The sequence below is a fragment of the Winogradskya consettensis genome (genome assembly GCF_018332715.1).
Lineage (GTDB): Bacteria > Actinomycetota > Actinomycetes > Mycobacteriales > Micromonosporaceae > Actinoplanes > Actinoplanes consettensis.
On sequence record NZ_BOQP01000052.1, the window covers coordinates 225,957 to 283,627 of the forward strand.

The 57,671-nt window shown below is 68.6% G+C and carries 48 protein-coding genes (2 of these 48 cut by a window edge); 26 read left to right on the plus strand and 22 right to left on the minus strand.

What is annotated here, in order from left to right:
- Nucleotides 1-1,412, plus strand: partial view of a S9 family peptidase gene (locus tag Aco04nite_RS42120; protein ID WP_213002766.1) — the 3' portion only. The gene continues 676 nt to the left of window position 1, outside the view; only the last 1,412 of its 2,088 coding nucleotides appear in the window; its start codon lies beyond the left edge, outside the window; its stop codon occupies nt 1,410-1,412.
- Nucleotides 1,413-1,447: 35 nt separating this feature from the next.
- Here Aco04nite_RS42120 and Aco04nite_RS42125 read toward each other — a convergent pair whose 3' ends face one another.
- The 3 genes from Aco04nite_RS42125 to Aco04nite_RS42135 are packed head-to-tail and all read right to left on the minus strand — an operon-like array spanning nt 1,448 to nt 4,085.
- Nucleotides 1,448-2,866 carry an FtsX-like permease family protein gene (locus tag Aco04nite_RS42125; RefSeq protein ID WP_213002767.1) on the minus strand — a complete coding sequence of 473 codons (1,419 nt, stop codon included), beginning with the start codon at nt 2,864-2,866 and terminating at the stop codon, nt 1,448-1,450.
- On the minus strand, nt 2,863-3,552 hold the full coding sequence (locus Aco04nite_RS42130; RefSeq protein ID WP_213002768.1) for an ABC transporter ATP-binding protein: 690 nt from the start codon (nt 3,550-3,552) through the stop codon (nt 2,863-2,865). Before Aco04nite_RS42130 ends, Aco04nite_RS42125 begins: the two co-directional genes overlap by 4 nt.
- Complete coding sequence (locus Aco04nite_RS42135) at nt 3,549-4,085, minus strand: PadR family transcriptional regulator (protein WP_213002769.1); 537 nt, start codon at nt 4,083-4,085, stop codon at nt 3,549-3,551. The genes Aco04nite_RS42130 and Aco04nite_RS42135 overlap by 4 nt, the downstream gene beginning before the upstream one ends.
- Before the next feature lie 55 nt (nt 4,086-4,140).
- Here Aco04nite_RS42135 and Aco04nite_RS42140 point away from each other — a divergent pair, with 55 nt between their 5' ends.
- Entirely contained in the window at nt 4,141-4,806 is a 666-nt protein-coding gene (locus Aco04nite_RS42140; RefSeq protein WP_213002770.1) for a hypothetical protein, read from the plus strand.
- Here the strand turns inward: Aco04nite_RS42140 and Aco04nite_RS42145 are convergent.
- Both Aco04nite_RS42145 and Aco04nite_RS42150 read right to left on the minus strand, forming a co-directional pair.
- Nucleotides 4,803-5,342 carry a TIGR03086 family metal-binding protein gene (locus tag Aco04nite_RS42145; protein WP_213002771.1) on the minus strand — a complete coding sequence of 180 codons (540 nt, stop codon included), beginning with the start codon at nt 5,340-5,342 and terminating at the stop codon, nt 4,803-4,805. The genes Aco04nite_RS42140 and Aco04nite_RS42145 overlap by 4 nt on opposite strands.
- A 34-nt stretch (nt 5,343-5,376) precedes the next feature.
- Nucleotides 5,377-6,168 carry a L,D-transpeptidase family protein gene (locus Aco04nite_RS42150; RefSeq protein WP_244876690.1) on the minus strand — a complete coding sequence of 264 codons (792 nt, stop codon included), beginning with the start codon at nt 6,166-6,168 and terminating at the stop codon, nt 5,377-5,379.
- A gap of 122 nt (nt 6,169-6,290) precedes the next feature.
- Here Aco04nite_RS42150 and Aco04nite_RS42155 point away from each other — a divergent pair, with 122 nt between their 5' ends.
- Entirely contained in the window at nt 6,291-6,920 is a 630-nt protein-coding gene (locus Aco04nite_RS42155) for a CGNR zinc finger domain-containing protein (protein ID WP_213002772.1), read from the plus strand.
- A 41-nt stretch (nt 6,921-6,961) separates the two neighbouring features.
- Nucleotides 6,962-7,801, plus strand: a complete 840-nt coding sequence (locus Aco04nite_RS42160) for a zf-HC2 domain-containing protein (protein WP_213002773.1) — start codon at nt 6,962-6,964, stop codon at nt 7,799-7,801.
- On the opposite strand, the gene Aco04nite_RS42165 is transcribed toward Aco04nite_RS42160, so the two are convergent.
- From Aco04nite_RS42165 to Aco04nite_RS42175, 3 genes are all read right to left on the minus strand, one after another.
- The gene (locus tag Aco04nite_RS42165; protein WP_213002774.1) at nt 7,798-8,028 is read right to left on the minus strand and encodes a hypothetical protein; all 231 of its coding nucleotides are present in this window, start codon (nt 8,026-8,028) and stop codon (nt 7,798-7,800) included. The two genes, Aco04nite_RS42160 and Aco04nite_RS42165, sit on opposite strands and share 4 nt — an antisense overlap.
- A gap of 79 nt (nt 8,029-8,107) precedes the next feature.
- The gene (gene mscL, locus Aco04nite_RS42170; RefSeq protein WP_213002855.1) at nt 8,108-8,548 is read right to left on the minus strand and encodes a large conductance mechanosensitive channel protein MscL; all 441 of its coding nucleotides are present in this window, start codon (nt 8,546-8,548) and stop codon (nt 8,108-8,110) included.
- A gap of 133 nt (nt 8,549-8,681) precedes the next feature.
- Entirely contained in the window at nt 8,682-9,035 is a 354-nt protein-coding gene (locus tag Aco04nite_RS42175; protein ID WP_015618359.1) for an STAS domain-containing protein, read from the minus strand.
- 187 nt (nt 9,036-9,222) lie between these two features.
- On the opposite strand from Aco04nite_RS42175, the gene Aco04nite_RS42180 reads away from it, so the two are divergent.
- From Aco04nite_RS42180 to Aco04nite_RS42210, 7 genes are read left to right on the plus strand one after another with little or no spacing between them, the layout of a single operon-like run.
- Nucleotides 9,223-10,071, plus strand: a complete 849-nt coding sequence (locus Aco04nite_RS42180) for an STAS domain-containing protein (RefSeq protein ID WP_213002775.1) — start codon at nt 9,223-9,225, stop codon at nt 10,069-10,071.
- The gene (locus Aco04nite_RS42185; RefSeq protein ID WP_213002776.1) at nt 10,071-10,481 is read left to right on the plus strand and encodes an STAS domain-containing protein; all 411 of its coding nucleotides are present in this window, start codon (nt 10,071-10,073) and stop codon (nt 10,479-10,481) included. The genes Aco04nite_RS42180 and Aco04nite_RS42185 overlap by 1 nt, the downstream gene beginning before the upstream one ends.
- A complete protein-coding gene (locus Aco04nite_RS42190; protein WP_213002777.1) occupies nt 10,478-10,897 on the plus strand; it encodes an ATP-binding protein in 420 nt (139 codons plus the stop codon). The genes Aco04nite_RS42185 and Aco04nite_RS42190 overlap by 4 nt, the downstream gene beginning before the upstream one ends.
- A complete protein-coding gene (locus Aco04nite_RS42195) occupies nt 10,894-11,928 on the plus strand; it encodes a SpoIIE family protein phosphatase (RefSeq protein ID WP_213002778.1) in 1,035 nt (344 codons plus the stop codon). Before Aco04nite_RS42190 ends, Aco04nite_RS42195 begins: the two co-directional genes overlap by 4 nt.
- Nucleotides 11,925-13,331, plus strand: coding sequence for a sensor histidine kinase (locus tag Aco04nite_RS42200; RefSeq protein WP_213002779.1), 1,407 nt, complete (start codon nt 11,925-11,927; stop codon nt 13,329-13,331). Before Aco04nite_RS42195 ends, Aco04nite_RS42200 begins: the two co-directional genes overlap by 4 nt.
- Nucleotides 13,328-14,872: a fused response regulator/phosphatase gene (locus Aco04nite_RS42205; protein WP_213002780.1), complete on the plus strand. Its 1,545-nt coding sequence runs from the start codon at nt 13,328-13,330 to the stop codon at nt 14,870-14,872. Before Aco04nite_RS42200 ends, Aco04nite_RS42205 begins: the two co-directional genes overlap by 4 nt.
- A gap of 47 nt (nt 14,873-14,919) precedes the next feature.
- Nucleotides 14,920-15,246, plus strand: coding sequence for a hypothetical protein (locus Aco04nite_RS42210; protein WP_213002781.1), 327 nt, complete (start codon nt 14,920-14,922; stop codon nt 15,244-15,246).
- Here the strand turns inward: Aco04nite_RS42210 and Aco04nite_RS42215 are convergent.
- From Aco04nite_RS42215 to rho, 4 genes are all read right to left on the minus strand, one after another.
- Nucleotides 15,243-16,436, minus strand: coding sequence for a PLP-dependent aminotransferase family protein (locus Aco04nite_RS42215; protein WP_213002782.1), 1,194 nt, complete (start codon nt 16,434-16,436; stop codon nt 15,243-15,245). The genes Aco04nite_RS42210 and Aco04nite_RS42215 overlap by 4 nt on opposite strands.
- Nucleotides 16,433-17,215 (minus strand): hypothetical protein, encoded by a 783-nt coding sequence (locus Aco04nite_RS42220; RefSeq protein ID WP_213002783.1) that lies wholly within the window; start codon nt 17,213-17,215, stop codon nt 16,433-16,435. The genes Aco04nite_RS42215 and Aco04nite_RS42220 overlap by 4 nt, the downstream gene beginning before the upstream one ends.
- A gap of 10 nt (nt 17,216-17,225) precedes the next feature.
- Nucleotides 17,226-18,674: an APC family permease gene (locus Aco04nite_RS42225; RefSeq protein WP_213002784.1), complete on the minus strand. Its 1,449-nt coding sequence runs from the start codon at nt 18,672-18,674 to the stop codon at nt 17,226-17,228.
- 258 nt (nt 18,675-18,932) lie between these two features.
- Nucleotides 18,933-20,030 carry a transcription termination factor Rho gene (gene rho / locus Aco04nite_RS42230; protein ID WP_213002785.1) on the minus strand — a complete coding sequence of 366 codons (1,098 nt, stop codon included), beginning with the start codon at nt 20,028-20,030 and terminating at the stop codon, nt 18,933-18,935.
- Between the two features lie 202 nt (nt 20,031-20,232).
- On the opposite strand from rho, the gene Aco04nite_RS42235 reads away from it, so the two are divergent.
- The 9 genes from Aco04nite_RS42235 (at nt 20,233) to Aco04nite_RS42275 (ending at nt 31,224) form a co-directional block, all read left to right on the plus strand.
- Nucleotides 20,233-22,293 (plus strand): phosphocholine-specific phospholipase C, encoded by a 2,061-nt coding sequence (locus Aco04nite_RS42235; protein ID WP_213002786.1) that lies wholly within the window; start codon nt 20,233-20,235, stop codon nt 22,291-22,293.
- A gap of 55 nt (nt 22,294-22,348) precedes the next feature.
- Complete coding sequence (locus tag Aco04nite_RS42240; RefSeq protein WP_244876691.1) at nt 22,349-24,946, plus strand: ATP-binding protein; 2,598 nt, start codon at nt 22,349-22,351, stop codon at nt 24,944-24,946.
- 66 nt (nt 24,947-25,012) lie between these two features.
- On the plus strand, nt 25,013-25,411 hold the full coding sequence (locus tag Aco04nite_RS42245) for a VOC family protein (protein ID WP_213002787.1): 399 nt from the start codon (nt 25,013-25,015) through the stop codon (nt 25,409-25,411).
- A gap of 58 nt (nt 25,412-25,469) precedes the next feature.
- Nucleotides 25,470-26,345: a S1C family serine protease gene (locus Aco04nite_RS42250; RefSeq protein ID WP_213002788.1), complete on the plus strand. Its 876-nt coding sequence runs from the start codon at nt 25,470-25,472 to the stop codon at nt 26,343-26,345.
- A gap of 22 nt (nt 26,346-26,367) precedes the next feature.
- Nucleotides 26,368-27,366 carry an AAA family ATPase gene (locus Aco04nite_RS42255; protein ID WP_213002789.1) on the plus strand — a complete coding sequence of 333 codons (999 nt, stop codon included), beginning with the start codon at nt 26,368-26,370 and terminating at the stop codon, nt 27,364-27,366.
- Between the two features lie 3 nt (nt 27,367-27,369).
- The gene (locus Aco04nite_RS42260) at nt 27,370-28,257 is read left to right on the plus strand and encodes a DUF58 domain-containing protein (protein ID WP_203836756.1); all 888 of its coding nucleotides are present in this window, start codon (nt 27,370-27,372) and stop codon (nt 28,255-28,257) included.
- A complete protein-coding gene (locus Aco04nite_RS42265; RefSeq protein ID WP_213002790.1) occupies nt 28,254-29,222 on the plus strand; it encodes a VWA domain-containing protein in 969 nt (322 codons plus the stop codon). Before Aco04nite_RS42260 ends, Aco04nite_RS42265 begins: the two co-directional genes overlap by 4 nt.
- Complete coding sequence (locus tag Aco04nite_RS42270) at nt 29,222-30,280, plus strand: VWA domain-containing protein (protein WP_213002791.1); 1,059 nt, start codon at nt 29,222-29,224, stop codon at nt 30,278-30,280. Before Aco04nite_RS42265 ends, Aco04nite_RS42270 begins: the two co-directional genes overlap by 1 nt.
- A 110-nt stretch (nt 30,281-30,390) precedes the next feature.
- The gene (locus Aco04nite_RS42275) at nt 30,391-31,224 is read left to right on the plus strand and encodes a hypothetical protein (protein WP_213002792.1); all 834 of its coding nucleotides are present in this window, start codon (nt 30,391-30,393) and stop codon (nt 31,222-31,224) included.
- Nucleotides 31,225-31,477: 253 nt separating this feature from the next.
- Here Aco04nite_RS42275 and Aco04nite_RS42280 read toward each other — a convergent pair whose 3' ends face one another.
- The gene (locus Aco04nite_RS42280; RefSeq protein WP_213002793.1) at nt 31,478-32,527 is read right to left on the minus strand and encodes a PDDEXK family nuclease; all 1,050 of its coding nucleotides are present in this window, start codon (nt 32,525-32,527) and stop codon (nt 31,478-31,480) included.
- 105 nt (nt 32,528-32,632) lie between these two features.
- On the opposite strand from Aco04nite_RS42280, the gene Aco04nite_RS42285 reads away from it, so the two are divergent.
- Nucleotides 32,633-39,553: a type I polyketide synthase gene (locus tag Aco04nite_RS42285; protein ID WP_244876700.1), complete on the plus strand. Its 6,921-nt coding sequence runs from the start codon at nt 32,633-32,635 to the stop codon at nt 39,551-39,553.
- Here Aco04nite_RS42285 and Aco04nite_RS42290 read toward each other — a convergent pair.
- Nucleotides 39,482-40,132 (minus strand): type 1 periplasmic-binding domain-containing protein, encoded by a 651-nt coding sequence (locus Aco04nite_RS42290; RefSeq protein WP_244876692.1) that lies wholly within the window; start codon nt 40,130-40,132, stop codon nt 39,482-39,484. The two genes, Aco04nite_RS42285 and Aco04nite_RS42290, sit on opposite strands and share 72 nt — an antisense overlap.
- A gap of 152 nt (nt 40,133-40,284) precedes the next feature.
- Between Aco04nite_RS42290 and Aco04nite_RS42295 the strand changes: the two genes are divergently transcribed.
- The 3 genes from Aco04nite_RS42295 (at nt 40,285) to Aco04nite_RS42305 (ending at nt 44,657) form a co-directional block, all read left to right on the plus strand.
- A complete protein-coding gene (locus Aco04nite_RS42295) occupies nt 40,285-41,466 on the plus strand; it encodes a HupE/UreJ family protein (RefSeq protein ID WP_213002796.1) in 1,182 nt (393 codons plus the stop codon).
- Between the two features lie 116 nt (nt 41,467-41,582).
- Complete coding sequence (locus Aco04nite_RS42300) at nt 41,583-43,553, plus strand: fibronectin type III domain-containing protein (protein ID WP_244876693.1); 1,971 nt, start codon at nt 41,583-41,585, stop codon at nt 43,551-43,553.
- Between the two features lie 63 nt (nt 43,554-43,616).
- Nucleotides 43,617-44,657, plus strand: a complete 1,041-nt coding sequence (locus Aco04nite_RS42305) for a WxL protein peptidoglycan domain-containing protein (protein ID WP_213002797.1) — start codon at nt 43,617-43,619, stop codon at nt 44,655-44,657.
- Here the strand turns inward: Aco04nite_RS42305 and Aco04nite_RS42310 are convergent.
- From Aco04nite_RS42310 to Aco04nite_RS42335, 6 genes are all read right to left on the minus strand, one after another.
- The gene (locus Aco04nite_RS42310) at nt 44,637-45,329 is read right to left on the minus strand and encodes a WXG100 family type VII secretion target (protein ID WP_213002798.1); all 693 of its coding nucleotides are present in this window, start codon (nt 45,327-45,329) and stop codon (nt 44,637-44,639) included. The two genes, Aco04nite_RS42305 and Aco04nite_RS42310, sit on opposite strands and share 21 nt — an antisense overlap.
- Nucleotides 45,329-45,640 carry a type VII secretion target gene (locus tag Aco04nite_RS42315; RefSeq protein ID WP_213002799.1) on the minus strand — a complete coding sequence of 104 codons (312 nt, stop codon included), beginning with the start codon at nt 45,638-45,640 and terminating at the stop codon, nt 45,329-45,331. Before Aco04nite_RS42315 ends, Aco04nite_RS42310 begins: the two co-directional genes overlap by 1 nt.
- The gene (locus tag Aco04nite_RS42320; protein ID WP_213002800.1) at nt 45,633-46,028 is read right to left on the minus strand and encodes a YbaB/EbfC family nucleoid-associated protein; all 396 of its coding nucleotides are present in this window, start codon (nt 46,026-46,028) and stop codon (nt 45,633-45,635) included. Before Aco04nite_RS42320 ends, Aco04nite_RS42315 begins: the two co-directional genes overlap by 8 nt.
- Nucleotides 46,029-46,068: 40 nt before the next feature.
- Nucleotides 46,069-46,428 (minus strand): hypothetical protein, encoded by a 360-nt coding sequence (locus tag Aco04nite_RS42325; protein WP_244876694.1) that lies wholly within the window; start codon nt 46,426-46,428, stop codon nt 46,069-46,071.
- Nucleotides 46,429-46,430: 2 nt separating this feature from the next.
- The gene (locus Aco04nite_RS42330; RefSeq protein ID WP_213002801.1) at nt 46,431-46,940 is read right to left on the minus strand and encodes a hypothetical protein; all 510 of its coding nucleotides are present in this window, start codon (nt 46,938-46,940) and stop codon (nt 46,431-46,433) included.
- A gap of 1,055 nt (nt 46,941-47,995) precedes the next feature.
- Nucleotides 47,996-48,511, minus strand: a complete 516-nt coding sequence (locus tag Aco04nite_RS42335; protein WP_213002802.1) for a hypothetical protein — start codon at nt 48,509-48,511, stop codon at nt 47,996-47,998.
- Between the two features lie 341 nt (nt 48,512-48,852).
- On the opposite strand from Aco04nite_RS42335, the gene Aco04nite_RS42340 reads away from it, so the two are divergent.
- On the plus strand, nt 48,853-52,191 hold the full coding sequence (locus tag Aco04nite_RS42340; RefSeq protein ID WP_213002803.1) for a CARDB domain-containing protein: 3,339 nt from the start codon (nt 48,853-48,855) through the stop codon (nt 52,189-52,191).
- A gap of 48 nt (nt 52,192-52,239) precedes the next feature.
- On the opposite strand, the gene Aco04nite_RS42345 is transcribed toward Aco04nite_RS42340, so the two are convergent.
- Nucleotides 52,240-55,254 carry a DEAD/DEAH box helicase gene (locus Aco04nite_RS42345; RefSeq protein WP_213002804.1) on the minus strand — a complete coding sequence of 1,005 codons (3,015 nt, stop codon included), beginning with the start codon at nt 55,252-55,254 and terminating at the stop codon, nt 52,240-52,242.
- Between the two features lie 453 nt (nt 55,255-55,707).
- Here Aco04nite_RS42345 and Aco04nite_RS42350 point away from each other — a divergent pair, with 453 nt between their 5' ends.
- A complete protein-coding gene (locus Aco04nite_RS42350) occupies nt 55,708-56,250 on the plus strand; it encodes a hypothetical protein (RefSeq protein WP_213002805.1) in 543 nt (180 codons plus the stop codon).
- Nucleotides 56,251-56,291: 41 nt separating this feature from the next.
- Here Aco04nite_RS42350 and Aco04nite_RS42355 read toward each other — a convergent pair whose 3' ends face one another.
- Nucleotides 56,292-57,671, minus strand: partial view of an Ig-like domain-containing protein gene (locus tag Aco04nite_RS42355; protein ID WP_213002806.1) — the 3' portion only. Its footprint extends 477 nt past the window's final position; 1,380 of the gene's 1,857 nt are visible here — the last part of the coding sequence; its start codon lies beyond the right edge, outside the window — the gene reads right to left on this strand; its stop codon occupies nt 56,292-56,294.

The window sequence follows — 57,671 nt, forward strand, 5'->3', positions numbered from 1 at the left end:
CCGATGACGTCATCGTCTTCGAGGAGGCCGACGAGCGCTTCTGGGTGGGTGTCGAGCTCACCCGCAGCGAGAAGTTCATCGTCATCGACGCCAACAGCAAGGTGACCTCCGAGGTTCGGGTGCTCGCGGCCGACGACCCGGCCGCCGAGCCGGCCCTGATCCGCCCGCGGGTGCAGGGCGTCGAGTATTCGATCGACCATCACGGCCACCGCTTCCTGGTGCTGCACAACGAGGACGCCGAGGACTTCGCCCTCGCGTACACCTCGGTGGACAACCCCGGCGACTGGGTCGAGCTGATCCCGCACACCCCGGGCACCCGCCTGGAGTCGGTCGACGCGTTCCAGCGGCACATCGTCGTCTCCCTGCGCCGCGACGGCCTCACCGGCCTGCGCGTGCTGGCCGACGGCAGCACCGACAGCTACGACATGGCGTTCCCGGAGCCGCTCTACAGCGTCGGGCTCGCCGGCAACCCCGAGTACGACACCAACCTCGTGCGGATCAGCTACACGTCGATGGTGACCCCCGACTCGGTGTACGACGTGGACCTGATCACCCGCGCGATGGAGCTGCGCAAGCGCAAGCCCGTCCTCGGCGGTTACGACCCCGAGCAGTACGAGCAGTATCGCGAGTGGGCGATCGCCGACGACGGCACCCGGGTGCCGATCTCAGTCGTCGCGCGCAAGGACGTCCCCCGTAACGGCACGGCTCCGCTGCTGCTCTACGGCTACGGCTCGTACGAGATCAGCATGGACCCGTACTTCTCCATCGCCCGGCTCTCCCTGCTCGACCGCGGCATGGTCTACGCGATCGCGCACGTCCGCGGCGGCGGCGAGATGGGCCGCCGGTGGTACGAGGACGGCAAGATGCTGACCAAGCGCAACACGTTCACGGACTTCATCGCGTGTGCGCGCACCCTGGCCCGCTCGTCGTGGACCAGCGCCGACAAGATCGTGGCGCGCGGCGGCTCGGCGGGTGGCCTGCTCATGGGCGCGATCGCCAACCTGGCCCCGGACGCGTTCGCGGGCATCGTGGCCCAGGTGCCGTTCGTCGACCCGCTCACCTCGATCCTCGACCCGTCGCTGCCGCTGACGGTCACCGAGTGGGAGGAGTGGGGCAACCCGCTGGAGAGCGCCGACGTGTACGCGTACATGAAGTCGTACAGCCCGTATGAGAACGTCGTGAAGCAGAAGTACCCGGCAATTCTCGCCGTGACCAGCCTGAACGACACCCGCGTGCTCTACCACGAGCCGGCCAAGTGGGTCGCGCGCCTGCGTGCCACCGCGCCGGAGGGTTCGTACCTGCTGAAGACCGAGATGGGCGCCGGGCACGGCGGTCCGAGCGGGCGCTACGACTCGTGGAAGGAAGAGGCGTTCGTGATCGCCTGGACCCTCGACACGGTCCACCTCGCCTGACGTGCTGAAAGGGGGGCGTCGGCCCCCCTTTCGCATCAGCTCGCGCGCAGTTCCTCCAGGTCGGTGCTGGATCGCAGGACGACCAGACCGATCCCGGTGGCGATCAGCATGATGAGGAAGGCGCCACCTGCGAGCAGAGCAAGAGATCCCACGGGTACGGGCACCGTGAGCGTGTTGCTCGGAGCTCCGACCCGCGTGCCGGTGAGCCGGATGAGCCCGATCCCGGACGTCACCGCGAGCAGCAACGCCGGCGCCAGCGGCAGCATCGTCTGCCACAGCACCGATTCGGAGAGGGTTCGGCCCGGCACTCCCGCAGCGGTGAGCGCCGCATACGTCCGCCGCCGCGCGACGATCCCCTCGGCCAGCGAGATGAGCACCCCGGCCGCCGCGACGGTGACCCCGATCCCCACGGCGACCATGATCAGGTCGACCGCGCCGGTGTAGAAGCCCTCTGGCGCTCCGGCGCCCAGCTGCTCCTCCCGGGTCTGCGCGTTGTAGCGGTTCCACGCCTCGAACTGGGTGACCAGGCCGATCCGGTAGCCGAGTGCGATGGCCCCGATGACGACACTGGCGAGCAGGGCCGCGAGCGTACGGCTGCCACTCCACGGATCGGCCATGAGCCGCCGCCCGGCCAGGAGCATCGCCGGCCGGGGCCCGAACCGCAACAGCAGCCGGCCCGTCGTGTGCGCGATCCACCCCGTGCCCAGCACCACCCCGATCGTGGTCAGCGCGACGCCGCCGCCGACGAGCACCGCCCACCGATTCGTGCCGACGTCGATCCCCTTGATCTGCGCCGGCAGCTGGAAAATCACCAGACCGACGACGATCAAGAATCCCGGCCACGGCCAGGGACCGCGCTTACGGGTACGCCGGACCACCCCGAGCGGACTGATCACGACCTGCCGCAGCAGCAACGCGCCCACCAGCCCCGCCATGACCGGGACGAAGGCCATCAGAATCACGATCCACAGCACCGACGGCAGCACGTCCGTCGGGAGCAGCAACTCGCCACCGGCGTTGCGGCGTTCGAGCACCACGCGGAGCAGAAGGAAGCCGCCGAGGCCCACGACCGAACCGATCACCCCGGCCGCCACGGTTTCGGCGCCGGCGATCAGCACCGCCTGCCCGGGGGTCGCGCCGGCCAGCCGGATCGCGGCGAGGCGACGGTCCCGGGCCGGGGCGCCGAGCCGGATGGACTGCCCGGCCAGCGCCAGGATCGGCACCGCCAGCAGCACCAATGCGGCGATCACACCGGGTCGCAGCCCCGGCTCGGCGAGCAACGGGCTGGCGTAGTGGGCGTTCTCCCCCGATTCGCCGTTCTTGATCGCGATCACGGTGGCGGCGGCGAGCAGCACGACGAGGGCCAGCGCAGAGCTCGCGGCCGTCAACGCCGTACGCAGATGGTCGGTCCGGTTTCCCGCCACCGCGAGCCGGAACAGGGTCGCGGGCCTCATGCGCGGGTCCGCAGACCGAGACCGGTGGGGTCGAGGGCACCGTCGCGCAGGGAGATCTCGCGGTCGGCGTACGCGGCGATCTGCGCCTCATGCGTGACCAGCACGACCGCCATGCCCTTCTCCCGCGCGACGCGGACGATCTCGCCCAGCACCTGCTCGCCGGTGAGCACGTCGAGCGCACCGGTCGGCTCGTCGGCGAAGAGCGCCCGGGGCTCGGTGACCATGGCCCGCGCCACCGCACAGCGCTGCTGCTGACCCCCGGACATCGCGCCGGGCAGCTTGCCGGCGAGCTCCGCGACGCCGAACCGGTCGAGCCACTCCTCCGCGGTCTTCTGGGCCTCCCGCCGCTTCACACCGCCGAGGAGCAGGGGCAGTGCGACGTTCTCACCCGCGGTCAGCTCCGGCACGAGCTGACCGAACTGGAAGAGGACACCGAATTCCGTACGCCGTAGCTTCGACCGCGCCGACTCGGACCACAGCCCGATGTCCTGGTCCCGGTAGCGGACCGAGCCGGAGTCGACCCGCATGATCCCCGCGAGACAGTGCAGCAGCGTGGACTTGCCGCAGCCGCTGGGACCGGTGACGGCGACGATCTCACCCTCGGTGACTTCGATGTCGACGCCGCGCAGGGCGGGCGTGGGTCCGTAGGCCCGGTGCAGTGCGGTTCCCTGCAGCAAGGTGTTCATGGGTTCATCTCCTCGTTCAGGTCGGCGAGGCGCAGCAGCGTGGTCTGCAACCAGCGCAGGTCCGCGTCCAGGTGAGCGATGGCGTAGTCGGCGGCGATGACGTCACCGACCGTGGCGGCGCTGTCGGTCTTGACCGCGGTCAGCTCCCGCAGCCGGGTGGTGTGGGCCGCCCGTTGGGCGACGAGGTATTCGGTGGCCACCCGCTCCCCCGAGGCGAGCAGGCTGACCACGACTTTCGCGAAGAGTGCGCTGGTCACGTATGGTGCGGGCGGCTCGACCTCGGTCAGCCACTCGCCCAGACGGGCCCGGCCGGCCTCGGTGATCACGTAGGAGGTGCGGTCCGGGCCGCCGTCGCGATCCTGCCCGCTCTGCTCGACGAGGCCGTCGCGTTCGAGCCGGCCGAGGGTCGCGTAGACCTGGCCGAACGCGAGCGGTTTGGCCTGTGGCAGGCGGTCGTCGTGCGACCGCTTCAGCTCGTAGCCATGGCGTGGACCACCGGCGAGGAGGCCGAGAAGCACATGCGACGTGGACATGGCGGCCACTATTCACTGAGTGAATAGAGGTCGTCAAGAGGATAGGGTCGCGACTATGGGTGAGTTCATAACCGCAACCGCATTCCAGACCGAGGACCTCGACGCCGTACGCGAAGCAGTGCTCGGCTTCTTCACCACGAACTCATGGGCCGCAGAGAACGTCGACGAGCAGTCCCCGCCGACCGAGAACGACGTACGCGTCTACTCCCCCACCGGCGGCTGGACCGTGATCCTGTGGCCGACGCCGTTCTCCGAGCTGGCCGCCGCCGAGTTCGTGTCCCGCCGGCTCGGCACCCTGGCCAGCTCGGTCAGCCTCTACGACGGCGACTACTGGCGGCACATGCTGCTGCGCAACGGCGTCACGCTGGACCGGTTCGCGAGCCTGCCGGACTACTTCGCCGAGAGCCGGCAGGACGCCGACCGCCTGCGCAGGAAGTACGCCTCCCGCCCCGCGACGGTCGCCGACGCGGTCGGCATCCCCGTCGAGCAGGTGACGCCGTACCTGACCCCGGTCAAACTCGACGACATCGAGGACCTCGACATCGAGCGCGGCACCGCGTTCCCGGACGACGAGTTCGAGCTGGACGACCCGTGGGTCTTCGTCGACTTCTGGCGTCACTTCGGCCCGCACTACCCGCAGGACCCGGCCGCGGCCCGGCTCATCATCCGGCTCGCCCCCGGCTGGCTGGAAAAACTGCCCTACGGCGACGGCGAGCTCTAAGCCACCCGCCCCAGCGACGAGACCAGGTGGTCGAGGGCCGGGGCACCGGCCTGCGCGGCGATCGGCGGGGCGAACGGGCGGCGCGGGACCGGCATCGCGGCCAGTGCCTTCGCGGTGAAGCCCAGCTCCTGGACCACGATCTCGTCCGGGAAGCCGGCCTGCTGACCGGTGGCCCGGGCGATGTCCCACCCGTGCACCAGCAGCTCGGTCAGCCGCAGGTGCAGCGCCATCAGCCCGTCGACCCGGCCGAACGGCACCTCGAGGATCCGGTCCAGGACGCCCGGTTGCCGGAACGCAGCGATCAGGGCCGCGGCGGTCTCGTCGAAGCCGGCGAGCAGCTCGCGATGCTTCGGTGGCCGGGTCAGCAGACCGGAAGCGTCCATGACGTTCCCCAGCACCAGATGCCGGACCAGGGCGTGCACGTCCCACTCCGGACAGGGGGTGGGATCACCCCACTGATCAGGCTTGATGCCATTGATCAACCACCCGACGTGCTCGGCCGTCTCGGCCAGCTGATCAACGGTCGCCGCGCTCACGACAACACTTTATGGGGCGGCGCAAATTTCTGGCTCAGTAGACCCACACCTTGGTCTTGAGCGGGATCTTGTCGTTGGTCCAGAGATAGTTCATGGCCGAGATCGACAACCGGGCACAGCCATGGGAAGCGGCGTACGGCGGGACGCTGTTGGCGCCGTGCACCGCGATGCCACCGTTGAAGTACTTCGGGCGCCACAGCAGTCCCAGTGGCGCGTTCCGCCAGCCGTCGATCTGCCGTGAGACCGAGAACTTGCCCGCCGGGGTGGACGCGACGTGGGTCGAGCCCTCCTGCTCGTACTGCGCGCCGGAGCCCGTCGACGTGTTGAAGACCTGCGTGACCTCGCCGTCGTCCACGAGCATGAGGAGCTGGCGCTTCTTGTTGATCTCGATGATGTGCCCGCTCGTGCTCTTGGCCTTGGGGCGTACACCCTTGTCGAGGGCCTTCTGGGTGTCGGCGCCGACCACGCCGTCGCGGTCCAGGCTCGCGGCCTTCTGCAACGCGTACACCGCCTGCTGAGTCTGACCGCCGAATTTGCCGTCCGCCTTGCCGTTCCAGTAGCCGAGCTCGTTGAGCCGCTGCTGCAACGCGACGACCCGGTTACCCTTCGCGCCCTGCTTGAGCTTGTCCGAGGTGGCGCTGGGCGTCGGCGTGTTCGCAGTCGGCTCGGCGGGCGCGGGAGCAGCTGTGGACGGCGCCGCCGAGGCTGTGGACGGAGCTGTGGATAAAGCCGGAGTTGCCTGGTCAGAGGCATCGGAATCACACGCGGTCGCGAGCGCTGCCGCCGCGGACACCGCCACGACGAACGTCAGAGCTCTGCGCACCACGATCCCCTCCCTGCTCGATCATCACACGCGAGAAACTTTCCAGTCCGGGTAATGGTCCGTCAAGGGTAGTGACCAGGCCGACCGGGCTGCGGGACGGGAAAAGAAACAAGTACGCTTCGCCTATGTCATGGAAGGCGAGCGCCAGGCACGGCGTACGCGAGGCGCCCGCCGGCCTCGCCCTCCTGCAGGATCTCCTCAACACCCGGGCGACCATGTCGTATGCCCCCGACCTGCTCGGCAACCCGGACGACGCCCAGCGCTGGCTGAGCGACGCGCTGGCCACCTGGTCGCGGGTCTCCGCACTGCCCGCGCCGGTGCTCCTGCTCTCCTCGAGCGACATGCGCTCCCTGCGCCGGCTCCGCAGCACCTTCGAGGGCGTGATCCTGGCCGGCACCGGCCGCGAATCGGGCCAGGAGGGTTCGCTGCCCCCGGCCGACGTGCCCGTCACGCTCGTCCCGGAGGCCGACGGATGGGTCCGGATCGTGCCGGCCGGGCGCGGCACGAGATGGCTGGCCTCGGCACTGTGGGCGGAGGCCCTGCTGGCCCAGCAGGCCGGGCTCTGGCCCCGGCTCAAACTGTGCAACAACGTGGAATGCCGGGCCGCCTTCTTCGACACGTCCCGCAACAACAGCGGGGTGTGGCATGACGTCAGTACCTGCGGCAACACGGCAAACCTGCGAGCCTTCCGCGAACGGCGCCGGCTGATGGGCAACACCGGCGGTAACGCCTCCGTTCAGCGCCCCGAGATATAGGCCACGGGAACTCTTCGGCCGCGCCGCGCGACTATGGGGGTATGGCGTGTGAGCAGTGGCGCGAGAAGCTGTCCGCTCAACTGGACGGCGAGGACGATCCGGCTGAGCGGGCCGGTGTCGACGAGCACCTGGCCGGGTGCGCCGGGTGCCGGGAGTGGCTGGATCGCGCCGCCACGGTCAATCGGCTGACCCGCACCGGCCTGGTCACCGACGTCCCCGACCTGAGCGGCGCGATCATGGCCGCCCTCGGCCACCCCGAGATCGCCCACCCCGGGATCACCCACCCAGCGGCCCTTCAGCCGAAAACGGGTTGGCGCCGGAGGCTGCCGGAGGACTGGCGGGTGCGGGCGACGGCCCTGCTCTATGTCGCGCTGGCCGCGGTCGGGGCCGTGCAGCTCATCCTCGGTCTGGCGCAGGTCGGCGGCGGGGCGGCGAGCCTGCATGTGCACACCGGGCTGGATGCGACCCCCGGGCACCTCTGGCACGAGTCCGCCGCCTGGAACGTCGCGGTCGGGGCGGGCTATCTCTTCATCGCGCTGCGGCGGAGCCGGCCGACCGGGCTGGTGCCGATGCTGACCGCTTTTGTGGGGATGCTGCTGCTGCTCTCCGTCAACGATCTTTCGGCCGCGCGGGTAGACGCCACCCGGCTGGTCAGCCACGGCTTCGTGATCATGGGATATCTGATCGTGGTGGCGCTGTCGCGGGTCGCCGAGGGCTTCGCGCAGCCGCCGGGCAACCGCGTCTCCACCGGCCTGGGATGGCATCTGGTGGAGGAGGATGACGCGGCTGGGAGCAATCCACAGCAGCCACGGCTCCGGTTGATCCCGTCAGGCCCGCTGACCGCGCGGCTCGCCGAGGGCGAGCGCCGGGAAGCAGCCTAGGCGCGGGGCCGGACGGAGAGCTCGCGCCATTCGTCGGAGCCGTTCAGCAGGGCACGGACCATGTCCAGCGCGTCGTCCTCGCTGTCGTACTCGAAGAAGTGGGAGACACCGTCGGAGCCACCCGCGCGCTGCTCGACGTACCACTGGTCACCGCTTGTGCGCAGGTATACGTCCTTGCGTGCGACGCGTCCCCATTTGCCGTTCCACCAGTGCTTACGCTGCTCCATCCCGGCACTGTATCGAACATTTGTTCGAACAGTGCCGGGTGGGGTCAGCTTTTCCGATCTTGATCAGGAAGGACCCTGATCAGCGCGGCGGCTCCTGCTGGTGGCGTCCGAGAATGTCGTTCACCGCACCCGGGGCGACCTGCTGGCGCACGAGGGCGTCGCGGATCTCGGTGAGCAGCTTGACCTCTTCGCTGGGGGCCTCCGGCGGCGGCTCCTCGCCGCGCTTGCGACGCTCGGCGAGCCGGTTCAGCGGGTAGACCACGAGGAAGTACAGCACCGCGGCGGTGAGCACGAAGGTGATCAACGCGTTCACAAAGCCGGGGATGTCGAAGACGACACCCCGGACCGTGGGCTTGCCGGCGTCTACACCGGTGCCGCCACCCAAGAGCTGGATGAGCGGCTTGAGGAAGGCCGCGGTGAACGCGGTGACGACCGCGGTGAACGCAGCGCCGATAACGATGCCGACCGCAAGGTCGACAACGTTGCCGCGCATGATGAAGTCTTTGAAGCCTTTGAGCATCGAACTCACGAGCACTCCTGCTGACGGGGACCGAGGGGGTTCGACCGCAGCAGGTTCCCGCGACCGATCAGCGACAAACTACGCTGATCGCCCGCAGCTAAAAAGGGTCGGCCATGAGTTAAAAAGGGCACGCTCAGTCGAGCGCCGGCTCCTCGGCTGTCACGGCCTCGTCAACCGTCGGGTACGTGTGCAGCACCTCGACCAGCCCGCTGACCTCGAGGATGCGCAGCACGCCGCGTTGCGGAGCGGCCAGCCGCACGACACCACCCGCGTCGTCGGTGCTGTTCTTGGCTCGGACGAAGACGGAGAGACCGGTGGAGTCACAGAACGACACCTCGGCGAGGTCGAAGACCAGCCGGGTGCGGCCCTTCTCCAGCAGGTCGCTGATCTGGTCCTGCAGCTGCGGAGCGGTGGCCATGTCGAGCTCACCACCGACCGACACGACGACGACATCGCCGCGCTGTTCCGTTTGAACCGTCAGGGACATTCAGGACCTCCCACTATTGAACTGAACGTTACTCCACGGAGCCGCCGCTTCGCCGGACGGGGAGGCAGAGCTGACCATGGGGTATTAGTTGGCCTAGGGCAAGTAAAGGACGTCCCGATGGTAAAGTCCGGCGCGGCTGCCCGCGACCCGCGGCAGGCTCTACCCGGCAACGTCACGGGAGGCAGCGGTGGCGCTGAGCTCGGAACAAGGAAATCGGTTCGCCGACCTGCTCAAAGGTCATGAGGACACGGTTATCGCGTCCTGGACCGATGAGATCTCAAGAACCGTCCGCGGCCGCCTGAGCCGGGCTGAGCTGCAGCGTCAGACCTCGGAGCTGCAGAAGGGCTTCCAGACCGCGCTGAGTGGCGGGGCGTCGGACCTCAACGACGACGCGGCCGCCGAGCTGCGAGCTCAGCTCACGGAGCTCTCGAACACCCGGGCGCGGCAGGGCTTCACTGCCAACGAGACCGCGGTCAGCGTCTTCGCGCTCAAGGAAGCCGTGTTTCAGGTCATCAAGGGTGGCGAAGATGCGGATACGGCCACGCTGCGGGACTACATCGGCTTCTCGGCGTTCGTCGACCGGGCAGCCCTGTTTACCTTTGACACCTATGTCCGGATCCGCGAGGAGCTGATCGCCGACCAGGCGGAGCAGCTGCTCGAGCTCTCCACCCCGGTGGTCAAGCTCTGGGAGGGCGTCGTCGCCGTGCCGCTGGTCGGCACGCTGGACTCCGCCCGTGCCCAGGTGGTCATGGAGCGGCTGCTGCAGACGCTGGTCGACACCGGCTCGCCGTACGCCATCATCGACATCACCGGTGTGCCCGCGGTCGACACCCAGGTCGCGCAGCACATCCTCAAGACCGTGGTGGCCGCCCGGCTGATGGGCGCCGACTGCATCATCTCCGGCATCCGCCCGCAGATCGCCCAGACGATCGTCGCGCTCGGCATCGAGTTCGGCGACATCGCGACGAAGGCGTCGCTGGCGGATGCTCTGCGTCATGTTCTGCGGCTGACCGGCACCAAGCGGCAGGAGCGCTAGTGGAGCGTGTACCGGTTCTGAAGATCGGCGACATCCTGCTGGTCTCGATCCAGATCGACATGGAGGACCAGGTCGCCCTGCAGCTGCAGGAGGACCTGGCCGACAAGATCGTCTCCACCGGCTGTCACGGCGTGATCATCGACATCAGCGCGCTGGACATCGTCGACTCGTTCGTCGGACGCACCCTCGCGACCATCGCCTCGGTGTCGAAGGTGCTGGACGCCGACACCGTGGTGGTCGGCATGCGGCCCGCTGTCGCGATCACCCTGGTCGAGCTCGGGCTCTCGCTGCCCGGAATCCGGACGGCGCTCAACGTCGAGCTCGGCATGAAACTGCTCGCCCAGGAGCGGGAGCGCTACGAGCTGGACCTGGAGGACGAGGACGAGGAATCGGCGGTTCCCACGCCATGACGACGTGGGACGGCGCGGCCGCCGCCGAGCGGGTCGCGATCACCTCGGACCAGGACGTGGTCCGGGTGCGCCAACTCGTCCGCACCCTCGCCGTGGCCGTGAAGCTGTCGCTGGTCGACCAGACGAAGATCGTCACCGCGGCCAGTGAGCTCGCCCGTAACACGCTCGTCTACGGCGGAGGCGGCAACGCCGAGGTTTCCCGGGTCGACAACGGGCGCAAGCCGGGAATCCGGATAGTGTTCGCCGATGAGGGGCCCGGAATCCCCGATCTCGACCTGGCACTGACCGACGGTTACACCACCGGCGGCGGAATGGGTCTCGGGCTTTCCGGTGCACGACGGCTCGTCGACGAGTTCGAGATCGACACCGAGGTGGGTAAGGGTACGACTATCAGCGTGACCAAGTGGTGCCGATGAGCGGAGGCGCAGTGGCGTCAGTTCCCGAGGGCCTGCTCGATGAGGGCATCTGGTTCCGGGTCGAGGACGCGAGCACTGCCGCCGCCGTGCGCCGGGCCGCCGAACGGCTCGCCGCGGAGCTGGGCATCTCGGAGCGGGACACCGCGGACCTCTCGATCGTCGCCGCCGAGACCGCGGGCAACCTGGTCAAGCATGCCGACGAGGGCGTGCTGCTGGTGCGGCCGGTCCGGGTCCGGGAGCGCGCCGGGGTCGAGCTCGTCGCGATCGACCGGGGCCCCGGCATGGCAGACGTCTCCTACTCCGTCGGCGACGGGCATTCCACCGCCGGCACCCTGGGGATAGGGCTCGGCGCGATCCTGCGCCAGGCGACCTGGTCCGATCTGCACTCGATGCCCGGCAAGGGCACGGTGCTGGCCGCCCAGGTCTGGACCGGGCGACAGGCCGAGCCGACCTGGGCGAGCGGGTTGATCCGTCCCATCAACGGCGAGAGGGTCAGCGGCGACGCCTTCGCGGTCCGCGAGGTCGACGGGCGGCGTCAGGTGCTGGTCTGCGACGGCCTCGGTCACGGTCCGCTGGCGAACGCCGCCTCGCAGGCCGCGGTGCGGACGTTCCACCTGACTCCGATCGCGCCTCCCGCCGCGGTCGTCGAGGCGCTGCACCGGGCCCTGGGGCACACCCGCGGCGCCGCGCTCGCCGTCGCCGAGCTGGATGCCGACCGGGCCACGCTGCGATATGCGGGTCTGGGCAACATCTCCGGCACGATCCTCAACCCCGACGGCACCCGCCGGGGTCTGGTCTCGCTGCCGGGCATCGCAGGGCATCAGAAGCGCCAGATCAGGGAGTACGACTACCCGTTACCGCCGGAGTCGGTGCTGCTCATGCACTCGGACGGTATCGTCGACCGGTGGAGCCCCCTCGACTATCCCGGGTTGCTGACCCACTCCCCGCTGGTCATCGCGGCGACCGTGCTCCGCGACGCGGGCACCCGTCGTGACGACGCGGGCGTGCTAGTGGCGCGGCTGCCATCATGACCGAGCCGCTGATGCGGACGAGGATCCGGGTGGAGCAGGACGTCTTCGCCGCCCGGCAGCTCGGCCGCGAGGTGGCACGGGAGGTCGGTCTGGTCGATCAGGACCAGACCCGGCTCGCCACGGCGCTCAGTGAGGTGGGCCGGCTGATGGTCGCCGCCGGACGCGATGCCGACGTGGCGTTCACCGCGAGCACGGACGGGGTACCAACCCTTCTGGTAGAGATGGCGCATGCGGTGTCGGGGGACGCGGAGCGCCTGGCGTCGCAGCTCGTCCAGGTGCGACGCCTCGTCGACACGATGGAGGTAACCGATGACGAGCCCGGCACAGTGGTCCGCATGTCCCGGCGCTTGCCCGCAGGCGCTCCAGTTCTGAGTCACGACCGTATGGACGAGATACGAGAACGCCTCTCCGGCCACGTGCCGGGGACGCCGTTCGACGAGCTGTCAGTGCAGAACCAGCAGCTCATCACGGCACTCAACGAGGTGCGCGCACAGCGTGACGACCTGGCCCGGCTCAACGCCGAGCTGGAGGAGACGAACCGCGGCGTGATGGCGCTCTACCACCAGCTCTCCGACGAGCTGGAGGAGACGAACCGCGGCGTGGTGGCGCTCTATGCCGAGCTGGACGAGAAATCGGTACAGCTGCGGGCCGCCAGTGAGGCGAAGAGTCGATTCCTGGCCAACGTCAGCCACGAGCTGCGCGCTCCGGTCACCGCGATCATCGGTCTCGGCCGGCTGCTCGCCGACGATGCATCCGACGACCTCACCTCGGAGCAGGAGCGCCAGGTCGAGCTGATCCGTGGCTCGGCAACCGACCTGCTGACGCTGGTCAACGATCTGCTCGATCTCGCCAAGGCCGAGGCCGGCCGGATCGAGCCGAACTGGTCCGATGTGGACCTCAAGGCGATCTTCGGTCAGCTACGCGGCACGATGCGCCCGCTCGCGACGCGACCCGAGGTGGAGTTCGTGGTCGAGGAGCCGGCGGTCGCGACGATGCGCTGCGACGAGGTGCTGCTCGCCCAGGTGCTGCGCAACCTGCTGACCAACGCGATCAAGTTCACCGCGAAGGGCTCGGTACGCCTCAGCATGGAACGCGCCGGCCGGGATGTGCGCTTCACGGTCGCGGACACCGGCGTCGGCATCCCTCCCGAGCTGCAGGAACGCGTCTTCGAGGAGTTCTACCAGGTGCCCGGCAGCCACGCGCTGAGCGGCAAGGGAACCGGCCTGGGCCTGCCGTACGCCCGCCGCCTCGTCGCGATCCTCGGCGGCGCGATGCGCGTCACCTCCGTGCCGGGCGAGGGCAGCACATTCATCGTCTCGCTGCCCGCCGGAGAAAACCCGCCGCACCCCGGAGAAAACCCGCTGCCCTCCGCAGAGAACATCGGCGAAGGCCGGCCCCGATGACCCCAACGGCCACCGTCCTGGTCGTCGACGACAGCGCCACCAAGCGTTATCTGCTGGTGAGCTGGCTGTCGCGGGCCGGCTTCACGGTGGTGGAGGCGGAGACCGGTGGTTCGGCGCTGGAGATGCTCCGCGAGACCGCCGTGGATCTGGTCGTGCTGGACGTGAAGCTGCCCGACATGAGCGGCTTCGAGGTGTGCGAGCAGATCAAGACCGACCCGGAGTACGGCGTGCTCCCGGTCATCCACGTCTCCGCGCACGCCGTCGACGTGGTCGACCGCACGCAGGGCCTGAACCGGGGCGCGGACGCGTACCTCGTCGAGCCGATCGAGCCGGACGAGCTGATCGCGACCTCCCAGGCGGTGCTGCGGTACTACCGGGCCCGGCAACGCGCCGAGTCGCTGGCCGCCCGGATGGTCAAGCTGGCCGAGACCACGCTGGCGATCAACTCCGCGCCGACGCTGCCCGGCCTGCTGCAGGCCGCGGCGGACGGTGCCTACGAGATCTTCGGCGGTCCGATCGTGGTCGTCACGGAGACCGTCGAGGGTGATGGTCTGGCCGCGATCGCGACCTCGGGTCCGGCGACGGTGCAGCCGTGGACGGCCGAGGACCATGACACAGCAGTGGGTTCCACCGTACGCACGGACGAGCCCGCCGCCTGGCCCCTGGTCGACTGGCCCGAGGGCGAATCCGTCGCGGTCGCCTCGGCCCGGCTACGCACCGACCGCACCCCGGTCTATGTCGCCGTCCCTGCCAGCTCGCAGAGTCCGGGCTTCCCCGTGCTGCGCCAGCTGTCCCAGGCGGTCGCGGCGGCCGTGGAAGCGCAGCGCTCCTTCGACGAGGAGCACCGGATCGCGGTCACGTTGCAGCGCAGCCTGCTGCAGTCGCGCCTGCCCGACGTGCCGGGTCTCGAGCTCGCGGTGCGCTACGAGCCCGCCGGCGCGCAGACCGAGGTCGGCGGCGACTTCTACGAGCTGACGATGCTCGACGGCCGCCTGCTGGTGGCGATCGGCGACGTGGCCGGCCACTCACTGCACGCTGCCACAGTCATGGCCGAGCTGCGCCATGCGGTCCGGGCGTACGCCGTCGAGGGCCATCCTCCGGGTGCGGTGCTCGAACTCGTCAACCGCTTCATGCGTACGGTGCTGCCGACCGAATCAGCGACCGTCTGCCTGCTGACGCTGGAGCCTGACACCGGCCGGGTACGCCTGGCCAGCGCGGGCCATCTCCCACCGCTGCTGCACATGCCGGATTCCGGCGCGGGTTTCCTGACGCCGCGCGGTCCCCTGCTGGGTATCAACGCGCCCCGGCCGGCGGATCTCGAGTTCACCCTCCCCCCGGGCGGCACGCTGGTCCTCTACACCGACGGCCTGATCGAGCGGCGCGACGCGGACATCGACGTCGGCCTGAAAGCGCTCGCCGAGTGCGCGGCGGAGGTCGAGCCGAGCCTGGACGCGTTCTGCCGGCGGCTCCTGGATCGTCTCGCGGTCGCCGAGGACCAGGCCGACGATATCGCCGTCGTGGCGCTCCGCCGCCGCCCCTGACGCTTATCCTGGACAATCCGGGCATAGCGGAAAGCGAGGCGAGCACCATGACGCACGAGGCACCGGCGGTTCCCGAAGAGGCGAAGTGGGCGCTCGCCGAGGCCAAGAAGGAAGCCATGGCGGTCGCCGCCGGCTGGTTCCGGGCCTGGCCCAGCGGCGACGAGCGCTGGTCGGTGGTCAACATCCGCGCCGCCACCCAGGTGATCGTCAACCACAGCCGTGAGGACGAGCGCCACCCCGACAGCTGGACCGTACGCGCCCTGTTCGGCGACAAAGCCGTGGAGTTACGCGTCGGCCCGTACGACAACAAGGAACAAGCCATCTGGGTAGCCCACGCCGTCCTGAACCTGGCCTTCGCTCCCGATCCCGCTTAAGCGGACGCCTGCAGCGAGGTGACCGCCTCCATCGCCGCGACGAACGCGTCGACCTGTTCCCGGCTGGTCCGCGGCATGCAGATCAGGTGGCTCTGACCGATCGTGTCGTTCGCCAGCGGCCACCGCTGCTGAATGCTCGTCGGCGGCGTCGGGAAGACCACCGTGAAGGCCCACGGGTGCCGCCAGGCCGGCCAGCCGACGGCATTGAGCCGATTCTCCGCGTACGCGGCCAGCCGCCGGGCGGCGTGCGCCTGCGCCCGTAACCCGTGCTCCCCCTGCGTGGCGACGGTGTACCACATCATCGCGGTCGGCAGCCCGTCGATGCTGCCGACCGGGGTGTCGTCGATGGCCGAGATGTAGGAGACACGCTCGCTACGGCGGCCGGCGGCCTTGCGACCCACGATCAGGCCACCGACCCTCGGCGTACCCAGAAATTTGTAACCGCTGAGCGAGATCGAATCGACCCCCTCGGTGACCAGTGCCCCGTCGAGCGCGAGCGGGATGGCGCTCAGTGCTCCGTCGCAGTGGACATACCGGTCCTCGATGCCTCCTGCATCGAGCACGGCGTGAACTTTGCCCGGATCGTCGACGGCCTCGGTCATGGTCGTGCCCGCCGTCACCGTGATGATGGCCGGGGCTCCGGGGCGCAACTGCTCGGCGAGATGCCCGTAATCCATCTCGCCGTACGCGTCGGTGTGGATCCGCACGGCCGGGATGTTCAACTCGTGCAGCATTTTCGGGACGCTGTAGTGGGCGGCCGCCGAGTAGTAGGCGACCGCCGTCGTCATGCCGTGCTGCGTACGCGGAAAACGGTCCCGCGCGATGAGCAGGCCCGCGCGATTTCCCGCCGTGCCACCGGTGGTCGCGTTGCCCCACCAGTCGTCGCCCGGCAGGCCGAACAACCGTGCCGCCCAGGCGAGCAGCGCCCGTTCCAGGCTCTTGGTGTGATTACCGCCGGGCGGATTGGAGCCGGCACTGCCGATGTTGTTCCAGAGCACGTCCTGGAACCGTTGCATGGCGCCGAAATTGCCGGCCGGACCGGTCGGGAAGAACATGTGCCGTTCCGCCTCGCCGTCGCGCTGGGCGAGCGTGGCGCCGAGGACCTCGTCGACGTTGACGGGGTTGCCACTGATCAGGGAGGCGGCTTCGTCCAGCCAGGCGACGCCGGGATCCCCGGGCGGGGTGTTCATGAGCTCATCAGGACGTGATGCAGTTTCTCCAGCGCCTGCCAGATCAGGGTCTGCTCCAGCGAGGCGTTGAAGAGCAGCTCGTTGTCCAGCGTCGGCCGGTAGATGCTGTGCACCGGCCGGTTCGTGACGATCAGGTGCTGGCCGGAGCCGCCGCTCATCTGGGCCGCGCGCAGGAAGTACATGGCCGAACCGTCCTTGAGCAGCACGTAGCCCTGTCCGGCCAGGTTGAGCCCGTCGGCGCCGGTCACGGTGCGCTTGAGCTCGTGCCACGGCGCCACCGGGGTGTCCAGTGTGGAAATGGCGAGCCCGACGTACTCGGTCTGCGGGGTGAGCGGGTCACTGCGCAGGACCAGCCCGTCCATGGGCGTACGCGGATCCCACCGCTTCCCGGTGCGGTGCGCTGCCTGGATCTGCGCCCACGCATGGTTGGTGAGCGAGGTCAGCATGGCCGGCAGATCCTCGCCGCGGTGCTCCTCGTAGTCGAGGCGCGTCGCGGTGCTGAGCTGGAACGGCCGCGCCGTGCTGTCCACCGAGAACAGGATCAGTGCGTGCTCGCCGAGCGCGTCACGGGTGCCGATCCGGTCCGCCGCGTTACGGGCGTGCGAGGCGTTGACCTGGATGCTGCGGTCCAGCGCCCGGCCGCGTACCGAAGGGGTGATCGCATTGTCCTCGGCAGGCTGGGGTTGCTCGAAAGCCTGCGGGGCCGGCTGTCCCCAGGAGGGGGCAGCGGCCGGGGTGAAGTGGTGCCGCCCGGAACTCTGATAAGGCTGCTGGGTCACGACGTCGTCCTCAGAGTTCGATGTCCGCGAGCCGGGCCGCCGGCACCGCGTGCCGGTTGCCCTGCCCCTGGCCGATCTGCTCCCACACCTCGGGGCGCGAGCTGCGCAGATATCCGGCCCAGAACAGACCGGCGATCGCGCAGGCGACCACGACGGCCGGGATGATCAGCGGCACCGAGGAGCCCGGCGCGCTGCCCAGCAGGGCGTCCGCGTTGACCACCATCAGCACCAGCACCACGAGACCGCCGGCGACGCCGAGCCCGGGAGCGATCACGCGCTTCCAGCCGCTCGCCTGGGCGGGGCCACCCTCGCGCAGGTATCGCATCGCCGAGATCGACGTGAGGATCAGCAGGGTCATCAGGCCGAGCGCGCCAACCGTCGAGAACCAGGCGAACAGCGAGGCCAGCGGGTCGAGATCGAGGACGGCGAAGACCACGATCACGACGACCGCGATGCCGCTCTGGAGCAGGGATCCGCCGACCGGAGCACCCGTACGCGCACCGCGCCCGGTGCTGCCGACCCACCGTGGCAGCACACCCTCACGTGCCATGCCGAACCCGTAGCGGGCGGCGATCGAGTGCAGGGCCAGCATGGACGTGATGATCGCGAAGATCAGCACCATGGTGACGAACGGCGGCATGAGCGGGCCGTACTGCAGGTCGAACGCGTCCATCGGGTCCGGCAGACCGGTGGTGACCTGGCCCGGGCCGACCGCGACGCCGACCGCCCAGGCGACCACGGCGTAGACGACCACGAGCACCAGCAGGGCGACGGAGACGGAACGCCCGGGTCCGCGCGGGGTCCGGGCCTCCTCCGAGAAGCTGGCACCGGCTTCGAAACCCATGAGCGAGGCGAGCACGTACGCGGCCGCGCCACCGATGCCACCGGTGAGCCCGGCGGTGCTGAAGCCGTCCGGGTTGTAGTTGCCGGGCAGCGCCGGGTTCTGCACCGCGGCGATCACGAACATGACCACGACCAGCACCGACACGGCGAGCACCAGGGAGAGGACCACGGTCGAGCGGGTGATGCCGCTGCTGCCGAACGCCGCGATGAGCACGGCGACGATCAGCGCGCCCACCCACCACTTGCCGCCGAACGTGTCGGAGAGCTGAGCGCCGAGGAGGCCGTACAGCGAGGTCTGGATGCCGTTGTAGGCCAGGAGTGCGATGAAGCCGGCGGCAACCCCGGTGGATTTGCCGAGGCCCTTGGCGACCGCGGCGTAGTAGACGGCCGGGTGCGGAGCCTGGCGCGACATCTCGGTGTAGCCGACCGAGAGGAAGCCCACGACGGCACCGACGAGCAGGAACACCAGCGGCACGGCGAGCACGCCGGTGCTCGCGTACGTCGCCGGGATGCTGCCCAGCAGAACGACCGGCAAGGCGGACGCGGCGACGGCGAACACCCACATGGCCGGCGCGGTCATCGTCTTGCGGTCGAGTGCGAACGGTTGGTTTGTCATCGTCGGCTACCGCCCCCGCAGCTGGCCGAGATGTCAAGTTCTGGTCCTGTGTGGACGGTGGAGTCGGACGTAAAGGTCCGGCGGAACACGGGGGCCTCCGGGAAGAGTGGATTGTGGATCTTCGACGTTCGGCGGACACCTTACGACGAAAATGCTTCCCGGAGCAGCGGCTACGCGAAAGTAGTGTTAATCACGCTTTGAGATCATCCGTTATACGCGCCGTTTGGCTTTTTTGCCCATCTATCGGCGCAAAACGGGTCAGCCGGCGACGGCCAGCGAGTGGGTCACACGGCGCAGGAAATCCCTGTTCGAGCTGGTCGTACGCAGTTGCGCGAGCAGTTGCTGCAGCCCCTCACGCCGATCCTGCCCGATGAGAGCACGCCGGATCAGCGCGGCCGCGGCAAGCTCGCCCGGAGCCATGATCGTCTCGTCGTGCCGGGTGCCCGAGCTCGCCAGGTCGACGGCGGGGAACAGCCGCGACTCGGCCAGTCCACGATCGAGCTTGAGTTCGGCGTTCCCGGTGCTCTTGAACTCCTCGAAGATCACGGTGTCCAGCGCGGACCCGGTCTCGACCAGCGCGGTGGCGATGATCGTGAGCGAGCCACCGCCCTCGATGTTGCGGGCAGCGCCGAGAAAACGCTTCGGCGGGTAGAGCGCCTCGGAGTCCAGCCCGCCGGAGAGCGTGCGCCCCCGGCCACGGGCACTCAGGTTGTACGCCCGCCCGAGCCGCGTGATCGAGTCGAGCAGCACGACGACGTCCTCGCCGAGCTCGGCGAGCCGCTTGGCCCGCTCGATCGCCAGCTCCGCCAGCGCGGTGTGATCCTGCGGCGCCCGGTCGAACGTCGCCGCGACGACCTCGCCCCGGATCGAGCGGCGCATGTCGGTGACCTCCTCGGGGCGCTCGTCGACGAGCACCACCATCAGGTGCACCTCGGGGTTGTTCTCCGCGATGGCGTTGGCCACCTCCTGGAGCACGGTCGTCTTGCCCGCCTTGGGCGGCGCGACGATCAGCGCGCGCTGCCCCTTGCCGATCGGCATGACCAGGTCGATGACCCGGGTGATGAGCCGGTCGGGAGTGGTCTCGAGACGCAGTCGCTCCTGCGGGTAGAGCGCGGTCAGCTGGTAGAAGTCGGGGCGCCGGCCCGGTTTGCGGCCGTTGATCGTGTCGACCTTCAGCGCGGCCGGGCGGCGGCCGTTGAGCTCGGCGGATCCGGTGACGAGGTCACCGCGGCGCAGCCCGAGCTGCCGCACCTGGTTCTGGGAGACCGGGATGTCGTCCGGTCCGGGGAGGTAACCGTCGGCACGCAGCCAGGCACGGTCGTCGACGATGTCGAGAAATGCGGAAAAGTCCGTCACAGCGGAACTCCAAAAAGGAAGGTGGCACCGTGGCGGCGCCAAGATTGGGATCGCACGACCGGTCCAGTGACGCGGGCTGGTGCGAAGGGGTGAAGCTGGGAAACCCTGGGGGCGACTAGAGCCGCTAACACGCCTGGGCTTTCTGCAATGTACCACCTGTTAGCCATTTTCTGTCCATCTGAAACCGATAACTTCCGGAATCATGACGAACATCGATCGCCGGGCCTTCCTGCGCATGGCAGGACTACCGGCCGCCGCAGCGGCGATTCCGCTCGACCTCAGCAGGGCGCTCTCGATCCCGGCCCACGACCGGACGGGCAGCATCGCCGACGTCGAGCACGTCATCTTCCTGATGCAGGAGAACAGGTCTTTCGACCACTACTTCGGGACGCTGCGCGGGGTGCGAGGTTTCGCCGACCCGCACCCGATGCGCACCCCGAACGGGAAGACCGTGTGGCAGCAACCGCAGGCCGGTGGACCGGATCTGCTGCCCTTCCGCCCGGACGTGCCGAATCTCGGCCGGACGTTCCTGCCCGACCCGCCGCACGGCTGGAACGATGGCCACGCCGCCTGGAACAACGGCCGCCACGACCGGTTTGTTCCCAACAAGGGCGTCACCACGATGACCTACCACAACCGCGGTGACCTGCCCTATCAGTATGCGCTGGCCGACGCGTTCACCGTCTGCGACAACTATCACTGCTCGCTGCTGGGCCCGACCGACCCGAACCGCTATCACATGTGGAGCGGCTGGGTGGGCAACGACGGCCTCGGCGGCGGCCCGGTGGTCACCAACGCGGAGGCCGGTTACGACTGGTCGACGTACCCGGAACGTCTCGAGCGGGCCGGTATTCCCTGGAAGGTCTACCAGGACGCCGGCACCGGCCTGACCGCCGCCGGGTCGTGGGGCTGGACCTCGGACCCCTACATCGGTAACTACGGCGACAACGCGCTGCTCTACTTCCACCAGTATCAGAACGCCGCCCCTGGCACCCCGCTCGCCGACCGCGCCAAGACGGGCACGAACGTCAACGCGCTGGGCCGTGATCCGGAAGCGCTGCTCAGTGACTTCCGCCGGGACGTGAGCGAGGGCACGCTGCCCGCCGTCTCGTGGATCGTCGCGCCGGAGGCGTACACCGAGCACCCGAACTGGGAGCCCGCGTTCGGCGCCTGGTACGTCTCGCAGGTCATCGACATCCTCGCCGAGCACCCCGAGGTGTGGAGCAAGATGGCGCTCTTCATCACGTACGACGAGGAGGGCGGCTTCTTCGACCACCTCGCGCCCCCGACGCCGGGCGAGTCGACGGTGCCCACCACCAACGAGATCTTCCCGGGCAACGCGAGCAACCCGGCCGGCCCCTACGGCCTGGGTCTGCGGGTGCCGATGGTGGTCGTCTCGCCGTGGACCCGCGGTGGCTGGGTCAACTCGCAGCTCTTCGACCACACGTCGCTGATCCGTTTCCTCGAGGCGCGCTTCGCGACCGGCCGCCCCGACCTGGTCGAAGCTAACATCACGCCGTGGCGGCGGGCGGTCACCGGCGACCTGACCAGTGCGTTCGACTTCAAGACCCCGAACCGGTCGCGCCCGGTGAGACTGCCGGGCACGGCGGACTTCAAACCCGATGCTCTGGTACGCCACCCCGACGCGATCCCCGTCCCCCCGGCCGACCAGCGCCTCCCCCACCAGGAGAAGGGTGTACGCCCCGCCCGCGCGCTGCCGTACTCGCTGCACGCGGATGCCAGGGTCGCCGACGGCACGCTGACCGTGACATTCCGCAACACGGGACGCGCGACGGCGGTGTTCCAGGCCCGCTCGATGGCCGAGGACGAGGACCCGCGCAGCTTCACCGTCGAGCCGGGCAAGACGCTGACCGGCACGTGGCCCGCGACCACCGGCTACGACCTGTCGATCCACGGGCCGAACGGCTTCTACCGGGAGTTCCGGAGCAGCGCCCGCGCCGCCGCCGTGCTCGGGCTGCGCACCGACTACGACACGCGCGCGGAGAAGGTCGCCGTGACGTTGACCAATGCGGGATCGGGCCGGTTGCAGCTGACCGTGCAGGACGCGTACACCTCAAAACGGACAACGGTCTCGCTGCGCGGCGGTGAGAGCTCGCGCGAGTCGTTCGCGGTCGTCCGGAGCCGGGGCTGGTACGACCTGGAGATCACCGCGGGTTCGGAAGTCGTGTACCGCTGCGCCGGTCACCTGGAGAACGGCAAGGACAGCATCACCGATCCGCGGATGGGCGGCCTGATTCCGTAATCGCTGTCGGGCATCGGATATCGGAGGCGGTGCTCTCCGGTGCGACGATGCGCTGATGGGACGGGTGATCCTCGAGCGCGGGCGCGAGCTGGCCGAGCTGACCGTCGCCGTGCGGGAGGCAGCCGCCGGCGAGGGTTCGGTGGCGCTCGTCAGCGGCGAGGCCGGCATCGGTAAGTCCGTTCTCGTCCAGTCGGTGCGTTCGGTGCTGCCCGCGGGCGGGCGGTTGCTCATCGGTTACTGCGACGACCTCGGCACCCGGCGGACCCTAGGCCCGATCCGGGACCTCCTCGGCAGCGTCGGGCCGCGGTTGACCGAGGCGCTGACCGAGGGCCGGGACCGCAACCAGCTGCTCGACGCCCTGCGCGCCGAGCTGAACTGGGCCCGGCGGCCGACCGTGCTGGTCGTCGAGGATGTGCACTGGGCCGACGAGGCGACGCTGGATGCGCTGCGTTACCTGGTCCGCCGGGTCGCGGGGATGCCGGTCGTGCTGCTCCTGACCTATCGCGACGACGAGATCGACCGGACGCATCCGCTGCGGGACCTGCTCGGGCTGGTGTCGCGGGCCGAGCGGGTGCGCCGGCTGCCCCTGGCACCGCTCTCACCCGACGCTGTCCGGCAGCTCAGCGCGGCCAGCTCGCTCGACCCGCGCGAGGTCTACGAGGTAACGTCCGGCAATCCCTTCTTCGTCGTCGAGGTCGTGGCGGCCGGCGACGCCACGCATCCGCCACCGACCGTGGTCGACGCCGTGCTCGCCCGGATCAGATCGGTCCCACCGGTCACCCAGGACGCGCTGGAGCAGATCGCGGTCGTTCCGTCGGCACTGGACCGGTGGCTGGTCGACCGGATCGTGCCCGACGGGGTCGCGGCGCTCGCGACGGCCGAACGGCACGGGCTTCTCACGGTCACGCCGGGCCGGGTCGCGTTCCGGCACGAGCTCATCCGGCGGGCGATCGCCGACTCACTCCCGGCGTCCCGGAGGATCGTGCTCAACCAGCGGGTGCTCGCCGCGCTCACCGGGCGTGGCGGCAATCTGTCGGCCATCGTCCACCACGCGGCTTCTGCCGGGGATGCGGCGGCCATCGCCCGATACGCACCGCGGGCAGCGGAGGAGGCCGCGGCAGCGGGGGCCCATCGCGAGGCGGCCGCCCACCTGCGTCTCGCGCTCGACCACCGCACGGCATTTCCACCCGAAGAACAAGCAGACCTCTTCGACGGGTACGCGGTGGAGTGCTACACGATCGGCGAATCCGCCCTCGCCGTCGACGCCCAGACCACGGCGGTCGCCCTGCGGCGGGAGCTCGGTGATGCGCGGCGGCTCGGGGCGAGTCTGCGGTGGCTGTCCCGGATCGAATGGCTGTGCGGGCACCGGCAGGCAGCCGAGCAGGCCGGGGCCGACGCGATCGAGGTGCTCGAGGGCGCGGGTGACGATCGGTTGCTGGCCATGGCGTACAGCAATCAGTCCCAGCTGCACGTGCTGGCCGAGCGGAACGCCCTGGCGATCGAGTGGGGTGAACGGGCCGCCCAGCTCGCGCGCGGGCTCGGTGACGCGGCGACGATCTCCCACGCGCTCAACAACGTGGGGCTCGCGCGGTGGGACATCGGCGATCCACGCGGGCGGCCGGTGCTCGAGGAGGGGCTGCGGGTGGCGCTGGACGCCGGTGAGGTCGAGCACGCGCTCCGGGCGTACGTAAATCTGATCTGGAACTTGCTGGGTGATCTTCGCTTCGTCGACGCCGAGCGCTTCGTGACCGAGGCGATGGCCCTCGCCGACTTTGCCGAGCACCGGATGTTCCTGACCTACCTGACCGTTGAGAACAGCATGTTGCACGAGGCCACCGGCCGCTGGGACGAGGCGATCCGCTCGGCCCGGGCCGCCACGGACGCGTCGTTGTCGGCTCGCAGCCCCGCCTATGTCGTCCTGGCCCGCATCGGTACGCGACGTGACGAGCCCGGCGCCGCCGAGTTGGTCGCCCGGGCCTGGGAAACCGCCGAGGTGCTGCAGGAACTGCAACGCGTGGGGCCGGCCGCGGCGGTCCGCGCGGAGGCGCATTGGCTGCACGGCGGAGATCCCGGGGCGGTCGACGCGCTGGAGAACACCTACGCCGAGGCCTGCCGGTTGAACGCCGGGAAACTCCGCAGCGAACTGGCCTTCTGGATGACCCGCTTCGGCAGAACGATTCAGGACGAACCACCGGATCATCCGTACGCGCTGCAGGCCACCGGTCAGTGGCGCGAGGCTGCCCAGGAGTGGGCCGACGCTGGTTGCCCCTACGAACACGCCGCCGCCCTGGCCGACAGCTCCGACCCGGCCGACCTCCTGACCGCGCTCGCCGAGCTGGACAACCTCGGCGCCGAACCGCTCGCCAAGCGGGTGCGGGGCCGCTTACGGGAACTCGGCGTCGCCCGCATCCCGCGCGGGCCGGTGGAGGGGACACGGCGCAACCCGGCAGGCCTGACCGACCGGCAACTGCAGGTGCTGCGGCTGCTCGGGGAGGGGCTGACCAATGCGGGGATCGCTGAGCGGCTGGTGGTGTCCGTGCGTACGGTCGACGCCCATGTCGCCGCCGTCCTCCTCAAGCTCGGGCTGCACAGCCGGCGGGACGTCACCGCCCGCGCCACCGAGCTGGGTGTACTGCCCGCCCGAAGTAGGTAGGTCCCCGCATCACCTAGGTGACGACTGCCGATTCCGGGACCACCCGCCGGGGCGTCTCCTGGACCCATGCCAACTTTTCCTGGACTCACCCATGTCGCTGTCACCATCTCCGACCCGGCCGTCAGCGTGCCCTGGTACACCCGGCTGATCGGTGCTGACCCGGTCCTCGACGAGGACACCGGCCCGTTCCGGCACATCGTCTTCGTAATCGGGGAGGACAACCTGCTCGGGCTGCACGTCTTCCCGAGCGGCCTGCGCGACGACGGCGACTTCCACCCGTACCGTCGCGGTCTCGATCATGTCGCTTTTGGCTGCTCCAGCCGCTCTGAGCTGGAGAAATGGCAGCGCCGCCTGGATGAGCTCGGCATCGCGCACGGTGGGATCGTCGAAGCCCCCTACGGCTCCGGCCTCTCGTTCCGCGACCCCGACGGCATCGCCCTGGAGTTCTTCGCCGCCGTCTCTTGATGTGAGCCGGTCAGCCTTCTTTCGGTCAATTTTGAGGAACCGCTCTTAGGCTCGGTGCATGGAGCGTCCCGTGATGACGGTGCTGCCGTCTTCGGAGCCATCGGAGTTGTCCGACGAATCGGACAGCTCCGATTCCGCGCCGAAGCGTCAGTGGAACACCCCTGAGCTGCGCCGACGTGTGCTGCTCGGGGTGATCCTGGCGTGGGCGCTGGTGATCACCGTCGTCGTGTTCACCCGCGGCGACGACACCCCGGCCGCGGTCGCGCCGAAGCCCGCGCCCACCCCGTCCGCCTCGCAGGGCCCGCTGAGCACGGCCGACGTCTATCAGACACTGCTGCCCTCGGTGGTACGGATCCAGACAACCCGCCGTGGCACGTCGACCCAGGCGAAGAACATGACCGAGTCGGCGATCGGCACCGGCGTGATCGCCAACGCGGACGGCTCGATCCTCACCGCCTTTCACGTCGTCGACGGCGCCACCGCGATCAGGATCAGCTACACCGACGGCACCGAGACGACCGCCAAGGTCGCGAGCTCCGACCCCGCGCAGGACATCGCCACGCTGACCCCGGCGCAGCTGCCGGAGACACTGGTGCCCGCGGTGCTCGGTGGCGGCCCCGCGGTCGGCGACACCGTGGTGGCGATCGGCAACCCGCTCGGGCTGACCATGAGCACCAGCAGCGGTGTCGTCTCCGGTCTCAACCGCACGATCTCCGGCGACGGGCCCGAAGGCCTCATCCAGTTCGACGCGGCCGTGAACCCGGGCAGCTCGGGCGGACCGCTGATCAACGACCGCGGCGAGGTCATCGGCATCGTGGTGTCGCTCGCGAACCCGACGGATGCCGGCACCTTCATCGGTATCGGGTTCGCCGTGCCGATCGGGTCCGCCCTGGGCGCGGGCGGCGACGGCACCGGCCAGGCACCTCCCCTTTGAGGCCTCTAGGAAGGACTGCTGCATGAGTTGGAACGACGCGGGAACCCCGGCAGCTGCCGCGGGCCCGATCGAAAAGGTCCTCTACGAGGTCAAGAAGACCATCGTGGGTCAGGACGTGCTGCTCGAACGGCTGGTCGTGGCGCTGCTCGCCCGCGGGCACATCCTGGTCGAGGGCGTGCCCGGGCTGGCCAAGACGCTCGCGGTGAAATCGCTCGCGGAGGCGATCGGCGGCGACTTCCACCGCGTGCAGTTCACCCCCGACCTGGTGCCCGCCGACATCCTCGGCACCCGGGTCTTCCACCAGCCCACCGGCGAGTTCCAGGTGTCGCTCGGGCCGGTCTTCACCAACCTCCTGCTCGCCGACGAGATCAACCGGGCGCCGGCCAAGGTGCAGAGCGCGCTGCTGGAGGTCATGCAGGAACGCCAGGTCACCATCGGTCGCGAGACGCACAAGGTGCCCAACCCGTTCCTGGTCATGGCGACCCAGAACCCGATCGAGTCCGAGGGCACCTATCCGCTGCCCGAGGCGCAGGTCGACCGGTTCATGATGAAGGTGGTCATCGGCTACCCGACGGTGACCGAGGAGTTCGTGGTGGTCGAGCGGGCCCTCGCCCCCGCCGCCGTGATCCAGAAGATCATCGACCCGGAGATCCTGGTGGGGCTCCAGCAGGCGGCCGACCAGGTCTACGTCGACCCCTCCCTCATCGAGTACGCCGTCAACCTCGCGCACGCCACCCGCGACCCCGCGAAGGTGGGCCTGACCGACCTCGCCAAGTACGTCACGTTCGGTGCCAGCCCGCGATCGTCGATCAGCCTCGTGCTGGCCGGGCGCGCGCTCGCCTACCTGCGCGGCCGCGAGTACGTAGTGCCCGAGGACCTCGCCGACCTGGCCCTCGACGTGCTACGGCACCGCCTCGTGCTCTCCTACGAGGCCCTCTCCGACGAGATCACCCCGGACATGATCCTGGGCAAGGTGCTGGCGAACCTCTCCGTTCCCGAGCCCGCCGGCCGGGGCCGCTGAGCCATGACCTCGGCCCCCGACCGGCTGCTGCGGCGCCTCGAGTGGCGTCTCGGCCGCCGCCTCGACGGGCGCCTGCAGGGCGCCTACCGCACGGTGTGGCACGGCACCGGCATCGACTTCACCGACCTGCGCGCGTACACGCCCGAGGACGACGTCCGGCACATCGACTGGAACGTCACGGCCCGTCTCGACGAGCCGTTCGTCCGGCAGTACACCGAGGACCGCGAGCTGACGGCGTGGCTGGTCATCGACCGGTCGGCGTCCATGCGGTTCGGCCAGGGCGCCGGGAAGGAGTCCATCGCGACAGAGCTCGCGGTGAGCCTGGGGCGGCTGGTCACCCAGGGCGGCAACCGGATCGGCGCGATCCTCTACGACAACGGCAACCACAAGATCATTCCGCCGCGTACGGGTAGAGATCAGATTCTGCGTATCACCCACGAGCTGTTGCGTCCTGTTACGCCGGGCACTCCGGGCTCCTCCACCGACTTGTCCGCGATGCTGCAGCTCGCCGCCGTCACCACCTTGCGCCGGCGCAGCCTGGTCTTCGTGATGTCCGACTTCATCGGTGACCCGGGCTGGGACCGCCCCCTGGCGATGCTCACCCATCGCCACGAGGTCGTCGTCATCCGCGTCGTCGACCCCGCCGAGCTCGAGCTCCCCGACCTCGGCCTGATCCTGGTCGAGGACGCGGAAACCGGTGAGCAGATCCTCGTCGACACCAGCGATCCCCTGCTCCGCGGCCGCCTCGCCACCCAGGTCGGCGCCCGCGAGGACGAGCTCGCCGAGGGCATGCGACGGGCCGGCGTCGACGCGCACCGCATCACCACCGACCAGGACCTGCTCACCGCTCTGGTCGGCATGGTCCAGCGATCCGGACGGGTACGCCGATGAGCTTCCTCTACCCGATCGTGATCGCCGTCGCGGTGCTGGTCACCGGGGTAGCGATCTACGGCTACGTCACCCTGCAACGCCGGCGGACCCAGGCACTGACCGCGGCCGGGTTCGGGGTGCTCGCCGGGGGCGGGTCACGGCGGGCGGCATTACGGCGCCATCTTCCGTACGCCCTCCTGCTCGCCGCCCTTCCGATCATGCTTGTCGGTCTGGCGCGTCCCCAGGCCGAGCTGTCCGTGCCCCGGGTCTCGGGCACCGTGGTGCTCGCCTTCGACGTCTCCAACAGCATGTCCGCCAAGGACGTGCAGCCGACGCGGCTCGGTGCCGCCCAGGCAGCCGCTACCGACTTCGTGAACGACCAGCCGGACACCGTCGACGTCGGCGTCATGCTCTTCGGCGACCAGGCCCTGCTCACCCAGGCGCCGACCGCCGACCACACCGCGTCCGTCGCCGCGATCAAACGCCTCAAGCCGGGTGGCGGCACCTCCCTCGGCCAGGCCATCCTCGTCGCCCTCGGCACCGTCACGGGAAAACCGGTGACAGCGGACTCCACCTCCACCGATCTTGGCTACTGGCCGTCCGCGACGGTCGTGATCTTCTCGGACGGTCAGGAGACCGGGGGCCCCGACGCCGAGGCGGCTGCTGAGCTCGCGGCCGCGGCGGGCGTACGCATCCAGACCGTGGGGGTTGGCACCGCGAAGGGTGCCACCGTCGAGGTGGACGGCTACCAGCTGAACACCGCGCTCGACGAATCCCTGCTCACCACGGTCGCGCAGACCACCGGCGGCGCGTACCAGGCAGCCGGCGACGCAGCCGCCCTGGACAACACCACCAAGTCGATCGACCTGCGCCTGACCACCGAGAAGAAGCCGGTCGAACTGACCGCGCCGTTCGCCGGCGCGGCCCTCCTGCTGCTGTTCGCCGGCGGTCTGCTGGGCACCCGCTGGCACGGAAGGATCGTCTGATGTCGTTCAGCTGGCCGTGGGCCCTGCTCGCGCTGCTGGCGGTGCCGCTGCTGCTGGCCCTGCGCTGGTGGCTGAACCGCCGCCGCAAACGCTCCGCGATCACCGTGTCCAGCATCGCCCTGATCCGCGCGGCCCTCCCGGGCCGCACCGCCTGGCGCCGCAAAATCCCGGTCTACCTGTTCCTGACCGGGCTGCTCGCCCTGGCCGTCGGCGCGGGCCGCCCCCAGGCCTCCCTCTCGGTCCCGGCCAACAACACCTCGATCCTGCTGGCCATCGACGTCTCCGGCTCGATGTGCACCACCGACATCGCCCCCAACCGCCTCGCGGTGGCCAGCGACGCCGCCCGCGAGTTCATCAAGGCCCAGGACGACGGCACCAAGATCGGTCTGGTCGCCTTCTCCGGCATCTCCGGCCTCCTGGTAGCCCCGACCACGGACAAGAACGCCCTGCTCGACGCGATGGACACCCTCAAGACCGCCCGCGGAACAGCCATCGGCCAGGCCATCCTGACCTCCCTGGACGCCATCGCCGAAAACAACCCCGAGGTCGCGGCCACCGGCATCGACCTGACCGACACCCCACCCAACACCCTCGGCGACTACGTCCCGGACACCATCGTCGTCCTCACCGACGGCGCCAACAGCACCGGCGTAGACCCGGTCACCGCCGCCGAACAGGCAGCAGCCCGCCACGTCCGCGTCTACACCATCGGCTTCGGCACCACCCAGCCCGCCCAGATGGTCTGCACCCCCGACCAGGTCAGCGGCGACTCCTTCATGGGCCGCGGCAACCGAGGCGGAGGCGGCTTCGGCGGAGGCGGCCGCAACCAGCAAATCGACGAACAAGCCCTCAACTCAGTAGCCGACCTCACCGGCGGCCGCTACTTCCGAGCCGAAGACGCCGACCAACTCAACGACGTCCTCGGCGACCTCCCCAAGGAATTCGGCCTCCACAAGCAGAACGTCGAGATCGCCGCCTGGTTCCTCCTGGCCGGCTTCCTCTGCGCCTTCACCGCCACCGGCCTCTCCCTCTGGTGGAGTCGCCCCCGCCTGACCTGATCGATATCGGTCAAATACCCCCAAGGGGGACGACTCGGCCCGACCCTTGGGCATAACCTCATAACCCCGCCGGTGATCCGAGATGCCCGCGGCGAAGTGAGGAGTCCGGCATGCGCTCCCGTCCGACGCCGAGCAGTGCGATTGACCCTGCCGATGAAAACTCCTCGCCTTCCAGCACCCGGCTCTGGTGGCTGACGGCGCCGGTCGTGGCTGCCCTGGCCACCGTCGCCGTCGCACTGATCACCAACGGACCATCACTGGCAGGCCTCTTCACCGACGCGAGCCCCACCGCATCCCCATCCGCCGGTCCCACCGCGGACACGCCAAAGGTCCCGGAACCCTCGGCAACGAGCTCACCCGAAGCCAAAGCCGACAACGAAGCGGGACCAGGCGACCGAACGAAAATCACCGGCAACGACAACCACGACGGTGGCGTGATCATCGGCGGCGACGGAGAGGTCAACACCAGGATCAACTCACGCGTAGAGGCCGACGCCAGCACCCACCTGACGATCAACAACAGCAACGCCTCACTGGTGGCACCCGAGGCATTCAAAACACCCGCTCCAGCCAAGGCGCCCGCCTGCAGGGGCTACCCGGTCACCTTGAGCGCACCGGGCTCCCCGGCCCCGCCGACCTTCCTCGTCAAAGTGCAAGTCGCCTGCGCACCGCGCGAGGGCTACACCTACCTCTTCGCGGTCCAGATCGACGACGTCGGTGAGCACCACACCACGAACACCCACCCGAAAATCCTGTCCGACTCCTCGTACACATATCAATCCCAGGTAAAGAACACCACCAAGCGGACCTACCTGGTCTACGCCATCCCGGACACCGCAGCGCCGGACATCACATCAATGATCGAGTCCGACAAATACTGGTACGAGGGCCCTCCCCCATTCGAAATCGTCGCCAACCCCATCCCCGTAAAGCCCCAACCCTGACCCGCGCCACATGGGAGCACCGAAAGGAACAACTCAAGCCATGGACACAGTCACGACGCTGACCGCAACGACGCTTCAACTCTCCGAGGTCGTCGCCCGCCAAGACAGCCCTGAATGCGATCGGCACACACCGACGCGTAGCCCTCAGCGACATCTTGACCCACCGCCAACAGGGCATCCCAGTGCCAACGCCAGGCCTACGAAGCCATGATGGCCGACCAGGACGATCTAGGCATTCACGAATAGGCTCGCGCTAATCGACGACCGGTTCATAACCGAAGCCGGCGTGCGGCGCCAGGGCTACCAGGCGGTCGAGGACCGGTTCGGTGTTGGGGCCCCACATCTTGGAGACCACCCAGGTTCGGTCCTGGTCGTGCAGGGGCGAGTCGAGGAACCAGCGGCCGAGGCGTTTGGGGTTGCCGGGGTAGGTGGCCAGGAATGCCTGGGCCAGGTCATCGCCGGTGAGGGTTCCGTCGACCGACAGGAATCTCGAGCGGGGTATGGCCGTGGTGAGCTGGTGGGCGGTGATACCGGCCTGGTGCAGGGCGGTGGCCATGGTGAGGATCGCCCAGCGTTTGCGGAGGGGGCCACTGCTGCCTTCAGGCGTGGTGACCTCGTACTGGGTCCAGTCACGGCCATCGGTGCTCGCATGCCGGGCTTGCGTCTGCTTGCGGCGTATCTGGACGGTCAGTTCGCTTGCTTCCGGCAGCGGAATGATCTGCTGTATGTCGAGCAGCAGCCGCTCGCCGACCTTGTACGGGATGAGTTTCACGCAGCGGATGTCCACGCCGTACACGTCTGACAACCAGAGGACGGTCGTGGTGATCTCGCGGTCGAAGCCGGCCGCCACCAGAACCAGGCGGACTTCGCGGCTCAGGACCGCGTCCTCGCCGCCCGCGTCGTCCAGGAAGTCCGCCAGCCGGGTTCGCGCTTCGTCGACGGCTACCGGCTCCACCTGCGCGAGGTAGCGCTCATGATGTTCGACGAGATCGTCGAAGGTCATCACCGATACCATCGCGGCATAGCGGAGGGCCTGTAGTTCCAGATGGCCACCATCGGTGGTGCGCTTGAGTTCGATGACAACCAGGCGGCCGTCGCGGTCCACGCCCAGGAGATCGATGCGTCGCCGGGCATCGGTGAAGGCGCCAAATTCTTCCGCTACGACCATGACACCGTCGACGATCATGTCTATGCGGGCTCGTAGCAGTCGCTGCAGATCGGCGCGTTCAAGGACCTGTTCGGCTGCGAAAGTGGTCGACGGCACCGGTTCCAAGACGTCAGGGGTCATCTCGAACAGCGGCATCCGGCCATCATGTCAGCGCACTTTGCAGACAGCGTCCTCCGAACGGATCTACACCCGGGGGAGCTTGCTGGAGTCTGACATGTTGGGCTGGTGCTTGAGTCCATAGTGGATCTTGTTTGGCGGCATGCTGCTGAGCGGCCTGGTAAGACGGCTTTTGTTTGTGGCGGGCGTGGGGTCACGTTCGGGGAGCTGGAGGAGCTGACTCGGCGGTTTGCCGGGGGTCTGGCCGGGATGGGGGTCGGGCGGGGCGATGCCGTTGTCGTCTGCCTGCCGGCGGGGATCGATGCGGTGGTGGCGGTGCTGGGGATTGTGCGGGCCGCGGCTGTGGGTGTGCCCGTGGATCCTCGTGCTTCTACCGCTGAGCTGGAACGGCTCGTGCGGGATTGCCGGGCGACGGTTGTTGTTACCGACTCGGCTCATGGTGTTGCCGGGGTTGAGGTCGCGGCGGTTCTTGATCAGCCGGGTGCGGCGCGGGATGACCTCGGGCTGGATGAGGACTGCTGGATTCATTACACGTCGGGGAGCACCGGGCGGCCGAAGGGCGTTCTTTCCAGTCAGCGGATGTGGCTGGGGATGATTGATACGGCGCTGGTCAGGCATCAGGGGCTGCGCGAGGATGACCGGTTCCTGTGGCCGTTGCCGCTGTTTCACGCGCTCGGGCATGCGCGGTGTGTGCTGGGTGTCGTGGTGCTGGGGGCGACCGCGATCATTCTGCCGTACCCGTCGGATTCCGATCTGATCGATGCTTTGGAAAGTGCGGAGCCGACCGTGCTGACCGGGGTCCCGACGACTTATCACCGATTGCTGGCCACCTTGAAAGAACAGAAGGTTGCCTCGAAAGGGTTGCGACTCTGTGTCACCGGCGGGGCGCCCTGTCCGCCTGAATTGCGACTCGCCATTCGGGAAGCGCTCGGGGCACCGCTGGTCAACACGTATGGCAGCACCGAGACGTGTGGTGCGATCGCCATGGAATTGCCGGGGCCGGCACCCGCGGAGGGCTCTGTCGGGCGGGTTGTGGGTTTTGAGGTGCGGATCGTCGAGGGGGAGGTCTGGCTGCGGGGGCCGAGCCTGATGCGCGGCTATTTCAACCAGCCCGAGGCGACCGCTGAGGTGCTGGTTGACGGCTGGTATCGGACCGGGGATCTGGGGCGGCTCGAGAACGGCCATCTGTTCCTCAGTGGGCGCGCGCGGGATCTGATCATTCGCGGTGGGGCCAATGTGCATCCGGCGGAGATCGAACGGGTGCTGATCGGGCTGCCGGGGGTCGCCGATGCCGCGGTGGCCGGGCGGGCGCATCACCGGCTGGGACAGGTGGCGGTCGGGTATGTCGTGCCCGCGAACAAGGATGTCGATCCGGTTGCGCTGCTCGCGGCCTGCCGGCGGGTCATGTCGGCCGCGAAGGCTCCGGACGAGATCCGGCTCGTGGACGCCATTCCGCGTACGGCCACCGGCAAAGTGATTCGCGACCAGCTGGACAGCACCACAGACCGGGACCCGATCGCGATTGTCGCCATGGCCTGCCGTTATCCGGGCGGTGTCGAGTCGCCCGAGGATCTGTGGGCGCTGGTCGACAACGAGGTCGACGCGATCACGCCGTTCCCGGCGGATCGCGGATGGGCGTCGGACCTTTACGACCCCGACCCGGACAGTGCGGGACATACGTACGCCCGAAACGGCGGCTTCCTGCAGAGCGCGACGGATTTCGACCCGGCACCCTTCGGAATCGGGCAGACCGAGGCGCTGGCCATGGATCCACAGCAGCGTGTCCTACTGGAAACCGCGTGGGAGCTGTGGGAGCGGGCCGGTATCGACCCGGCGAGTGTGCGTGGCAGCGACACCGGCACCTACGTCGGCCTGATGTACAGGGACTACGCGAACGGTGTCGACAGTGTGCCGGCGGAGGTCGAGGGGCATCTCGGGCTAGGGTCCGCGGGCAGTGTGGCGTCGGGGCGGATCGCGTACACGTTCGGGCTCACCGGTCCGGCGGTCACGGTCGACACCGCCTGCTCGTCCTCGCTGGTGGCGTTGCATGCCGCCGCGCGGGCCCTGAGCAGCGGCGACTGCGCGCTGGCGATCGCGGGGGGCGCCACGGTGATGTCGACGCCGGCGCCGTTCGTGGGGTTCAGCCGGCTCCGGGGGTTGTCGCCGGACGGCCGGGTCAAGGCGTTCTCAGCCGACGCCGACGGCACCGCGTGGGCCGAGGGCGTCGGGTTGCTGCTGCTGGAGCGGCTCGAGGACGCGCAGCGCAACGGGCACCCGGTGCTCGGTCTGCTGCGCGGCACGGCGGTCGGGTCGGACGGCGCGTCGAACGGGCTCGCGGCGCCGCACGGTCCCGCGCAGCAGCGGGTGATCCGGGCCGCGCTCAAGGATGCGGGGCTCGGGGCCGCGGACGTCGACGCGGTGGAGGCGCATGGCACCGGCACGCTGCTCGGGGACCCTATCGAAGCCCAGGCGCTGCTGGCGACGTACGGCCGGGATCGTCCGTCGGGTCGTCCGCTGTGGCTGGGAACGGTGAAGTCGAACATCGGCCATACGCAGGCCGCTGCCGGGGTCGCCGGGGTGATCAAGATGGTGGAGGCGTTCCGGCACGGCACGCTGCCCCGGACGCTGCATGTCGATCGGCCGAACGAGCACGTCGACTGGACCGCCGGCGACGTCTCGCTGCTGACCTCCGCACGCCCGTGGCCCAGGTCGGCGGAGCGTCCACGCCGGGCCGGCATCTCGTCCTTCGGCATCTCCGGCACCAACGCCCACGTGATCATCGAGGAACCACCCGCCGACCCGGCGCCGGAATCGACGACTCAACCGGGAATGCCCCTTTTATTCGCCGCCGCAGATGAGCAGGCACTGCAGGACACAGCCGCACGCCTGCTCGAGCACGAAAAGCTCGAGCACGGAAAGGTCGAGCCCCGAAAGGTCGAGCCCCGAAAGCCCGAGCACGGGCCTGTCGATGCGACGGCGTTGGGCACGACCCGGGCTGTCCAGCGATTCCGGGCGGCGGTGACCGGCGGAAGCGAAGGACTGGCAGCTCTCGCGGCCGGCCGAGCGCATCCGAACGTCGCGCTGGGCACGGGACGCCCGCCGGGGCAGGTGGTCTTCCTCTTCCCCGGCCAGGGCGCACAACGTCCCGGGATGCGCGACCTGCTGCCCTTCGACGTCTTCCGATCGGCGTACGACGAGGTCATGAAAGCCCTGGGCGACCCCGCCGAGGGAGACCGCACGGAGAACGCGCAGCCCGGCCTGTTCGCGTTCGGCGTCGCGGCGCACCGGCTGCTGCAGTCGTGGGGCATCCAGCCCGGCCTGCTCATCGGCCATTCGATCGGCGAGCTGGCCGCCGCGCACATAGCCGGAATCCTGTCCCTCGAGGACGCCGCGAAGCTTGTCTCCGCCCGGGCCAGGCTGATGGGCGAACTGCCACCGGGCGGTGCGATGGCCGCCGTCAAGGCATCCGAGGCGGAGATCGTCCCGCTCCTGGACGACCGGGTCGGCATCGCGGCCATCAACGGCCCGCGGGACATCGTGATCTCCGGGGACGAGGCGGCCGTCGAACGGGTCACCCGCGGCTTCCGGGCCAAGGCCCTGCGGGTCAGTCACGCTTTTCACTCGGTACGCATGGAGCCCATGCTGGACGAATTCGCGCAGGTGGCGGCGTCGCTCGACTACCGGAAGCCCGCCATCGCGATCGTTTCCACGCTGACCGGGCTCCCCGCGACCGGCGACGACCTGCGCAGCGCGGGGTACTGGGTGCGCCAGGTCCGCGAGCCCGTGCGTTTCGCCGCGGCGATCAGCGACGTCACCGGCCTGTTCGTGGAGCTGGGTCCGGCACCGGCGCTGGCCGCTCTCGTGCCGCACGAGGTTCTCCCGGTGTCCGCGGACGGCGCGGCGCGGCTCTGGGCGTACGGCGTGGATGTGGATCGGGTGGCACTGCTCGGTCGTGGGGATCCGAAGGTCGCCGCGACGCTGCCGACCTATCCCTTCCAGCGGAAGCGTTTCTGGCTGTCCGAGGGCAGCGCACCGGCCAGAAAGCGGCTGCTCGACACGATGTTCGCCGTGCCCGGAACCGGGCGGCACATGGCGACCGGCCGGCTGTCGCTGACCGCGCAACCGTGGCTGCGCGACCACGCGATCGGCGGCGAACCGCTCGTGCCCGGCACGGCGTTCGTCGAGCTGGCGACGGCGTTCGGACGCTGGGCCGGGGTGCCGGTCGTGGCCGAGCTCGCGATCAGCCAGGGCCTGGTCGTCACCGATGACGAGGTGGATCTGCAACTGATCCTCGGCGAGCCGGAACCCGACGGCACCCGCGCACTCGAAATCCACGCGCAGCAGCTGCACGCAAGCGGCCGCTGCGAACCGGCCGCACCGGAGGCCGACGACGACTGGACCTGGGCAGCCGTTTGGCCGCCCGAGGGGGCGACGCCGATCGACATCGCCGAGCTTTACGCCGACGGCGGTTACGGTCCCGCTTTCCGCGGGGTGACGGCTGCCTGGCGGCACGGCGATCACATGTACGCGGAGGTGAGCCTGCCCAGCGCGGCCGGGAACGGCGGCGCCGACCTGCACCCCGCGCTGGTGGACGCCGCCCTGCATCCGGCGCGGCTGTTCGATGCCGGCGACCGTACCCAGCGCCTGCCCTTCGTGTGGTCGGGTGTGCGCCGTTATGCGGGTGGTGCCACGTCCGCCCGGGTCCGCCTCACGCGTGGGGCGCCGGACCAGATCGCGGTTCGCCTCGCCGGTCCGGACGCGAGGCCGCTGCTCTCGGTGGAGTCGCTCACGTTGCGGTCGGTGCCGCGGGCGCTCTTCCGGCCGTCGTGGGTCCCGGTCACGCTGCCCACGAGCGGTCCCGGGCGGCAAGTTCTCGATCTCTCGTACGCTGCGCCGCGCACCCCCGGGGACGTACGCGACCAGGTCTGGTCCGCCGCCGAGAAGTTGCGTTCCCTGCTCCCCGGCCCGGAGCCCCTGGTCGTCACCACCCGGTCGGCAGCCGTCGCGGGGCTCGTCCGGGTCGCCGCCGCCGAATACCCGGGGCAGGTCGCACTCGTCGAGCTCGACGGCACCCCGGAATCGGAAGAGGCGTTGCCCGCCGCGATCAGGGCCACGGACCCCGAGCTGCGGATCACGCGCGGCGAGGTGGGCGCACCCCGACTGGTCCGGGCCGAGAGCGACACCGAGGGCACAGCCGATTTCGGTGCGGGCAGCGTCCTCATCACCGGCGGCACCGGGGCGCTGGCCGGTGTCGTCGCACGTCACCTCGCGGGTGCTCACGGCGTACTCAACATGGTGTTGGTGAGCAGAAGCGGCGACCGGGCCGCGGGCGCCGCATCCCTGAAAAAGGATCTCGGTGACCGCGTCTCGATCGTCGCGGCCGATATCAGCGACCGTGCCGCACTCGCGCGGGTCCTCGCGCAGGCCGACCCGCCGGTGACCGCGGTGGTGCATGCCGCCGGAGTGATCGACGACGGCACGATCGAGTCGCTCAGCCGGGAACGCGCCGACGCCGTGCTGCGACCCAAGGTCGACGCCGCCTGGCACCTCGACGAGCTGACCGGCGACCTGGCCGCGTTCATCCTGTTCTCGTCGGCGAGCGGGCTGCTCGGCAACCCCGGCCAGGGCGCCTACGCGGCCGGCAACTCGTTCCTCGACGACCTGGCCCGGCGCCGGCACGCGGCGGGCAGACCCGCGCTTTCGCTCGCCTGGGGCCCGCTCGACCTCGACGGCGGCATGGAGATCGGCAGGTCACGGCTGCGGCCGATGACGCCGCAGGAGATCACGGCCGCTTTCGACGCGGCGCTGCACAGTGCCGAGCCGGTGCTCGCGCCGATCGTGCTCGACCGTCCCGCCGCAGCCCGCCCGGCTCCGGAGCGACCCCAACCCGTTTCCCTGCGCGGTCTCAGCGGTGAGGAGCTGACAGCCAAGCTCAATCTGCTCGTACGCGACGAAGTGGCGAGCGAACTCGGCTATCCCGACCCGGCGATGGTCGACGTCCGCACCGCGTTCACCGATCAGGGCCTCGACTCCGTGGGCTCGATCCAGTTGCGCACGCGGCTGGTCGCGGCGACCGGGGTGCCCATGCCAGCCACTGTCGTCTTCGACCATCCGAGCCCGGCGGCGCTGGCGCAGTGGATCGCCGGGGAGCTGGCCCATGCGCCCGCGGTGCCCGTGGTGGCCGAAGCACCACGCACGGTGGCCGAGCTCTTCCACGCGATCGCCGGTTCGGGGCAGTACTGCATGGCCGTGAACCTGCTGATCAGCGCGTCTGCTCTACCTTCTCGGCGAGGGGACGAAGCCGCTCCGCCGGTGGCGCTCGCCGATTCCGCGGACGGGCCGGTGCTGGTGTGCCTGCCGTCGTTCGGGCCGCTGGGGGTGGCCGAGTTCCTGCCGTTCAGCCGGGCGGTCGGGGGCGCTGTGGCGGTGGTGCCGTTGCCGGGGTTCGATGCTCGTCCGCGCGTACCCACCTCGTTTGATGATCTGATCGCTCAGCTCGCGGATCTCGCAGCGCAGGCGGCGTACGGCCGGCCCTTTGTCCTGGTCGGACGGTCGAGTGGCGGTCAGCTGGCGCACGCGGTGACGGCCCTGCTGGAGCGGCGGGATCGTCGTCCGGCGGGGCTGGTGCTGCTCGACACCTACGAGAACGACCTGGGTGCGGTCACCCGCGAGGAGTGGCTGGCGGCCCTGCTGGCGTCGGGGCTGAGCCGGCTGCGGGGCCGTCTCGACCCGGCCGCCGAGCAGGCCGCACTGCTCGGCGCGGGTGCCTATCTGCGGCTGATGCGTGGCTGGCACCCGGCACCGCTGAGCACGCCCAGCCTGCTCGTCGGCGTCGCATCACCCGTCGCGGGCATGCCGGCGGACTGGAAGACCTCGCGATCGGGGCCGCACACCCGCGTCGAGGTGCCGGGTGATCATCTCACCATGCTCGACGAGCAGGCGGCAGCTACCGCGGCGGCTGTCCGAGCCTGGCTATCGGATCCACACCACGATGCCGGTGAGGTTGTTCAGGACGGCGGCGACGCCGGCGCGGACGGCGGCTGAGCAGCGGTCCGCGGTGAAGGACGCCGGGTCGTAGGTCGAGGCCGAGCCGAGCCCTTCGCCGCGGAACGACGCGCCGGACCAGTCGACCGACGTGACGTTGCCGGTCGGCTCGGCGAGCTCCGCGCCGACCACGAGGAACTGCTGGTCCAGGTGGCTCGGGGTTACGAGCGCGAGCGGGTCGACCAACTCGTTGCCCGCGGTGACGATGAGGTCCGGCTTCAGGTCGAGCGCCTTGACCGTGCCCGCCACGTGGTCGTTCCCGGCCTTGACGGTCCGCAGGTCGACGTCCTCGGCCCCGGCCCAGTCCTCGACCGCTTTCACCAGAGCCTTTGTCGGGGCGTCCTCCCCGGCGGTGAGCAGCACGACGCGGTAGCCCTTCGACGGGTGGACCCCGTCCCACGAACCTGGCGCCGGCGTGACGGTCGCCTCCGGGGCGGGCGGGGTCGATGGGTCGACAAACCCCGGGCCGAGGGTGCCGATCGCGCTCGGTGCCGCGTGCGGTTGCGACCAGTCGCTCCCGGAGCCGCATCCGGTGATCAGCGCGGCGGCCGCGGTCAGCACGACTGCGGCCTTCAGCATGGGGCGCAAGGCTTTTCCTCTTACGTGGTGAAGGGGGGTTCGGGCTCTTTCCTATCCCAGTTCCGGCGCGCCGCAAGAGTCTGGATGATCTTGTTGCCATCGGTTCGCCCGCGAGCCCCACGCCGTTAACCCGGTTCATGCACCGTGACATCATGCCGCGCCGCGTCCATTATGTTGTTTTTATTGCCATTGCTGCGGCATTCGCCGTTCTGAACTCCGCCGGATCCGCCCTGGCTCACGGCTTCTCGTCGGTGGTCTACGCCGACGTCGCCGGTGCAGGTCAAGGCCACGTCCGGACCTCACTGGGCCTCGAATACGACCTCTTCATCGTCTCCGTCGCCGATTCCGAAAAGGACGATCCGCTCTTCCGCACCGGAACGGATGCCTTCGAGTCGGGCGATTTCGCGGCTCAGGCCGCTGCCCTGAACGCCCACAAGGAATCGGCGCTCAAATACGTTTCCACCCGATTCTCCATAGCCACGTGTACGCCCACCCAGATCGGCGACTACACGGTCGCCGAACGGGACGGCGTTCCGTACGCGACGCTGCTGCTCGACTGGAACTGCCCCGATGCCCGCGGCGAGCACACGGTGACCAGCTCGCTGTTCCCCGACGGCGAGGGCTACGTCAAGGGAACGAAGACGATCGTCACGTACAAGCTCGACGCCCGCGAGGGCAGCGCCGCGCTCGACGCGAGCCGCCCGTCGTTCTCCACCGGCCAGGCCTGGTACCAGCGGTTCTGGGAGTTCTTCCAGCTCGGCGCCGAGCACCTGCTGGGCGGCATCGACCACATCCTGTTCCTGCTGGCCCTGATCGCCGGCTCCCGGCGGCTGCGCGAGATCGTGCTCGCGGCCACGAGCTTCACCCTGGCCCACTCGGTGACGTTCATGCTCGCCGCGCTCGGCCTGGTCGAGGTCCCCGCCCGGGTCGTCGAACCGATCATCGCGCTGTCGATCGCCGTGGTCGCCGCCTGGTATCTCTACCGGCTGTGGCGTCGCGGCTCGCACGCCACCGACCTGCCCGACCACGGCCTGGACCGGGCCGGCTGGACGCGGCTGGCCGTGGTCTTCTGCTTCGGCCTGGTGCACGGCCTCGGATTCGCCGGAGCCCTCGGCATCGACGAAGCGTTCTCCTGGACGTTGCTCTGGTCCCTGCTCGTGTTCAACATCGGCATCGAGGTCGTCCAGTTGTCGATCATCGCCGTCGTCTTCCCGCTCCTGATCGTGCTGCGGCGGCGTTCGCCGAAGGCCGGCCTCTGGGTCACCGGCCTGCTCGCCGCCGGCGTGACGGTCATGGGAGTGGTGTGGTTCATAGAACGGCTGGTCGGAGCCTGATTCTGCGGAGGTCTTCCGGGAGGCGCCACCAATCGGATCGACGTAGTTCATCGTCGGTTCATCGGACGGCGACAGCTTGATCTTGCTTCGCACCTCCTCTCATAGGGACGAAAATCTTGAGCACCTCAACGCAGGCCTACGGGCTTGTGCGGCGCCGCGTGGCCGCAGGGGCCACCGCGGCAGTACTGGGCCTGGGCGCGGTCCTCCTCGTCGGACCGGCGACCCCCGCCAGTGCCGTCCTGGGTGCCGCACCCAGCAGCCTCATCCTCGGGGTGGGCGCCAACGAGACCCAGCGCATCGTGTCCTGGTACTCCTCGGTGGACACCGCACAGCAGATCCAGCTCGCGCCGGCCGCGTCCGTGGTCAACGGCGTGTTCCCCGCGAACTCCGCCACGTTCGCCGCGCTCGGCGCCGCGAACATCGCCACCAGCGGCGGCTTCAACCGGCACGCGACGATCACGGGGCTGCAGGAGAACACGGCGTACTCGTACCGTGCCGGCTCCGAGGGCAACTGGTCGACGGCGTACAACTTCAAGACGCAGGACTTCGAAGGCGACTACGACTTCCTGTTCTACGGTGACCCGCAGATCGGCGCCTCCGGCAACGTCGCCAAGGACCAGGCCGGCTGGCAGGACACCCTGGACGTCTCGCTGGCGGCCAACCCCGACGCCGAGCTCCTCGTGTCGGGCGGCGACCAGGTCGAGACCGCCAACACCGAATCCCAGTGGGACGCGTTCCTCGCGTCCGACAAGCTGCGCCAGTACCCGTGGGCCGCGACGATCGGTAACCACGACGTCGGCGGCAAGGCGTACGAGCAGCACCTCTACACGCCGAACACCGACCGCTCGGGCGCCTACTACTCGAACGGCGACCCGGCCTCGAACACGTCGGGCGGCGACTACTGGTACATCTACAAGGACACGCTGTTCATCGACCTGAACAGCAACTCCTACGCCACCAGCCAGGGTGGCGGCGGTGACGCGGCGCACGTCGCGTATGTCACCGACATCATCAACAAGCACGGCTCCGAGGCCAAGTGGAAGGTGCTCGTCTACCACCACTCGATCTACTCGGCCGCCTCGCACGCCAAGGACGCCGACAACAAGGTCCGCCGCGTCGACTTCCCGACCACGTTCTCCAAGCTCGGCGTCGACCTGGTCCTGCAGGGTCACGACCACGTCTACACCCGTAGCTACGAGATCAAGAACGGCGCCAAGGCCAACCCGGACGAGAAGCCGGGCGACGCCGACGTGTTCACCGGTCCCGGTGGCGTCATCTACATGACGGCGAACTCGTCGTCGGGCTCGAAGTACTACGACATCACCGCGCCCGACAACAGCGGCACCAGCGGAGCCGGCAACGGCGCCGACCCGTTGAAGCCCGAGGACTACTGGTACAACTCGGTGCAGAACCAGGAGCACGTCCGCTCGTACGTCAAGGTGCAGGTCCGCAGCGACAAGCTGGTCCTGTCCAACGTCCGCAGCGGCACCTGCGCGGCCCCGAACGCCTCGGTCGAGGGCGGCCTGTCCTGCACCAACACCGCGGACGGCCAGCCCGTCGGCTCCATCGTCGACAAGGTGACGGTCCACCCGTACACCGCCGACGGCCAGGAGATCCAGGTCAACGTGCCGAACGCCGCCCCGGGCGAGTTCGGCTGGACGATCGACGGCTACAACGGCCTGGTCGACCTCGGCACCGCGCAGGACCACAACGGCGAGTACTTCGGTGCCACCGGCAAGATCAACCCGATCCTTGTCTCCGACACCCGTCGTACGCTCTCGCCCTGGTCGCTCTCGGCCAGCGTGGGTGACTTCAAGGACGCCGACAAGACGTTCTCCGGCTCGTACCTCGGCTGGACGCCGCAGGTGCTCACCGCCGGCGCCGGCGCGAAGGCCGGCTCGCCGGTCAAGTCCGCCTACGACGACGGTGGCCAGGGCCTCGGCGTCGCCCGCAGCCTCGCGGCGGGCGACCAGGGTCACCCCAAGGGCACTGCCCGCCTCGGCGCCGACCTGGATCTGAAGATCCCGGGCACGGTCGACAAGGGCAGCTACCGCGGCACCCTGACGATCACCGCACTGAGCAGCTGACCTTTCAGGAAATCGGTGGGGGCGGGCTCCGGCCCGCTCCCACCCCAGCTTTAGGACTCATAGATGTACGCCTTCGTCAGAAAATCCGCCCTGGCCCTGCTCGCCACCGTCGCTGTCGTCGGCGTGGGTGCCAGTCCCGCCCTGGCGGACGAGGGCGACGTCACCTGGACGGTCCGGACCGCCTCGAACAAGTTCGGCGAGGCCCGCTCCAGCTACACGTACTCGATGAACCCCGGTGCCCCCACCAAGGACGCAATGGTCGTCGCCAATCGGGGCAAGGACCCGCTGACCCTCACGGTCTACGCCGCGGACGGGTTCACCACCGACACCGGGCAGCTCGATCTGCGTACCAAGGATCAGAAGCCCGTCGGGATCGGCGCCTGGCTGAAGACCGACCGGGCCAGCATCTCGCTCGCCCCCGGCAAGACCACCGAGGTCCCCTTCACGGTCACGGTCCCGGCCAACGCCACCCCCGGTGACTATGTGGGCGGCATCATCACCTCGCTGACCCAGCCCAGCGACCAGCCCGGCATCAACGTCGAGCGCCGCCTCGGCATCCGGGTGAAGCTGCGCGTCGGCGGAGACCTCGCCCCCAGCCTCGCGATCGAGAACTTCAACCTCGACTACAACGGCACGTTCAACCCGTTCGCCAAGGGCAACGCCACCGTCAGCTACACGATCCACAACACCGGCAACGCGGCCATGTCGACCCAGCAGTCGGTCTCCGTCGCGGGCCCCTTCGGCTGGTTCCGCACCTCCCCGGCCGAGTTGGCGATGCCCCCGGAGCTCCTCCCCGGTGAGAGCTGGAAGGTCACGGCCCCCGTCAACGGCATCACCCCCGCCATCTGGCTGGCCGCCACCGCCGACCTCTCCCCGGTGATCACCGACGCTTCCGGCTCGACCACCACGCTGAAGAAGGTCACCGCCACCGCCCACGGCTGGGCCATCCCCTGGACGCTCCTCGCCGCACTGGTCCTCCTGATCGCCGCCGCGATCATCACTCGAATCGCCCTCCGCCGCCGCCGCACCCAGCGCAAACTGCGCGAGGACGCCCGCGTCGAGGAAGCCGTCAAGCAAGCCCTGCTATCCCATGAGCCGGCTTAGGTTCGTAAGACTGCTGATCAGAGCCGTCGTATAACCGAGGATCCGGGCCGCCCACTTCACAACCGCCGACGCGATCTGGGCGGCCACCACCGGAATCGTCACCACCAGCAACGACTCCGCGGCCCACACGATCACCCGCGCCACCAGATCGGCGATCAGATCCCGCACGATCTCCCGCGTGAACTGAACAAGATTCCCCGCCGCCTGCGTAGCCGACGACATCGCGTGCGAAAGCAGCCCCAGCCCGTCCAGCGCATCAACGTTGTTGACCATCAGAGCCCGATAGGAATCGGCAGCCGCCCCCTGCCAGTCGGGCAGGTCACCGGCCAGCGACGACTGCAGCTCAGCAGCCATGGCCTGCAGCCTGCCACCCATGTTCCCCCAGGTCGCGGCGTGCGAAGCCACCCGATCCGGAATGCCGGCCAGCCGATCGAGAACCTGCCGCAACGGCTCGAAATACTCCATCGCCCAGCCGAGCCCATTGGACAACAGCGCACTGAACGGGTCCAACACAGTCGCCGCGGCCTCCACAGCGAAAGCCCCACCGGCAAGCGCCTGATCAACCCAACTGCCGCTGTCCACAGCCTGATAAAGCCCCTGAAAGCCCTCCGCCAGCGAAGCACCCGTCCACGCCGTCCGGGTCGACGTCACCGGAGCCACCAGATCGGACATCAGGCCCGCCCGGCACTGCGAATCTGCTCCGCCGCAGCCTCATCGATCCGGTCATAATCCCGCCCCGTCCGCACCAAGGCGTCACTCACCAACCGCAAACTCTCTTCCACGTACGCAATCAGCTCGTCCTGCCGCCGATGCCGCCCCTCGAGAATCCCGGAGACCCACCCACACAGAACCCCGTAAGCAGCATCATCCCGAGCAATCGCCGCACTGGCCCCCCGAACATCCCCGAACTGCTGAACAATGGCATCCACCCGCGTCGCATGCGCCCGAATCTGCTGCGCATCAACGGCAAATCCCTCAGCCATCGGCCAGTCCCCCTCGCAGCTGTTGCTCCACCCGCGCGGCAATCGTCCGCGCCGCCACAGACTCATCGCCCACCGTGTCGCTGATGATCTGCCGGGACCGCTCAGCAGCTCGCACCTTCGCAGCCCGCAGAGCCGCCATCAACGCCCGAGACACCACATCCGGCGCGACCCGCTGAATCCGCTCACTGAACCGGGCATCGACCAGCACCCCACCGGAATCAATGGTGACCTCGACGAGCCCACCCTCATCCTCCGCCGTGACCCGCAATTCCCCGAGCCGATCACTCATCGCCTGCGTATCCGCGGCCACCCGATCAATCCGGCTCTTCCACCCCCGCAGATAAGCCACCGACTCATCCGGATCAAGAAACCCACCCACACCAACCATCAGCACCCACCCCCGCACTGACCTTCGTCAATACCAAATCCTAACCTGCTTCGGCCCGCCCAATCACCTCACGAAGCACCTGAGCAAGCTCCCCCAAGAACCGGGCCGCCCCCTCATCCGAAGGATCATCAAGTACCCAGTTCCCCTCCCAAGCCACCAGCCGCGAAAGCACCCCAGCCGCCGGCCGCTCCGCCAAAACCGCCTCAATCGCCTTCAAGTCCTGCCGCAACGACGAGACGTTGTACCCGGCGGTGTAAAGAAAATCGGCCCGCATCTCCTCGACGCCATCCGCCTCGGGCAGATACCGCGCGACGAAATCTTGGAGCACCTTCATCGACGAGCGGGCATCACGCTCTGCCATCCGCGCCCGTAGCGGCTCGGGCAGGTCAGACATGTCCATGACTACATTGTCCCCGTCGGATAGGCGGTGATCAGGTAAGGCTGCGGCGGATCCGACCCGGGAACCACCTTGATCACCACTTTGACAAAACTGGTTGCCGCGCGGTGAGCATCCGGAGGCGCGTGCTGGCCCATATTGGCGTTGTAGTAACCCTCGCCAACGCGGTGCCCCGCGTCAAAGCTGGCGCTGTGTGCACCATCGATCGCGAGGTTGCTTCGGATGGTCTCCCAGTTGGCCCGAACATAATTGTTGACCTCGCGGTTCATGGTCACCGGGTCGTCCCACCGGTAGGACCAGTTCTCCTTCTTCGGCCACCCGGTGTCGTTGTAGATCCGGCCTTCGATGGTTTTCCCATTCGGATCGCGCGCCAACGGAATGTCGGCGCCGTGCCGGTCAACAGTGTGGGCGGCATCGCCAGGTCCATAACCGCCGTGTGCCGCGTCGTTGGCCGCGACGTCAATCGTGGGAGGCGAGTCACCGAACCTGTCATAACGAGCCATGATCTCGGCCATCGGGTCGGGACTACTGGGATCAGGCGCGAACGATCCGGGATTCGTCCCGCCGGAGTCGCCGCCGACGACGCCCTGATCCGGGCGGCCGCGCTGCGCGACCTGCTCGATCGTCGCCTGCGCCGCGTTGATGTTGTCGGCAGGAACCCTACGAGGACGGCCGCCACTGGAAGACGACCCGCCGTCATCTCCGCCGTGTGGTCCCCGAGGTCTCCCCGTCACCATCTGTCCGATCGGCCATGCTCCGAGCCGAAAACCCGTGACCGTCGCCGCAGCCTAACAATCCAAGAAGATCAATAGGACAGGTCAGAGTTCGCCACTGCTCGAAGGCAACGGCACCGACCCGGGCTCAACCAACCCCGCGACCGGCGGCGTCGGGTTCACGGGCGGATCAGCAGAAGGACTGGGACTGACCGCCGGACTCACAATCAACGCCGGCGCCGGCTCGGGTGTTGTCGGTCCGGGTGTTGTCGGCTCGGGTGTTGTCGGCTCGGGTGCTGTCGGCTCGGGTGCTGTCGGCGCGGCCGATGGTTCGATGACGGGCGTGACCCGCAGTGGCGCAACCTCATCCCCCACCGTCACCGCCACACCAATCCCAGGCGCGGAAGCCCAGTTGTCCCCCACAACCGCAACAACGCCATAAACCCACCGCCCATCAGGCACACCGCGCTCAACACACCGAGTTCCGCCGACAAACCCAGAACACCCCGCAGCACTCTCGCCAGTAGCCGCATCAATCCGAACGACCCGATACCCCCGCACCGGTAGCCCCACAACGGCATCCCACCGCACCCGGACCACAGACCCGCGCACAGTCACCGTCGGCACAGGACCGGCAGGCAGCACCACAGCCCGCACCCCCGCAGCAGCGCCCGCCGACGACGCCCCCGCGTCCCAAGCGGCAAGCGCACCCACCGGTGCACCAAGCACCGCAACCACGGCAAGCCCCGCACCAGCCAGCCCGTAAGTCATACGTCTCATAGCTGCGCTCCAGAAATACGGATGGCGAGGCGCAGGTGTCGCTGCGCCCCGCCATCCGAGCCATCCGAGAAGGTGGGTTACTTCGCGGCGCTGGCGCCGGTGACCTTGACGGGGATGCTGAAGGTGGCGCCCTGGCAGCCGTCCTCCGAGTTGTTGATCATGCGTACGGAGTCGGTGAGCTTGAAGGTCTTGGTCTCGCCGGCGCCGAGCTGGAGGGCGAGGCCGGAGAGCAGCCCGTCGCTGCCGATGGTGCCGGTGCTGAAGTCGCCGAAGTAGATGCCGGTGTTGATGCAGGTGGAGCCGCTGAGCGGGGTGGCGGTGACGCCGTCCGACGGAGTCCACTTGATGGTGTTGATCTCGACCGGGTAGCTGTTCGGGTTCTTGATTTTGATGACCGAGTCGCCGGTGGCGCCGGGGTAGAGCGTGGCGGCCGTGGTGGCTTCGGTGATCTTCAGGTCCTGCGCCTGGCCGGCCTTGGCGTACGCGTTGCCTTCGCCCTTGGCGATCCAGGCGGCGTAGGCGGCGGTGCCGGCCGCGCCCAGGACGGCGGCCGTGGCGGTGACGGCGATGACCCGCTTCACAGACTTGCGCATTTTCTACTCCTCCGAAGACAGGAAAAGCAGGCGCCGGTTTCGCTACTGACTCCCCGCCGGACTGGAGCGACCATCTTCATCGCCCAGCGGATCTTCGTCTCGCCCCAGCCCCCCCGCGGGGCTGGCATAACTATGCGTGACTTGCCCGTCTTACCCCAATAGACCTTATTACCCAGAGTGATGGCGATTGGGCGGCAGGTCTGTAGCCATTCGGTTGACTCGGCCCGTTGACTTCCGCGACACATATCTGAAACCTTGAATGTCCCCCGATGAAAGAACTCAGCAGACTCAACGAAATTTTCATGGAGTCAGCTGAAAGACTGCGCGCAGAAGAGGTCGTCATGAGAAGACGAAGACTGATCAGCGGCATCCTGGCGGCGGGCCTCGTCGCCGCCGGGATCTCCCCGGGCATCGCGCACGCGGCTGGCGGCGCCAACCTGGCTCTCGGCAGGACAGCGACGGCGAGCGCTGTCAACGGCCCCTACACCGCAGCGAATGTGAACGATGGCAACGCCGACACTTACTGGGAGAGCCCGAGCAATGCCTTCCCGCAGTGGGTGCAGGTGGACCTGGGCAGCAGCACGGCGATCGACCAGGCGAAACTGAAGCTGCCGCCCGCGAGCGCGTGGTCCGCGCGTACCGAGAACATCGCTCTTCAAGGCAGCACCAACGGCACCTCCTGGACCGATCTGTCCGCGTCAGCGGACCGGCTCTTCGATCCCGCGACCGCCAACACCGTCACGATCAACTTCGCCGCCGCTACGGTCCGCTACGTGCGCGCCAACCTCACGAGTAACACCGGCTGGCCCGCTGCGCAGCTGTCGGAGGTGGAGATCTACGGGGTCGCGGGGGAAGAAAATCCCCCACCAGCGGGCACCAACCTCGCGGCCGGCAAGACGCTCGAGGCCTCGTCCGCGGCGTTCAACTTCGTCGCTGCCAACGCCAACGACGGCAACCTCGCCACCTACTGGGAGTCCAACGGCTTCCCGGCGACGCTGACCGCACGGCTGGGCTCCGACGCCGACCTCACCGGCGTCGTGGTCAAGCTCAACCCCGATCAGGCGTGGGGTACGCGTACGCAGAGCATCCAGGTCCTCGGACGCACCCAGGGCGCCACCGCGTACACCTCGTTGAAGGCCCGGACCGACTACGTCTTCAACCCATCAGCCAACCAGAACACGGTGACGATCCCGGTCAGCGGGCGCGCCGCGGATCTGCAGGTGCAGGTGTTCAGCAACACCGGTGCGCCGGGTGCGCAGATCGCCGAGCTGCAGGTTCTCGGCTCGTGGGCGCCCAATCCCGACCTGGTGGTCACCGGTCTGACCTGGTCCCCGGCCACTCCCGACGAGGCCACCGCGGTCACCGTCTCGGCCACGGTCCGCAACGCGGGCACGGCCGCATCGGCTGCGACCACCATTGATGTACGCCTCGGCGGCACAGTTGCCGGAAACGCCCCGGTCGGCGCGCTGGCAGCCGGCGCCTCGGCCACCGTCACGGTCAGCGTCGGCCGGCGTGCGCAGGGCAGCTACCAGGTGGCGGCGACGGTCGATCCCGCCAACACCGTCCCCGAGCAGAACAACGACAACAACAGCTTCACCGCGGCCTCACCGCTGGTCGTGGGTCAGGCACCGGGCCCTGACCTGCAGGTTCTCAGCATCACGTCAACCCCGGCGAATCCCGCGGTGGGTGCGGCGGTCACGTTCACGGTCGCAGTCAACAACAGGGGTACGTCCGCCGCGCCGGCCTCCGTCACCAGAGTCACCGCCGGCAGCACGACCCTCAACGCGAACACGGCAGCCATCGCGGCGGGTGCCACGGCTACCGTGACCCTGGGAACGTGGACCGCCACCAGCGGAGGCGCCACCATCACCGCCACCGCCGACGCCACGAACGTCGTGACGGAGACGAACGAGAGCAACAATGGGCGTACGCAATCGATCGTCGTCGGTCGTGGTGCCGCCCTGCCCTACGTGTCGTACGAAGCGGAAGCCGCCACCTACCAGGGCACCCTCGTGCAGGCCGACTCGCTGCGCACGTTCGGGCACACGAACTTCGGCACGGAGTCGTCCGGCCGCGCCTCGGTCCGGCTCGCGAGCACCGGCCAGTTCGTCGAGTTCACCTCGGTCAACGCCTCGAACTCCATCGTCGTCCGCAACTCGATCCCCGACGCGCCGGGCGGCGGCGGCATCAACGCCACGATCAGCCTCTACATCAACGACCAGTTCGCCCAGAAGCTGACGTTGTCGTCGCGCAACAGCTGGCTCTACGGCACGTCGGACGACACGGAATCGCTGTCCAACACGCCCTCCGCGGACGCCCGCCGGCTGTTCGACGAGTCGCACGCGCTGCTGGCCCAGTCATATCCGGCCGGCACCCGCTTCAAGCTGCAGCGCGACGCCGCCGACTCGGCATCGTTCTACGTCATCGACCTGGTCGACCTCGAGCAGGTGGCCCCGGCGGCAACCCAACCGGCGGGCTGCACCTCGATCACGACCTACGGCGCGGTCCCCAACGACGGCATCGACGACACGGCCGCCATCCAGCGCGCGGTCACCGACGACGAGAACGGCGTCATCAGCTGCGTCTGGATCCCGGCCGGCCAGTGGCGCCAGGAGCAGAAGATCCTCTCCCCGGACCCGGCCCGCGGCCAGTACAACCAGAAGGGCATCCGCAACGTCGTGATCCGCGGGGCCGGCATGTGGCACACGCAGCTCTACACGAACACCGAGCCGCAGAACGTCGTCGGCAACATCAACCACCCGCACGAAGGCAACGTCGGTTTCGACATCGACGACAACACCCAGATCTCCGACCTGGCCATCTTCGGCATGACCACCAACCGCGCCAACCGCGGCCACGGCATCAACGGCCGGCTGGGCAAGAACACCACCATCAGCAACGTCTGGATCGAACACGTCAACGTGGGTGCGTGGGTCGGCCGCGACTACTCCGACACCCCCGCCTACTGGAACCCGGGCGACAACGTCCAGTTCACCGGCATGCGCATCCGTGACACCTACGCCGACGGCATCAACTTCAGCAACGGTACGCGCAACTCCCGCGTCTTCAACTCCTCGTTCCGCACCACCGGCGACGACTCCCTCGCGGTCTGGGCCAACCCCAGAGTCAAGGACACCTCGGTCGACATCGCCTCGAACAACCACTTCGTCAACAACACCGTCCAGCTCCCGTGGCGGGCCAACGGCATCGCCATCTACGGCGGCTTCAGCAACTCCATCGAGAACAACATCGTCTCCGACACCATGAACTACCCCGGCATCATGCTGGCCACCGACCACGACCCGCTGCCCTTCACCGGAACAACGCTGATCGCCAACAACGCCCTCTACCGAGCAGGCGGCGTCTTCTGGAACGAAGACCAGGAATTCGGCGCCATCACCCTCTTCCCCTCCTCGAAGGACATCGTCGGCGTCACCATCCGCGACACCGACATCATCGACTCCACCTACGACGGCATCCAATTCAAAACCGGCGGCGGCAACATGCCCAACGTCGCAGTCACCAACGTCCGCATCGACAGGTCCACCAACGGAGCCGGCATCCTCGCCATGAGCGGCGCCCGAGGCAACGCCACCCTCTCCAACGTCACCATCACCAACTCCGCCGACGGCAACATCGTCATCCAACCCGGCTCCCAGTTCGTCATCACCGGCAGCTGAACCTCGGTGAAGCGGTGCCCCTGCTCTCCTGCCGGGGCACCGCTTGTGTCAGTCGAGCAGGCCGCGGATATCAGCCACGGTCAGTTGAGCCGACGCGAATTCGCCGCCGTCGAGGACGCTGCTGAACAACTCGGCCTTGCGGGCTTGGAGCGCCATCACCTTCTGCTCAATGGTGTCTTTGGCGACGAGGCGGTAGACCATGACTTTCCGGGTCTGGCCGATGCGGTGCACCCGGTCCACGGCTTGCGCCTCCGTCGCGGGATTCCACCAGGGGTCGAGCAGGATGCAGTAATCGGCCTCAGTCAGGTTCAATCCGAAACCGCCCGATTTCAGGCTGACGAGAAAGACCGGCGCGGTGCCGTTCTTGAACTCGGCGATGACCTTCGCGCGTTGCCGCGTCTTGCCGTCGAGATAGCAGCACGCGATGCCGGCGTCATCGAGTCGTTGCCGTGCGGCGCCCAGGAATCGGGTGAACTGGCTGAAGACGAGAACCCGATGCCCCTCCGCCGCGAGGTCGGTGAGACGTTCGGTCAGGGCGTCGAGCTTCGTGGACGCGATCCCGTGATGTTTCGGGTCGACAAGGCTCAGGTCGAGGCTGGCCTGGCGAAGCAGCGTCAGCGAACGGAAGATCTCAAAACGGTTCTTCTGCAGGTCGCCGAGGAGGCCCAGGACCTTCTGCCGTTCCCGTTGCAGGTAGGTCTGATACATCTTTCGATGCCGGGGATTGAGCTCCAGCTCGATGATCTGTTCCTGCTTGGCCGGGAGTTCGGTGACGACCTCCGCCTTGCGACGCCGCAGCATGAGCGGCCGGATCCGGCGGCGCAACTGGTCGAGCCGGGCCTCGTCGTGATCCCTCTCGATCGGCTTGCGGTAGTAGTCGGTGAAACGGTCGAGCCGGGGAAGCAGCCCGGGCGCTGAGATGGACAGCAGTGCCCACAGTTCGGCCAGGTTGTTCTCCATCGGAGTGCCGGTTATGGCCAGCTTGAACGCCACCGGCAACCGCTTCGCACACTGGTAGCTCTGCGACTGCGCGTTCTTGACGAATTGGGCCTCGTCCAGCACCAACCCCGCCCACGGCAGGGCGGCATATTCGTCGTACTCCAGCCGGAACAACGTGTAGGACGTCACCACGATGTGCGCCCCCGTGACAGCCTCGCCCAGAGTCTCGAGCCGCCGCGCACCGGTTTGCACAATGGAGGTGATCGCGAGACCAGGGGCGAAGCGGGCCGCCTCATGGGCCCAGTTGCTGACAACGCTCGCGGGTGCCACCACCAGGAACGGCGCCTCGGCTCGAGACTGCTCGAAGGCGTGACAGATCAAGGCCAGCGCCTGCAGCGTCTTGCCCAGACCCATGTCGTCGGCCAGCACACCGCCGAGCTCATGGCGATAGAGCGCGGTAAGCCATTGGAATCCGTCCAGCTGGTAGGGCCGCAGGTCGGCGACCAGCCCGGTCGGCGCTGCCTCGTGATAGTTCACATCGGCTGCGTCCAGCGTGCGTACGGCCTCCTGCCACGCCGCGGCCTGACCGGTGACCTCACCCAGCTCGGACAGCTCGTTCCACAGTCCCGCCTGAAATCGACCGACCCGCAGCACCCCGGCCGGGGCGTCCTGCAGTTCGCGGGCTTCGGCGATCAGGTCCCGCAGCTGGCGGAGCTCGGCCTGATCGAGCCGGAAGTACCGGCCGCTCGGCAGGATCATGAATTCCTGCTCGCCCGCCAACGCGACGAACAGGTCCTCGAAGCCCACGTCCTCACCGCCGACCGACACCTGCACCGACAGGTCGTACCAGTCCGAGGGGCCTGCGGACGCCTCGTTGGCCGAGCCGGCGAACGACAGGATCGGAGCGGCGTCCTCCTCGATGTACTCCGGCACGTCGTCGTCCATCCGGACAACCAGATCAATGCCGGGTGCCTCGACAATGCGCGGAAATACGTCACGCATGATTCGCAGCATGGCGTCGCCGGCGACGGACGTGTGACCCAGCAGGCGGGGACCACCCGGAGCCGGCTCCGTCAATCCGTACGCTGAATCCGCCACCAGGTCCGTCGCCAGTCGCAGCGCCGTGGCTCGATCGTCGTTGCCGGCGGCACCGGAGTGCAACGGTTCTCGATAGGTCTCTTCGCCGACGGTGGCGATCCATTCCCAGGCCAACGACATGCGATGTCCCGGCATACGCTGCGCGGTCAACGTCAGGGTGGCGAGCTGGACAGCAGGTAGCGCCGCTGACCCGTCGAGCGACACCACTTCCGTCCGGCGAATCAGCCCCGGATAGTACTGGCGCAGGAACCGCGGCTCATCGGCGGCGGGAATGACGATCTCCGGAGCGGTCAGCGCCGCCAGGGCCTGCGCGCTCATCGGCCCGGCCAAGGGCGCGAGCCTCAACGACACCAGATCATCGGACTTTGCTTGACCAGACACGCTCGACCAGGCGACACCGTGAACCGGTTCCCCGATCACGATCAATCGGGCCGGGTTGATCTCCTCGGTGCCGTCCACCAGAACAGGTCGCAGCCGCAGATCCGCACCTTCCCTGGCCGCTCGCACCGAATACCGTACGGGTCGCGTCGAGATCCCGACCTGCGACGCCTGCCTGCCGCTCCGCACGAGCGGGAGCCCCGCATCCTGCGCTTCGGCCAGGAGATCCCACACCCGTCGGCTGCGAAATTCGTCGAGGTAGAGGACCCTCTGCCCTGAGCTGTAATAGCCATAACTGTACGAGCCACGATCTCCGGTCCGGGCCAGCGAGTGCAGCTCGTGCATGAGGCTCAGGTGATGCTTGGCCCGCGGTGTCGAGGGCCGGTAGGCGAAGTCCAGCGATCCCCACGAAATGCCACCGCGAACCCAGCCTTTCCTGCCCGGGATCACCGGCCGCAGCCCGATCCGGGAGGAGTCGTCGCCTTCAAGTTCGAACTGCAGTGCCAGATCGGGCGGGACGACCCTTTCTGCCGATGAGCCGGCTGTGGGGCCGGCACCGACCAGCGCGGCCAATGCCGACTCCCACGCGGAGACGACCTGGCGGTTCGCGGGATCTGCCTGGTAGGCGAGGAGTACCAGGGCAGCCACGTGCATACAGGCGGGAGCCAACGTGCAGGGACATTTCCCATCGATGCTCTTCACGGCGCCGTCGGCACCATGGACCACCGAGGCAGTCACCCGCCGGTTCCCCGCACCCCGCACTTTGGCGCGGCCGCGCCCGGCCAGCCGATCCCAACGGACGTCGGTGAGGTCACCCCGCGCTACCGCCGAGCGAGCCTTGGCGAAGGCCCTGGCCCCGATGGCATCGCGGACCGCCGACTCAGCTTCAGTCAGAACCAGCTTCGCCAAACCAACAAACCTCCGCCGACGGGGTGACGGCGAAATCCTACCCACCAGCCCGCCGCCGACGCCCCGGCTGACACCCGATCGGGTTCTCTCCACAATTCGTGCCGCATGGGACGTGATCACCGAATTCGGCGGCCAGCAGCGGCAAGCATGGTCCTCATCACCACCGCACCACGATCGGAAAGAGGGACCATCATGAAGAAGCTGCTCATCGGCGCCCTGACCGCCGGCATCGTGCTCGCCCCGCTAGCGGTCAGCTCGTCGGCCTCGGCCGCGGCGACCGACCCCATCCTGGCCGGAAAGCGTCAGGTGGTGATCAAGCCGATCCCGTCGTTCGAGTCGCTTGTCGGGATCGACAACAAGGGACGGCTCAACCTGACCGACGGCGAGCCGGCTTACGGGCTGTTCGTTCTCAGCCCCGTCGGCGCGAAGTGGCAGATCAAGACCGCGAAGGCGGGCGATGGTACGAAGGCCGCCTGCATCGGTATCAAGAACAACGGCAGCAACCCGCTGACCGCCGTGGCAGCGACCTGCGACACGAAGCGCGCGGGTCAGCTGTTCGACATCACCAAGCAAACAGCAAAAGACAACGGCCGCCCGACGTACGCCATCAGCAACGCTGGCGCATTCCTGCAGTACTTCCCCCGCACCGGCCTGATCGCCGAGGAGCTGGGCGACGCGGAACTCACCACGACGTACTCCTTCGTCGACAACGGCGCTGCCCCTGTCCTGGGCTGACGCCGTTCGATGCCCGCCTTGCGAAAGGCGGGCATCGAACGTCAGCGGTGGTACGTCAGCTTCGCGGAGTTCCGGAGGTTGCCCGCTTTGTCGTACGCGCGCAGCTGAACCGTGAACGTCTTGCCGTACTTCTTGGGGTTGAGCACGAAGCTGTAGCCGGCCTTGGCATCGGTACCCACCACCTTGCCGTTGACCAGCAGCTGCACCTTGGCCACGCCGTTACGGTCGCTCGCCGACGCCGCGAACGTCACCTTCTTGGTCAGCTTCGACTTGTTCTTCGGCGCCTTGGTGACCTTGACCGTCGGCGCGGTGTTGTCGACGATCAAGGTCCGCGTAACGCTTGCCGAGTTGCCCAGCTTGTCGACGCCCACCCACGTGATCGCCTTGACGCCGTCCTTGCCCGACGAGACGCGTACCGACGTCACCGATCCGCTCTTGCTCTTGAGGTTCGTGACCGCAACACCGTGCGCGTCCGAAGCCTTGACCGAGGTCACGTACGTCGTACCCCGGATCAGCTTGTTCTGGCTCGGAGCGACGGTCATCGTGGGGCCGGCCTTGTCGATGTTCACCTTGAACGACTTCGACGAGGTGTTGCCCGCGACGTCCCAGACCTGCAACTGCACGGTCGCGCTGGCCCCGAGGCTACGCGCGTCCCAGGAGAAGGTCTGGCTGCTCGACTTCACCGCGCCGTTGACCTTCCACTCGGCCCGGGCGATCTTCGACCCGTCCTGAACCGTCGGCTTCAGCGTGCTGACGCCGCCGACCCAGCCCGCACCCGTGTCCAGCCGGTTCGTCGAATACGACCCGCCGAAGTCCACCCGCGCGATCACCGGCGCCTGGTCATCCACAACGTAGTTGGTAGCCAGGGTCGTGGTGTTGCCGGCGAAGTCGAAAAGAACGAACTGCGGCGAGGTAGCTCCGCTGGTCGCATTCCACGTGTACGACCGCGGCGGGTCCTCCATCAGCTGACTACGCACCCCGCCGTCGATCACATCAACCCGCCACGCGTCATCGGACACGCCCGTGAGGGTGATCGGAACCGGCCCGCTCTGCACCGGCGACCCCGCTGCCGGCGAGAACCCAGCGGTGGGCAGCACGTTGTCGACGTGCACCTTGACCGACTTCTCGGCGAAGTTTCCCGCAGCGTCAGTGGCCCGCACGACAACGGTGGCGTCGGTGTCGTTCTTGAGGCTCTTGGTAGAGACCTTGCAGCCACCCGCCAGGGTGCAATCCACCTTGAGCGACCCGTTGACGGTCGCCCCCACCTCGGTAACGCCGACGTTGTCAGCCGTGCCCGGTGCGAACGAAAGCTCCGCGGGGGCCCACTGACCAGCGAGAAGACCGGTGTCCACGACGACCGGCTTGCTCCGATCGGTGCCGTCGCCCGTGCTCGGGTTCGCCGCCAGCAGCGCCGCATTGTT

Coding starts and splice junctions, on each gene's coding strand:
- Aco04nite_RS42305 (WP_213002797.1), top strand. CDS start 43,617: ATGTACGCCTTCGTCAGAAAATCCGCCCTGGCCCTGCTCGCCACCGTC.
- Aco04nite_RS42160 (WP_213002773.1), top strand. CDS start 6,962: ATGGCGTGTGAGCAGTGGCGCGAGAAGCTGTCCGCTCAACTGGACGGC.
- Aco04nite_RS42135 (WP_213002769.1), bottom strand. CDS start 4,085: ATGTCCACGTCGCATGTGCTTCTCGGCCTCCTCGCCGGTGGTCCACGC.
- Aco04nite_RS42330 (WP_213002801.1), bottom strand. CDS start 46,940: ATGGCCGAGATCATGGCTCGTTATGACAGGTTCGGTGACTCGCCTCCC.
- Aco04nite_RS42125 (WP_213002767.1), bottom strand. CDS start 2,866: ATGAGGCCCGCGACCCTGTTCCGGCTCGCGGTGGCGGGAAACCGGACC.
- Aco04nite_RS42140 (WP_213002770.1), top strand. CDS start 4,141: ATGGGTGAGTTCATAACCGCAACCGCATTCCAGACCGAGGACCTCGAC.
- Aco04nite_RS42250 (WP_213002788.1), top strand. CDS start 25,470: ATGGAGCGTCCCGTGATGACGGTGCTGCCGTCTTCGGAGCCATCGGAG.
- Aco04nite_RS42215 (WP_213002782.1), bottom strand. CDS start 16,436: ATGAACACCCCGCCCGGGGATCCCGGCGTCGCCTGGCTGGACGAAGCC.
- Aco04nite_RS42275 (WP_213002792.1), top strand. CDS start 30,391: ATGCGCTCCCGTCCGACGCCGAGCAGTGCGATTGACCCTGCCGATGAA.
- Aco04nite_RS42175 (WP_015618359.1), bottom strand. CDS start 9,035: ATGTCCCTGACGGTTCAAACGGAACAGCGCGGCGATGTCGTCGTCGTG.
- Aco04nite_RS42235 (WP_213002786.1), top strand. CDS start 20,233: ATGACGAACATCGATCGCCGGGCCTTCCTGCGCATGGCAGGACTACCG.
- Aco04nite_RS42335 (WP_213002802.1), bottom strand. CDS start 48,511: ATGCGCAAGTCTGTGAAGCGGGTCATCGCCGTCACCGCCACGGCCGCC.
- Aco04nite_RS42350 (WP_213002805.1), top strand. CDS start 55,708: ATGAAGAAGCTGCTCATCGGCGCCCTGACCGCCGGCATCGTGCTCGCC.
- Aco04nite_RS42290 (WP_244876692.1), bottom strand. CDS start 40,132: ATGCTGAAGGCCGCAGTCGTGCTGACCGCGGCCGCCGCGCTGATCACC.
- Aco04nite_RS42340 (WP_213002803.1), top strand. CDS start 48,853: ATGAGAAGACGAAGACTGATCAGCGGCATCCTGGCGGCGGGCCTCGTC.
- Aco04nite_RS42165 (WP_213002774.1), bottom strand. CDS start 8,028: ATGGAGCAGCGTAAGCACTGGTGGAACGGCAAATGGGGACGCGTCGCA.
- Aco04nite_RS42210 (WP_213002781.1), top strand. CDS start 14,920: ATGACGCACGAGGCACCGGCGGTTCCCGAAGAGGCGAAGTGGGCGCTC.
- Aco04nite_RS42325 (WP_244876694.1), bottom strand. CDS start 46,428: ATGGACATGTCTGACCTGCCCGAGCCGCTACGGGCGCGGATGGCAGAG.
- Aco04nite_RS42265 (WP_213002790.1), top strand. CDS start 28,254: ATGAGCTTCCTCTACCCGATCGTGATCGCCGTCGCGGTGCTGGTCACC.
- Aco04nite_RS42315 (WP_213002799.1), bottom strand. CDS start 45,640: ATGGCTGAGGGATTTGCCGTTGATGCGCAGCAGATTCGGGCGCATGCG.
- Aco04nite_RS42310 (WP_213002798.1), bottom strand. CDS start 45,329: ATGTCCGATCTGGTGGCTCCGGTGACGTCGACCCGGACGGCGTGGACG.
- Aco04nite_RS42320 (WP_213002800.1), bottom strand. CDS start 46,028: ATGGTTGGTGTGGGTGGGTTTCTTGATCCGGATGAGTCGGTGGCTTAT.
- Aco04nite_RS42270 (WP_213002791.1), top strand. CDS start 29,222: ATGTCGTTCAGCTGGCCGTGGGCCCTGCTCGCGCTGCTGGCGGTGCCG.
- Aco04nite_RS42155 (WP_213002772.1), top strand. CDS start 6,291: ATGTCATGGAAGGCGAGCGCCAGGCACGGCGTACGCGAGGCGCCCGCC.
- Aco04nite_RS42295 (WP_213002796.1), top strand. CDS start 40,285: ATGCCGCGCCGCGTCCATTATGTTGTTTTTATTGCCATTGCTGCGGCA.
- Aco04nite_RS42200 (WP_213002779.1), top strand. CDS start 11,925: ATGACCGAGCCGCTGATGCGGACGAGGATCCGGGTGGAGCAGGACGTC.
- mscL (WP_213002855.1), bottom strand. CDS start 8,548: ATGCTCAAAGGCTTCAAAGACTTCATCATGCGCGGCAACGTTGTCGAC.
- Aco04nite_RS42280 (WP_213002793.1), bottom strand. CDS start 32,527: ATGCCGCTGTTCGAGATGACCCCTGACGTCTTGGAACCGGTGCCGTCG.
- Aco04nite_RS42195 (WP_213002778.1), top strand. CDS start 10,894: ATGAGCGGAGGCGCAGTGGCGTCAGTTCCCGAGGGCCTGCTCGATGAG.
- Aco04nite_RS42260 (WP_203836756.1), top strand. CDS start 27,370: ATGACCTCGGCCCCCGACCGGCTGCTGCGGCGCCTCGAGTGGCGTCTC.
- Aco04nite_RS42190 (WP_213002777.1), top strand. CDS start 10,478: ATGACGACGTGGGACGGCGCGGCCGCCGCCGAGCGGGTCGCGATCACC.
- Aco04nite_RS42130 (WP_213002768.1), bottom strand. CDS start 3,552: ATGAACACCTTGCTGCAGGGAACCGCACTGCACCGGGCCTACGGACCC.
- Aco04nite_RS42225 (WP_213002784.1), bottom strand. CDS start 18,674: ATGACAAACCAACCGTTCGCACTCGACCGCAAGACGATGACCGCGCCG.
- Aco04nite_RS42240 (WP_244876691.1), top strand. CDS start 22,349: ATGGGACGGGTGATCCTCGAGCGCGGGCGCGAGCTGGCCGAGCTGACC.
- Aco04nite_RS42245 (WP_213002787.1), top strand. CDS start 25,013: ATGCCAACTTTTCCTGGACTCACCCATGTCGCTGTCACCATCTCCGAC.
- Aco04nite_RS42255 (WP_213002789.1), top strand. CDS start 26,368: ATGAGTTGGAACGACGCGGGAACCCCGGCAGCTGCCGCGGGCCCGATC.
- Aco04nite_RS42205 (WP_213002780.1), top strand. CDS start 13,328: ATGACCCCAACGGCCACCGTCCTGGTCGTCGACGACAGCGCCACCAAG.